The organism is Nocardia sp. NPDC050712, from assembly GCF_040654295.1.
Classification (GTDB): Bacteria; Actinomycetota; Actinomycetes; order Mycobacteriales; family Mycobacteriaceae; genus Nocardia.
Window position 1 is genome coordinate 172,213 of the sequence record NZ_JBFAHT010000003.1, and the last position, 56,595, is coordinate 228,807.

Consider the following 56,595-nt stretch of genomic DNA (forward strand, 5'->3'; position numbering starts at 1 on the left):
CTCACCCTTCGGGTTGGTAACCAGGCCCTTCATACCGGCGAGGGTACGAGTCTGGGTGAAGTTACCGGTCGCGCCCGACTCGACGATCGTGATGATCGGGTTGTCCGGCGGGTAGTGCGCCCGCAGTGCCGTACCGACCTCTTCGGTCGCTTCCTGCCAGATCTTGACCAGGGCGTTGTTGCGCTCCTGGTGATCCAAAGCACCACGCTGGTACTTCTTCTCGATCTGATCGGCCTGCGCCTCGTAGCGCTCCATGATCTCGGTCTTCTCCGGCGGAACGAGAACGTCCGTCATCGAGACCGTCACACCGGAGCGAGTGGCCCAATAGAAGCCCGCGTCCTTCAGCTTGTCGACGGTCTGCGCCACGACAATCATCGGGTAACGCTCGGCCAGATCGTTGATGATCGTGGCCTGACGCTTCTTCGGCATCTGCTCGTTGATGAACGCGTAATCCGCGGGCAGCAACTCGTTGAACAGCACGCGACCCAGGGTGGTCTCGGCGGTCCACGCGTCGCCGCGATTCCAGCCGTCCGGGAACCGCTCGTCCTCGATCTCCTTCGGCGGACGCTGCTCGGTCAGACGGACCTTGATCAGCGAACGCACGGTGAGCTCGTCGCGGTCCACGGCCATCTGTGCCTCGGCGGGCGAGGAGTAGACGCCGAATTCGGCGTTGTCCTTGCCGGCCGGCCGGTAGGAACCCTTGGCGCCATCGACCAGGCGAGTCAGGTAGTACAGGCCGGTCACCATGTCCAGACGGGGCATGGCCAGCGGGCGGCCGGAGGCCGGCGACAGGATGTTGTTCGAGGACAGCATCAGGATGCGGGCCTCGGCCTGCGCCTCCGCGGACAGCGGAAGGTGCACGGCCATCTGGTCACCGTCGAAGTCGGCGTTGAACGCCTCACAGACGAGCGGGTGCAGCTGGATCGCCTTGCCCTCGACAAGCTGCGGCTCGAAAGCCTGGATGCCGAGGCGGTGCAGGGTGGGCGCGCGGTTCAGCAGCACCGGGTGCTCGGCGATGACCTCTTCGAGGACATCCCACACCTGGGGACGCTGACGCTCGACCATCCGCTTGGCGGACTTGATGTTCTGCGCGTGGTTCAGATCGACCAGACGCTTCATCACGAACGGCTTGAACAGCTCGAGCGCCATCAGCTTGGGCAGACCACACTGATGCAGCTTCAGCTGCGGGCCGACGACGATGACCGAACGGCCGGAGTAGTCGACGCGCTTACCGAGCAGGTTCTGACGGAAACGACCCTGCTTGCCCTTGAGCAGATCGCTCAGGGACTTCAGCGGGCGGTTACCCGGCCCGGTGACCGGACGGCCACGACGGCCGTTGTCGAACAGCGCGTCCACGGACTCCTGCAGCATCCGCTTCTCGTTGTTGACGATGATCTCGGGCGCACCCAGATCGATCAGTCGCTTGAGGCGGTTGTTGCGGTTGATCACGCGGCGGTAGAGATCGTTCAGGTCGGAGGTGGCGAAACGGCCACCGTCGAGCTGAACCATCGGACGCAGCTCCGGCGGGATCACCGGTACGGCGTCGAGCACCATGCCCATCGGCGAGTTGCCGTTGGTCTGGAAGGCCGCGACGACCTTGAGCCGCTTGAGCGCGCGCAGCTTCTTCTGGCCCTTACCGCTGCGGATGGTCTCCCGCAGGTTCTCGGCCTCGGCGTGGATGTCGAAGTTCTCCATCAGCTTCTGGATGGATTCCGCACCCATGGCGCCGGTGAAGTACTCGCCGTAGCGGTCGACCAGCTCGCGGTAGAGCAGCTCGTCGACGATGAGCTGCTTGACCGACAGCTTGGTGAAGGTGGTCCAGATCTCGTCGAGACGATCCAGCTCACGCTGCGAGCGGTCGCGCAGCTGACGCATTTCGCGCTCGCCGCCGTCCTTGACCTTGCGGCGCACGTCGGACTTGGCGCCCTCGGCCTCGAGCTCGGCGATGTCGGCCTCGAGCTTCTGGGCCCGGGCCTCCAGGTCGGCGTCACGCTGATCGGCGACGGCCTTCTTCTCGACCTCCATCTCGGCCTCGAGGGTGCTGAGCTCGTTGTGGCGCAGCTCCTCGTCGACACCGACGATGACGTAGGCGGCGAAGTAGATGATCTTTTCCAGATCCTTCGGCGCCAGGTCGAGCAGGTAGCCCAAGCGCGACGGAACGCCCTTGAAGTACCAGATGTGGGTAACCGGAGCGGCCAGCTCGATGTGGCCCATCCGCTCACGGCGCACCTTGGCGCGAGTCACCTCGACGCCACAGCGCTCACAGATGATGCCCTTGAAGCGGACGCGCTTGTACTTGCCGCAGTAGCACTCCCAGTCCCGCGTGGGACCGAAGATCTTCTCGCAGAAGAGGCCGTCCTTCTCGGGCTTCAACGTGCGGTAGTTGATGGTCTCCGGCTTCTTGACCTCGCCGAAGGACCACTGCCGGATGTCGTCGGCGGAGGCAAGGCCGATCCGGAGTTCATCGAAGAAGTTGACGTCTAGCACGTAACTTCCTTTCCCCTATTCGGGTCGAATTCGAGCAAAAAGTTCACTAGTCGGTGGAACGCGGAGCCGAATGCCGTTCTCTCGAAAGTCCTGAGGAGAACGGCATTCGACCTACCGCCTAGTTCGCCAGATCGTCGATGGTGGCTGCTTCGTTCCTGGAGAGGTTGATGCCCAGGTTGGCCGCCGCACGCTCGAGATCCTCGTCCTCGCCGCCACCCATCTCGATCGCGGCGCCGTCGGACGACAGCACCTCGACGTTCAGGCAGAGCGACTGGAGTTCCTTGAGCAGCACCTTGAACGACTCCGGAATGCCCGGCTCCGGAATGTTCTCGCCCTTGACGATCGCCTCGTAGACCTTCACGCGGCCCACGACGTCATCGGACTTGATGGTGAGCAGCTCCTGCAGCGTGTAGGCCGCGCCGTAGGCCTGCATGGCCCAGCACTCCATTTCGCCGAATCGCTGACCACCGAACTGCGCCTTACCACCGAGCGGCTGCTGGGTGATCATCGAGTACGGGCCGGTCGAACGCGCGTGGATCTTGTCGTCGACCAGGTGGTGCAGCTTCAGGATGTACATGTAGCCGACCGCGACCGGGTACGGGAAAGGCTCACCCGAACGGCCGTCGAGCAGCATGGCCTTGCCCTCGGCGTTGACCATGCGCTCACCGTCACGGTTCGGCAGGGTCGATCCGAGCAGACCGGTCAGTTCCTCGTCGCGCGCGCCGTCGAACACCGGGGTGGCGATGTTGCTGTCGGCCGGAGCCGCGATCATCTCCTCCGGCAGCGACTTGGCCCAGTCCGGACGGTTGCCGTCCGCACCGTTCTCGACATCCCAGCCGGTCTTGCCGATCCACCCGAGGTGGGTCTCCAAGATCTGGCCGATGTTCATACGACGCGGGACGCCGTGGGTGTTCAGGATGATGTCGACCGGGGTGCCGTCGGGCATGAACGGCATGTCCTCGGTGGGGAGGATCTTGCCGATGACACCCTTGTTGCCGTGCCGGCCGGCCAGCTTGTCGCCGTCCTGGATCTTGCGCTTCTGGGCCACGTAGACGCGGACCAGCTCGTTGACGCCCGGAGGCAGATCGTCGTCGTCCTCGCGCGAGAACACGCGAATGCCGATGACCTTGCCGGACTCACCGTGGGGCACCTTCAGCGAGGTATCGCGCACTTCGCGCGCCTTCTCACCGAAGATCGCGCGGAGCAGGCGCTCCTCCGGGGTCAGCTCGGTCTCGCCCTTCGGCGTGACCTTGCCGACCAGGATGTCGCCGTCGCGGACCTCGGCGCCGATGCGCACGATGCCGCGCTCGTCCAGATCGGCCAGCACCTCGTCGGAGACGTTCGGGATGTCCCGGGTGATCTCCTCGGCGCCCAGCTTGGTGTCGCGGGCGTCGATTTCGTGCTCTTCGATGTGGATCGAGGTGAGGACGTCCTCTTCCACGAGGCGCTGCGACAGGATGATCGCGTCCTCGTAGTTGTGGCCTTCCCACGGCATGATCGCCACGAGCAGGTTCTTGCCCAGAGCCATTTCACCGTTTTCGGTGCAGGGGCCGTCGGCCAGAACCTGACCCTGCTCGACCCGCACACCCTCATCGACGATGGGGCGCTGGTTGGAGCAGGTGCCCTGGTTGGAGCGGTTGAACTTGCGCATCCGGTAGGACTTGCGGGTGCCGTCGTCGTGCATGACGGTGACGTAGTCGGCCGAAACCTCTTCGACCACACCGGGCTTCTCGTTCACCACGACATCGCCGGCGTCGACCGCGGCGCGCAGCTCCATACCGGTGCCGACCAGCGGCGCCTCGGAACGGATCAGCGGCACGGCCTGACGCTGCATGTTCGCGCCCATCAGGGCACGGTTGGCGTCGTCGTGCTCGAGGAACGGGATCATCGCGGTCGCGACGGAGACCATCTGGCGCGGCGAGACGTCCATGTAGTCGACCTGCGCGGCGGTGACGAACTCGACCTCTTCGCCGAGGCGGCGCACGAGCACCTTGTCCTCGAGGAAGCGGCCCTCGGCGTCGACCGGCGAGTTGGCCTGCGCGCGCACGTGCCGGTCCTCCTCGTCGGCGGTGAGGTACTTGACCTCATCGGTGACGCGGCCGTCGACGACCTTGCGGTACGGGGTCTCGATGAAGCCGAACGGGTTGACCCGCGCGTACACCGACAGCGAACCGATCAGGCCGATGTTCGGGCCTTCCGGGGTCTCGATCGGGCACATGCGGCCGTAGTGCGACGGGTGGACGTCACGGACTTCCAGGCCGGCGCGCTCACGGGACAGACCGCCGGGGCCCAGCGCCGACAGGCGGCGCTTGTGGGTCAGCCCCGAGAGCGGGTTGTTCTGGTCCATGAACTGCGACAGCTGGGAGGTTCCGAAGAACTCCTTGATCGCGGCGACGACCGGGCGGATGTTGATCAGGGTCTGCGGCGTGATGGCCTCGACGTCCTGAGTCGTCATCCGCTCGCGGACCACGCGCTCCATGCGGGACAGGCCCACGCGGATCTGGTTCTGGATGAGCTCGCCGACGGTACGCAGACGACGGTTACCGAAGTGATCGATGTCGTCGACGCCGACCGGGACTTCCTGGCCGCCGGGGGCGGTCATGTTCCGGTCACCGGCGTGCAGGCGCACCAGGTACTCGATGGTGGTGACGATGTCTTCCTTCGTCAGCACCGAGCTGGTGACCGGCTCGTCCACGTGGATGCCGAGCTTCTTGTTGATCTTGTAGCGACCGACGCGCGCCAGGTCGTAGCGCTTCTCCTTGAAGAACAGGTTCTCCAGCAGGGTCTGCGCGGACTCCTTGGTCGGCGGCTCGCCCGGACGCAGCTTGCGGTAGATGTCCAGCAGCGCCTCGTCCTGACCGGCGGTGTTGTCCTTCTCCAGCGTCGACATCATGATCTCGGAGAAGCCGTAACGCTCGACGATCTCCTCGTTCGTCCACCCCAGCGCCTTGAGCAGCACGGTGACCGGCTGACGACGCTTGCGGTCGATACGCACACCGACGGTGTCGCGCTTGTCGATGTCGAACTCCAGCCACGCGCCGCGCGACGGGATGACGCGCACGCTGTGCAGGTCCTTCTCCGTCGTCTTGTCGACGCTGTGATCGAAGTAGACGCCCGGCGAACGCACCAGCTGCGAGACGACGACGCGCTCGGTGCCGTTGATGATGAACGTGCCCTTGTCGGTCATCATCGGGAAATCACCCATGAAGACCGTCTGGCTCTTGATCTCACCGGTGTTGTTGTTGATGAACTCCGCGGTGACGAACAACGGCGCCGCGTAGGTCATGTCCTTGTCTTTGCACTCGTCGATCGAGGCCTTGACCTCTTCGAAACGAGGATCCGAGAACGACAGGGACATGGAGCCGGAGAAATCCTCGATCGGTGAAAGCTCCTCGAGCACCTCCTCGAGGCCGCCGACGAGGCCGCCATCGCCGCGCAGGGCGGCCTTCTCACGCCATGACGGCGAGCCGATCAACCATGCAAAAGAATCTGTCTGTAGATCGAGAAGTCCGGGCACCTCCAAGGGCTCACGGATCTTCGCGAAAGACACCCGCTTAGGGGCTCCGGGGATTCCGGCAACTGCCTTGGTCTGGGTGGAGACTGCCAAGATGCGTCCTTCCAGCACCTCACGCGCGCCGCGTGGTGGTCCGCGGCCGTCGCTTGCTTCTGCTACGAATTCCGCTGGTTACAACCCGAACGAAACCCGAACAGGCAACAGCGGAAGTAACACCGGAAGGGGTGGAACTTACGTGTGCAGATCGAGGTGTGGACAGGAGGCAGCCAGCGCAACGTCCAAACTTACACCACCGAGACCGGTGGTGTCAAAGGCACACCTGTACCGGGTGTGAAAATACCACCCGCACGGGCGTCCGCGTGGCTGGCGCGCCGGGCTCGAATCGCTGGCTGCGTCGAGAGCAACGGGGCATCTGGAGCCACTGTGACAGCTGCCGCTGTTGTGAATAGCGTGACGGCTCCGGCGAAAACCGTCAAGTGCCAGGACCGACCAGCCGGTTATCCGAATCCCCTGCCCCGCTGGCGCATCCCGGACAAGTCACCGATCGACGATGTCGCTGGCCAGCCACCTTCCGTCGATCTTGCTCAGCCGCAGCACCACCGGCCCCGCGACGCTCTGCTGGGCCTGACCGCCCTTGTTCGCACTGATCACCAGGTTGACCAGCAACTCTGCCCGGTCACCGTCGAGCAGGGTGACGCCGATCGGGTCGGCCTTGGCATCGGCGCTGGTCTGCGACTGTTTGATGGCGTCGACCGTGGTCGCGGAGAAGTCGTCCAGATCGGTCAGCATGGTGCCGGTGACTACCTGGCGTACCGCCTGCTCGTAGCCGTCGATGTGCTCGAGGTCGTAGCCGTAGATGGTGCGCAACGCGTGATCGGCGGCGGCGCGCACCTCCTCGGTGGCCTCGGCGTCGAGGAACGCGGCATTGCCGTCTTCGACGCCGGGCCGCTGCGCCGCGAGCGCCGCGAATCCGCCGAGCAGAACGGTCGCGCCGAGGCAGGCGGCGACCACGGACCAGGACGATCGGCCGGTGCCGCGCGACCGGAACCGGCGGCGGCGCGGCTCGATGACGGGCGATTCGGCCGGTGCGGCCGCGGTGGCCGGACGGCGGGTCGAGGTGATCCGGTTGACCGGGCGGCGGGAGCTCATCGCGGGCCCTCCTGCGGCACGGTGCCGGCGACCGGTCCGTCGAGCAGGACCGGCTGGGTCAGCGAGGCCACCTGGACGGCCTTCCAGACGCCCTGCACCTCGGCCAGCTCCAGATTCCAGGTGTAGCGGTAGTTCGAGACCTGATCACCGGCCTTGGTCTCGGTCACCTGCAGCACGATCAGCGCCGCGGCCTGGTCCCGCTCGGAGTTCAGCGAGGTGAGGGCGGCGCCGAGCACCTTCGAGGTCATCTCGACGCCGGACTGCGTCGCCAGCTGCTCGGACCGGGCCCGATTCTGCTCGGCCGAGGCGAGGATCTCCCCCGTCATGGAGGAGCGGGCCAACGCGAGCGAGCCGGGGATATCGTCCAGATGCATCGAGGTCATGTTGAGCGCGGCCTGGCGCGCGGCATCGAGGGCGCTGTCGCGGGCGGTCGCGCGGGGACCGTCGGTGAACGCGGCGGCCTGGAGCCAGCCGCTGCCGAACCAGAGGGCCGCGACCACCGCGACCGCCAGCGCACCCGCCGCGGCCGCGGTCACCGCGATCGGTGCGGGCTTGCGGACCTCGTGCTCGGCCGGCGGGGCCGGCTCGGTGGACTCGGGCGCTTCCTTGCATACGTCGACACTCACTGCGAACACACCTCACGTCGTCGTCGGTCGTCGGGCGGGCCGGTCACCGCTTCGGCGTGACCCCCATCAGGGTGGCCAGCTGCACGGCGATCGGGTTCAGATTGAGCTTGGGCGGATCGGTCTTCGGGGTCTGATCCCACGGCTGCGCGATGGCCGGATCCGCCAGGTCGGCCCGCATGCCACCGCGCACGGCGGTCGGATTGCCGAAGGGCACAGTACATTTCGCGTCCTTGTTGAACGGGAAATCGTCGACGGTGTCGTCGAAGTCCGGGTTGCGCCGCTTCATCTCCTCGAGCATCGCGTGCGTGCCCTCGTAGCCGACGGTGCAGGCGGGCGGGTTGTTCACCTCGAGCACCAGGCCGAAGTGGCTGGTGTTGTCGCCGGGGGCGGTGGCCGAGGCGCCGATGGACAGCTGCGGCAGCATCTGCAGGAGCGGGCGCAGCGCGTAGAACTTCGGCGAGATGGCCCGCATCAGGCTGCGCAGGTTGGTCAAATCCTCGGTGAGTGCCGGTCCGCTCTCGGCCAGCAGCTCGCTGATCTCGGCGCCCGCGTCGGTGCCGGTGCCGATGATCCGGCGCAGATCGGGGTCGCTGGAGCGCAGCTGGGCGCTGAGCCGGTCCAGGCCGTCGCTGAACTCCAGGATTTCCGCGGACTGGCCGGCCTGGGTTTCCAGCGCGACGCGGCCCGCGCGGATCAGTGCGATGGTCTGCGGCAGGTTCTCGTCGAAGGCGGCACTGAACTCGTTCAGCGATTTCACGAAGGTCTGCAGGTCGGCGCCCTTGCCGTCGAAGGCCTTGCCGAGTTCGGTGACGGTGGTGGTGAGCGCGGGCAGGTCCACGGTGCTGACGAAGTGATCGACGCTGGTGATCAGCCGTTCCACCGGGATCGGGGCGTCCAGGCCCATGATCACCGAGCCGTCCTTCAGGAACGGGCTGTCGCCGTTCTCGGGTTGCAGGTCGACGAACTGCTCGCCGATCGCGGACCGGTTCGCGACCACGGCTTTCGCGGTCGCCGGGATCCGGGGCGCGCTGGAATCGATGACGAGCGGGACGACCACGCCGTCGCCGGTCAGTTCCAACTCGCCGACCCGGCCGACCGCGACGCCGCGATAGGTGACCTCGGCGCCCTTGTACGCGCCACCGGCCTGCTCGGCCTCGACCCGCACCGTGTACTGCCCGAACCCGAGCATGTGATCGAGCCGGATGTACTTCGCGCCCACGTAGATAACACCCAGCACAGCGATCACCACGAACGCGATCAGCTGAAATCGAACCAGACGACTCATGACTCCACCTCGCTAACGCTCGGTTCCGTCATGTGCCGGGCACGCTGCAACATGATTCGCTCGCGGAGCTCGCTCATCGGGCACTCCCCTCCGGCGGCCGGATACCCAGGCCCTCCAGGACCGGTCCGAGCTGGTTCGGCGTGCCCTGGGGCACCAGGCTGCGCGGCACCGGCACGGCCGCGAACACCGTCGGCCAGCCCTGCCGCGGGCCGTTGCCGTTGTAGTACGGGTTGGCCGGGTTCACCGCCACGGGCGGGCCGTAGGGCGGCGGGGTGTAGACCGGATCCGGTTTGCCCACACCGAGATTGCTCAGCGTGACGCCGATCTGCTGGTCCACCGACAGGAAGGTGTTGACCTGGCCGCCGAAGGTGCCGGCCAGCGAGGAGTCGGGGAACGGATAGGTCGGGATGAGCGGGAAGGCGGTCACCAGATCCGGTGCGCCCGCGCCCAATTCCTGCAGGGTGGGCCGCAGCGCGGTGAGATCGCGGATCAGGTTGTCCTTGGAAGTATTGAGCACGTCGAACCCGGCCTGCCCCACCCGGTCCAGCTGGGCGAGCAACGCGATCAACTGGGGGCGCTGCTCCTCGAGGATCCGCACGCCCTCGGGCAGTTCGGCCAGGATCTTGTCGATCTCCCCGGTCTGGGCGCCCACCCGGCTGCTGAGCACGGCCAGGCCGTCGATCGCGCGGGTGATGTCCTCGACCTGCTCGTTCAGGCCGCCGATCAGCGTTTCGGCCTCCTCGAGCAGCGAGCGGACCCGGTCCTCGCGCCCGCTCAGGGCCTTGTTCAGTTCGGAGACGATGGGCGCGAGCTGGGCGATGCCGCCACCGTTGAGCAGCAGCGACAGCGCGCCGAGCACCTGTTCGATCTCGACGGCGGCCCGGGTGTTGGCGACGGGGATCACCGCGCCGCTCGCCAGCCGGGCGGGGACCGGATCGGCGGGGATGGACAGCTCGATGAACTTCTCGCCCAGCAGGTTGGACTGCCGCACCTCGGCGCGCGCGTTGGCCGGCAGGTCCACCGAATCGTTGACCACGACCCGGACATCCGCGGTCCAGCCGCTGGGCCCGAGGTCGATCGCCTCCACCCGGCCGACCGGCACGCCCTCGATTTTCACCGCCGATTGCGGAACCAGATCCAGGACGTCGTCGAATTCGATATGCAGGCGCATCGGATGCTTACCGATATTCGCGCCGCCGGGCAGCGGAATACTGTAGATGCCGTTCGAGGCGCATCCGGTCAGCGTCAGCGCGCACAGCGCGAAACTGGTTGCGGCCCAGCATTTCCGGAGTTTCATCGAATTCCTCCCGGCTGCTGCGACGGCGGCAAGCGGTCCGACGGCAGGCCGGGCACCGTGCCCGGGACCGGCGCGCGCTGCTGGTTCTCGTTGCTGAGAATGCCGAACGGCAGGATCAGCGACGGTGTTTCCACCCCCGCGGTGATCTGGTCGGCGATCTCGCGGCAATGCTCGATAATCGGCCGCATCTGGCGGCCGACCGCCTCGAATTCCGGATCGCCCGGCATGAGTTTCGACAGGTCGATCATTTTGCAGATCACCCCGAACGGGTCCTGCAGATCGGTGAAATTGGCGCGCATGTCCAGGGTGCCGGATTCGCCGTTGTGCACATTGATCAAATTGCTCAGCGCCAAGGGCAGCACCGGCAGCGCCGCGGCCAGGTCGTCGCGCTGCTCGGCCAGGGTCCTGGTCAGCGAGGTGAGCGCCACCGCGTTGTCGCCGATCAGGGCGTTGTTCTCGTCCAGGAACCGGGACACGTCGCCGAGCGCGATGGACAGCAGCCGCAACGCCTCGCCGAGATTCTGGCGTTCGTCGCCGAGGAATCCGGCGAGGTCGGCCAGCTGGGCGTTGAATTGCCGGACCTGCTGGTCGTTCTCGGCCAGCATGCTGACGAAGACCTGCAGATTGCGCACCGTGGTGAAAATGTCGGCGCGGTCGTCGGCCAGCAATTTGGTGGCTTTGCTCAGTTCGGTGATGGTGCGGCCCAGCGCTTCGCCGTTGCCCGCCAGATTCGCCGCCGAGCTGCGCACGAGATCGTTCACCGCGCCGTCTTTGTTGGCGCCGTTCGGGCCGAGCGCCTCGGTGAGTTCGGCGATGCTCCGATAGAGCTCGTCCACCTCGACCGGCGTCACCGTGCGTTCGATCGGAATCACCGCGTCGCGCGGCATTTTCGGGCCGTCGCGATAGACCGGCAGCAATTGGACGTAGCGGTCGGAGACGACCGACGGCGTGATCTGCGCGGCCTTGGCGTCGGCGGGAATGTCATAGGAGCGGTCCACGCTCATGGTGACCTTCACCTGATCGCCCATCGGCTCGACCGAGTCCACCTTGCCGACCGGCACGCCGAGCACCCGCACGTCCGAACCTTCGTAGATACCCACGGCCCGGTCGAAATAGGCGGTGATGTGGGTGGTGTTCAGCCGCGCGTTCAGCCACCACACCGTCGCGCCGAGCAGCACCGCGGCGACGACGAGCAGCGCGAGCAGTTTGGCGCCGGTGCCGGCCGAGCGCACGGCGGTCCACGGATTACGCCACCCGCGCGCCATCAGTTGCCGCCCAGATCGCGGACCGGCTCGCGATAGCCCGGCACATCCGGCAACGCGGGCGGGATCAGGTTGACGATCACCGCGTCGAACCAGCGCCCGGTGCCGAGCACATTGGCGTAGAGGCCGTAGAACGGCGCCGCGAGCTCGAGGGTCTTGGAGATGTTCTGCTCGTTGGCGTTCAGCAGGTCGATGGCGCCGCGCAGATTGGTCAGCGCGGGGCCGATCTGGGCCTCGTTGTCCCGCACCAGGGTGCTCAATTCGACGGCCACGGTCTGCGCGTTGGTCAGCAACTGGCGAATGGACTGCTGCCGGACGTTCAGCTCGGCGAACAACTGCCCGCCGGTGGTCAGCAATTGCTCGAACTGCGCGTTGCGATCGGCCAGCACCTGGGTGGTCTGGCGGGTCGCGGCGAACAGTTTCTTCAGCTGCACGTCGCGCTTGGCCAAAGTCTCCGAGAGCCGGCCCAAACCGTCGATGGCGCCGCGCAATTCGCCGGGCGTGGTCTCGAAGGCCTCCGAGAGCACCCGCATGCTGGTGGCCAGCTGCGCGGTGTCGATCTCCTCGAGTTGGTGGGTGGCGTCGGTGAACGCCTCCATCACGTCGTAGGGCGTCACCGTGCGCGACAACGGAATCGGTTTCGCCGGATCTGCCGGCTCGGACCCGCGCGGATCCAGGGCCAGGTACTTCTGGCCCAGCACCGTCTTGATCTGGATGGAGGCGGTGGTCTCGTCGCCGATCCAGGTGTTCTGGGTGCGGAAATCGACCAGCACCTTGTCACCGTCGAGCTTCAGCCCGTGCACCGTCCCGACCTTCACCCCGGCGATGCGGACCTCGTTGCCCTTCTTCAGGCCCGCCGCCTCGGAGAACTCGGCGGTGTAGCGGGTGCCGGCGCCGATGATCGGCAGCCGGTCCAGATAGAACGCCGACAGCGTCGCGCACAGAATCAGGAACAGCCCGAGCGTGCCCAGGAAGGCGGGGCTGCGTTTGCCGAGCAGGATCCGGTCGTCCATCAGCGCGCCTTTCCGGAGCAGCGCGGGGCGGCGTTGGTGTACAGCGGCTGGTTGATGGTCGGCATTCCGGCCGGCAGATTCAGATTCGGGGCGTCCACCGCGCCCGGGCCGACCACGATGTCGATGCCGCACAGATAGAACTGGAACCAGGAGCCGTAACTGCCCACCCGGCCGAGTTTTTCCATCTTCGCCGGCAGGTTGGCCAGCGCCTGATTCACCTCGCCGGAGCGCTCGTTCACCGTCCCGGTCAGCTGGCTCAACCCGGCGATCGTGCCCTGCAGCGTCGGCACCACCGGCACCAGCAGGTCGGCGGTGGCCTCGGCCAGATTGCCCAGCGAACCCACCGAGGAGCCGATCACGTCGCGCTGCGCGGCCAGGCCCGCGACCAGCGCCGAGGTGTTCACGATCAGCTGGTCGAACTGGTCGTCGCGCTTGTTCACCGCGTCCAGCACCCGGGTCAGGTTGGTGACCAGGTCGCCGATCACCGCGTCCTTGTCCGCGATCTTGTTGGTCAGGCTCGCGGTGCTGGCCACCAGGTCGTGAATGGTGCCCTGCTCGCCCTGGAACACCTGGATGATCTCGAAGGCGAGCTTGTTCACGTCCTCCGCGGTGAGCGTGCGGAACAGCGGCCGGAACCCGTTGAACAGCAGGGTGAGATCCAGCGCGGGCTTGGTGTGCTCGATCGGGATGGTGCCGCCCTCGTTCAGCTTGCGGCCCTGCGCACCGGCGCCCTGCTCCAGCGTGAGATACCGCTGACCGACCAGATTCCGGTAGCGGATGGCGGCGATCGTGGAGGCGGGCAGCCACTTGCGGTCCTGCACCTCGAAATCCACCCGCGCCAGGCGCTTGTCCACCAGGGAGACCTTGGTGACCTTGCCGATCCGCACGCCCGCGATGCGCACCTCGTCGCCCTTGTTCAGGCCGGTGGCGTCGGCGAAGATCGCCTGGAACGGGGTGCCGCCGCCGGTGTAGTTGGCGATGGAGAGCGCGAGCACGGTGGTGGCGAGCAGCGTCACGATCACGAAGGCGATCAGTTTGAGCAGCGGCCCGCCCATGCCGCGCAGCCTCGCGTTCATCGCACCCTCACCTCACTGCCGCGGAAGGCCGGCGCCCCGGCCCGAGTCAGCCAGCCCGGCACCTCGTCCGGCGCGACCCCTTGTGCCGCACCGTAGATCGCGCCCAGCGAGCGCTGCTCGGCCGGTGAACCGGCCAGCGTGGGATACACCGCGTACTGCGGGGCCGACATCTGCCCGATGGTCTGATCGCCGGGGTAGCGGCTCGGCGGCTGGTAGGAGCCGTCGTTGTTCGGCCCGCCCGGATACTGGCCCGCGTCCACGCCCACCGGGAATTCCGCGAAGCAGGCCGGGCCCCGGGTGTCGAGCCAGCGTGGCTCGTCCTGGTTCGGCAGGTATTTGCCGCGGGTATTGGTCAGCTCGATGCTGACCCGCGAACCCGGCCGATCGGTGCCGACCCCGAAAATGCCGTCGATGCGCGGCTTCATCTTCGCGAAGTTCGCCAGCGCGCAGGTGTAGGTCGGCGAGTACTCGGCGAGCATCTCCAGGGCGGGCCGGGAGTCGGCGGCCAGGTCGATGATGTTGTCGCGGTTGGCGATCAGGAAGTCCGCGGTGCTGCCGGAGGCGGGGGTCAACGTCGCGAACAAGGTGTCGATCGAGCTGCGGCGCTGCACGATGGTCGCGTTGGTGGTGCGCAGATTGTTCAGCGCGTCGATCAGCTGGGGCAGCGCGTCGGAGTAGGTGCCCGCGACGGTGGCGAGATCGCGCAATTCCGCCCGCAGGTCCGGCAGTACGCCGTTGACCTGGCGGAACACGTTGTCCAGATGATCGACGGTCTCGCCCAGGTCCGCGCCCTGCCCGGCCAGCCCCTGCGCCAGCGCACCCAGCGTGGCCGCGAGATCCTGCGGCGGAATGGCCTGCAGCAGCGGCAGCAGACTGTCGAAGACCCGGCTGAGTTCGATCGCGTTGCCACTGCGGTCCTGCTGCAAGACGACGCCGTCGGTCAGGTGCAGTGGACTGGGCTCGCCGGGAATCACCAGGTCCACATAGCGTTCCCCGAACAGCGTCTTGGGCAGCAGCCGCGCGGTGGCGTTGACCGGAATCTGGGTGGCCTTGCCCGGGTCGACGGCCAGATCCAGCACGACCACGTCGTTCTCGGCCCGGCTCGCGCGCACCTCACCCACGGTGACGCCGCGGGCCTTCACCTCGGCATTGCGGGTCAGCGCGTTCCCGACACTGTCGGTGATCAGCTCGACCCGCACGGATCTGACGAACTGTTTGTTGTAGATCGCGATGCACACCCAGACGAACAGGGCCAGCACCAGGAAGAACGCGATGCCGAGCAGCCGGATCCGGAACGGCTCCGTGGCCCGCCACCGCTGGATATTGTTCATCCCGCGATCCGAACGGTCGTCGAGGTCCCCCAGATGGCCAGGCTGAGAAAGAAGTCCAGCACGTTCACCAGCACGATCGCCGAGCGCACCGCCCGCCCGACCGCGATGCCGACCCCCGAGGGCCCGCCGGTGGCGTTGAAGCCGTAGTAGCAGTGCACGAGGATGATGACGAACGCGAAGATCAGCACCTTGAGGAACGAATAGAGCACGTCCTGCGGTGGTAGGAACAGGCTGAAATAGTGGTCGTAGGCACCGCTGGACTGCCCCTCGAACCAGATGCTGACCGTGCGCGAGGCCAGGTAGGTGCCGAGCAGGCCGACGATGTAGAGCGGGATGACCGCGAGGAATCCAGCGATCACCCGGGTGGTCACCAGGAACGGAATGCCGGGCACCGCCATCACTTCCAGCGCGTCGATCTCCTCGGAGATCCGCATCGCGCCCAGCTGCGCGGTGAAACCGCAGCCGACCGTCGCCGACAACGCCAGTGCCGCGGTGAGCGGGGCGATTTCGCGAGTGTTGATGTAGGCGGTGAGGAAGCCGGTGAGCACCGAGGTGCCGAGCGCGTCCAGGGCCTTGAAACCCTGCAGGCCGACCACGAAGCCGACCGAGGCCGACATGAACACGATCACGCCGATGGTGCCGCCGATCACCGCGAGCGCGCCGGACCCGAAGGTGACCTCGGCCAGCAGCCGCTGCACTTCCTTGCGGTAGTGCACCGCGGTGCGCGGAATCCAGGCGATGGCGCGGGAGTAGAACAGCATCTGCTCGCCGGCCCGATCGATGACCGTCAGCGGCGCCTTGGCCGCGCGCTCGGCCAGGCGGAGCGACTTCGCCACCACCGGAGCTCGGTACTGGGTCGCCATGGCTCAGGCGCCCTTTGCCGGGACAACCTGCAGATAGACCAGCGTCAGCACCAGATTCACGAAGAACAGCACCAGGAAGGTGATCACCACGGACTGGTTCACCGCCTCGCCGACGCCCTTCGGCCCCCCGGCGGGATGTAAGCCCTTGTACGCGGCGATGACTCCGGCCAGCAGCCCGAAGATCAGCGCTTTGAGCTCGCCGATCCACAGGTCCGGCAGCTGTGCCAGCGCCGAGAACGAGGCGAGATAGGCGCCCGGCGTGCCGCCCTGCAGCAGCACGTTGAAGAAGTACCCACCGGCGATGCCGACCACCGACACCAAGCCGTTGAGCAGCAGCGCCACCAGCATCATGCCCAGCACCCGCGGGACGACCAGGCGATGGATCGGATCGACGCCGAGCACCTCCAGCGCGTCGATCTCCTCGCGGATGGTGCGCGACCCGAGATCGGCAGCCACCGCCGACCCCGCCGCGCCCGCGATGATCAGCGCGGTCACCACCGGCGCGGCCTGCTGCACGGTGGCGAGCACGCTGGTGGCGCCCGTGAAGGACTCGGCGCCAAGCTGTTTGACCAGCGAACCGGTCTGCAACGAGACGACGGCGCCGAACGGGATCGCCACCAGGGCGCTGGGCAGGATCGAGACGCTGGCGATGAACCAGGACTGCTCGATGAACTCCCGCCACTGGAACGGCGGCTTGAACGTCTTGCGCGCCACGTCCGCGAGCAGCGCAAAGATGTTGCCCGCCTGGCCGAATGCGGACTCGATCGGAGTCCGGAAACGCACCAGGGTGGGGTTCACCCGGCGAATGCTACCTGCTGGTTACCCTTTAGTTGTGTTGTGGCGCACGGTCGTGTCGTAACCGCCACCCAATTCCGGTGCGCCGCCGTCGTAGTTCGGTCCGGCCTGCGTGTAGGCGGGAAGCACCTGCGTGTCGTCGTTCTCGTCGAGCGACTCGCGGATCGCGTCCTGGGCCGCGCGGGGCAGCGTGTGCATGATCTCGCGGACCCGAGCCTTACGGCGAGCAACCGCCTGGCGAACCGGCATGCCGGGCTGCGCCTTCATCTGCGGGATGATGCCCTCGACCTCTTCGGCGCCGCCGTGGTGGTGACCGGCGTCGACCATGGCCTGCTCGCGGGCCATCTGGGCCTCGTCCTTTTCCTCGGACATGCCGATGGGCCCGATCATGCGGCCGTTGAGGAACTGCTTGACCACGGGCTCGTCGGAGGTGAGCAGCACCTCGCGCGGGCCGAACATGACCAGCTGGCGACGGAACAGCATGCCGATGTTGTCGGGCACGGTACGGGCCAGGTTGATGTTGTGCGTCACGATCAGGATCGTGGCGTCGATCTGGGCGTTGATGTCGATCAGCAGCTGCGACAGGTACGAGGTACGCACCGGGTCCAGACCGGAGTCGGGCTCGTCGACGAGGATGATCTGCGGGTCCAGCACCAGGGCGCGGGCCAGGCCGGCGCGCTTGCGCATACCACCGGAGATCTCGCCGGGCAGCTTGCCCTCGGCGCCGAGCAGACCGGTGAGCTCCAGCTTCTCCATGACGACGTTGCGGATCTCGGACTCGGTCTTCTTCGTGTGCTCACGCAGCGGGAAGGCCACGTTGTCGAAGAGATTCATCGAGCCGAACAGCGCGCCGTCCTGGAACAGCACGCCGAAGAGCTTGCGGATCTCGTAGAGCTCCTTGTTGGAGCAGGTGGTGATGTCGGTGCCATCGATGAAGATGGAGCCGCGCTCGGGGCGCAGCAGGCCGATCAGCGACTTCAGGAAGACGGACTTACCGGTACCGGAGGGGCCGAGCAGCGCGCTGACCTCACCGGAGGGCAGCGTAATGCTCACGTCCTGCCAAATACGCTGTGAACCAAAGGACTTGGTTACACTTTCGGTCCTGACTTCGACGCCCACGCCAACCTCCACGAATTCTTCAGCAAGCCCCCGTTGTGCCGAACCGCACGCGGTCATCGCGGTGTGTCACGTCACAGTGGGTCCGGTCACTGTATCTCACGGCTGAGATGCGGCGCACCCCAACCTGACCGAAGAGTAACCCAGACACTCTCACCAGGTAAGGACCCCGCGCGAGCGAGTCCGGAAATGCAAAACGGGCGGCCTCCCGAGGGAGGCCGCCCGCTTCGAGCGCAATGCGGTCGAATTACTTGACCGAGACCTTGGCGCCGGCCTCTTCGAGCTTCGCCTTGGCGGCCTCGGCGGCATCCTTGGCAACCTTCTCCAGGATCGCCTTCGGGGCGCCCTCGACGAGGTCCTTGGCTTCCTTCAGGCCCAGGCCGGAGACGATCTCACGCACGACCTTGATGACCTGGATCTTCTTGTCGCCGGCACCCTCGAGGATGACGTCGAACTCGTCCTGCTCTTCGGCAGCCTCGACCACGGCGGCCGGGCCGGCCGGGCCGGCGGCGACCGGAGCGGCAGCCTTGACGTCGAACTTGTCCTCGAACGCCTTAACGAACTCGGACAGCTCCAGCAGGGTCATTCCGCCGATGGTCTCGAGCAGCTCGTCAACGTTAGCCATTGATATTTCCTTTCGATGGGGTCATCTCCGCGCGAGCGGCGATGAAAGTTTGTGTGGTGGGTGACTTATTCGGCGTCGGCGGCCGGAGCATCGGCAACGGCGCCACCGGCGCGCTGCTTCTCCTCGAGGGCCACGAGCAGGCGAGCCATCTTCGTCGCCGGAGCGGCGAACGTGGCGGCAGCCTTCGACAGGTTGGCCTTCATCGCGCCGGCCAGCTTGGCCAGCAGGACCTCGCGGGACTCGAGGTCGGCGATCCGCTCAACTTCGGACACGGACAGCGCGACGCCGTCCATGTATCCGCCCTTGATGATCAGCGCCTTGTTGTCCTTGGCGAAAGCCTTGAGCGCCTTCGCGGCGTCGACCGGCTCACCCTGGATGAAGGTGATAGCGGTCGGACCGACGAACAAGTCATCCAGGCCTTCGACGCCAGCCTCTGCGGCAGCGCGCTTGACCAGGGTGTTCTTGGCGACGGAGTAAGTGGCGCCGGTGCCGAGGGCACGACGCAGTTCGGTGATCTTGCCGACGGACAGGCCACGGTATTCCGTGACAACTGTGGCCGTCGAGCTCTTGAACTGCTCCGTGATCTCCGCGACCGCGGTGACCTTCTCGGGGTTTGCCATACTTCGCCTCCTCTCTGGATGGTCGGTTCGTTATTCTCGAACTTCCGAATTCCAGGGGCCGGCGAAAAAGCAAGCGCCCCGAACGCAGAGCGTTCCGGGGCGCACAAGAAACTGATCAGTTTCCCGAACCTCGGCTCTCCCTGCGTGGGCCGCCGGCAATATCGCCGGACCTTCGACCGCACCCTCACGGGCACAGCGACCAACGGTCTTCGGTAGAACGGATTGGGTAGTTATCGAACTGGTCGATTACTTGCTCCTACGGTACAGGTACCTGCCGCCATCTGCCAAAACGGGGTCGAACGGGCGCTACTGCGCGATCGCATAGTTGTGAGACAGCCCACATTCGAGTGCCTAATGTGGCCGAAGTCGCGGCATACAGGTGTTACTTCCGGTGACAGATACTGCTTAGCTGCAGAACTATGGCAACCTCCATAGTCGATCCACCACCGCTGCTGGACCGGCCGATTCAGCGCTTCACCGCCCTGGCCGTCATCTGCCTGGCCGAACTGCTGGTCGTCCTCGACAACACCATCGTCAACGTGGCCCTGCCCTCCATCGGCGTCGAACTGCGCACCGGCGTCAGCGGCCTGCAATGGGTCGTCGACGCGTTCACCCTGACCTTCGCCGGCCTGCTGCTGGCCTTCGGCAACCTCGGCGACCGCTACGGCCGCAAACGGATGATGATGCTCGGGCTGATCGGCGTCGCCGCCATGTCCGTCGCGGGCGCGCTGTCCACCTCGATGGGCGCGGTCATCGCCTCGCGCGCCGCCATGGGCATCTTCGCCGCCGCCGTCTTCCCCGCCACCCTGGCCCTGATCATCAATATCTTCACCGACCGCCGCGAGCGCGCCCTGGCCATCGCCGCCTGGACCGCGATGGCCGGCTTCGCCATCGCCATCGGCCCGATCTCCGGCGGCTGGCTGCTCGAGCACTTCTCCTGGCACTCGGTGTTCTGGATCAATGTGCCGGTGGCGCTGATCGCCGTGGCCGCCACCTGGTTGTGGGTGCCGGAATCGCGCTCGGCGCACGTCGGCAAGCTCGACCTGCCGGGCATCGCGCTGTCCATCGCGGGCATCACGCTGGTGGTCTGGGCGATCATCGAGGCGCCGCACAACGGCTGGCTCTCGCTCACCACGCTGGGCACCGCCGCCCTCGGCGCCGCGCTCTCGGCCGCCTTCATCGCCTGGGAATTGCGCACCGCCGCACCGATTCTCGACATGCGACTGTTCCGCAATCGCCGTTTCTCGATGCCCGCGCTGGCCATCGCGGTCGGCTACTTCTCGATGTTCGGGTTCCTGTTCCTCATTACCCAGTACTTCCAGGGCGTCCGGGAATACACCCCGCTCGAATTCGGCATCGCCTCACTGCCGTTCGCGTTCTCGGTGGCCATCGGCGCACCGGTCGCCACCCTGCTCGCACAGCGGCTCGGCACCACCCCGGTCATCGTCTTCGGTCTGCTGCTCACCGGGTTGGGCCTCTACCTCGGCGGCCAGGTCACCGTGGACAGCGCCTACCTCACCGACGTCCTGCCCTCGATGGTCTCGATGGCCCTAGGCCTGGCCATCGTCCAGGGACCAGCTACCGAATCCATCATGGGCGCACTGCCTTTGAACGAGGCGGGCGCGGGCTCCGCGGTCAACGACACCACCCGCGAGATCGGCGGCACCCTGGGTGTCGCGGTCCTCGGCTCGATTGTGGCCTCCTACTACACGACCCGGGTCGAACCGCTGGTCGCGAAGGTGCCGAGCACGCTGATGACCGAGGACCAGAAGAGCCTGGTCCAGGCCAGCCCGCTCAGCGTGCTGGAGATCCGCAAGCAGCAACTCCCGTCCTTCCTGGAGGGACAACGCGAAAACCTCATCACCGCAATGAAATCCGCGGCGCTGGAGGGCTCACACGCCGCCTCGCTGGTCGCCGCCGCCGCGGTGGTCGGCTGCGCGGTGATCGTCGCGATCTTCCTGCCGTGGGGCGTGCAGGAGGGCGAATCGGTCCTGCTCGGCTGGCGGAAATCCGCGGACGCCGAGTCCGGCGACTGACGGCTTCGCTCGAACCCCGGCCGCAGTTCAGGCCGGGGTCTTCGCCGCCTGCGCGGCCAGACCACGCAGCACGCGCACGACACCGGCACGGAATTCCGGGCCGGCGACCAGCCCGTCGGGACCCACATCCTCGCGCAGCACCGGCAATCGCGGACAGTTCCCCGGGTCGACCTCGGCGCCGACATAACCGAGGACGGTGCTCAGGGTGGCCACCGCGCCGTCACCGCGCCCCGGGACCGCGACAGTGATCCACGCCGTGGGCTTCTCGTGCAGATCGGCGTTCCCGACGGTCCAGTCCAGCAGGTTCTTGAAGCTGCCCGGCAGCGTCCCCGCGTATTCGGGGGTGCACAGCAGCACCGCGTCGGCCCGCGAAAGCTGTTCTCGCAGCGCCAGGACCGCGGGGTGGCCGGTGCCGTCGTCGTCCGGGCTGAACGCGGGCAGCTCGGCCAGGCCGTCGTACCAGGTGGTTTCGATGCCCGCCGGGGCCAGCGCCTGCGCGGTGCGCAGCGCGGCGGAGTTGGTCGAGGCAGCACGGGTGCTTCCGGAGATCAGCAGAACGACCGTCACCTCAGGACCAACTCCTGGTGGCCGCCGATTAGTCCCGGAACGGCGAAGGGCGGGAACGCGATTCGCGTTCCCGCCCTTCAGGCGTCAATGCCGGGTGCTACTGCGCATCCTCTTCGAGGAGGTTGCGGGTGCGGTTCGGGTCCACCGGGATGCCCGGTCCGGTGTTCGTCGAAACCGTGATCTTCTTGACGTAGCGACCCTTGGCGGTCGACGGCTTCACACGCAGGATCTCCTCCAGCGCGGCGCCGTAGTTCTCCACCAGCTTGGCGTCGTCGAAGGACGCCTTGCCGATGACGAAGTGCAGGTTGGCCTGCTTGTCGACGCGGAAGTTGATCTTGCCGCCCTTGATGTCGTTGACGGCCTTGGTCACATCGGGGGTGACCGTGCCCGTCTTCGGGTTCGGCATCAGGCCGCGCGGGCCCAGGACACGCGCGATGCGGCCGACCTTGGCCATCTGATCCGGGGTGGCGATCGCGGCGTCGAAGTCCAGCCAGCCGCCCTGGATCCGCTCGATCAGGTCCTCGGCGCCGACGGCGTCCGCACCGGCGGCCTCGGCCTCGGCGGCCTTGTCGCCCACCGCGAACACGATGACGCGAGCGGTCTTACCGGTGCCGTGCGGCAGGTTGACGGTGCCGCGGACCATCTGGTCGGCCTTGCGGGGATCGACACCGAGACGCACGGCGACCTCGACGGTCGCGTCGGTCTTGGTGGTGGCGGTCTCCTTGGCCAGCCGCGTGGCGGCCAGCGGGGAGTACAGCTTGTCGCGATCGACCTTCTCGGCCGCGGCGAGATACGCCTTGCTTCGTTTTGCCATGATTTTCTGTCCTTGTTTCTAGTTCAGATGTGGTTTCCGGGCCTGGCCGGCCCTCCCACACGGGAAGCGAGTTCGCTGCGGAACTCAGCCTTCGATCGTGATGCCCATCGACCGCGCGGTGCCGGCGATGATCTTCGCGGCCTGGTCGATGTCGTTGGCGTTCAGATCTTCCTGCTTGGTCTTGGCGATCTCACGGACCTGGTCCATGGTGATCTTCGCGACCTTGGTCTTGTGCGGCTCGGCCGAACCCTTCTGCACACCGGCGGCCTTGAGCAGCAGCCGGGCGGCGGGCGGGGTCTTCAGCTTGAAGTCGAACGAGCGATCTTCGTACACCGAGATCTCGACCGGGATGACGTTGCCGAGCTGGGCCTGCGTGGCGGCGTTGTACGCCTTGCAGAACTCCATGATGTTGACGCCGTGCTGACCGAGCGCGGGGCCGACCGGCGGAGCCGGATTCGCCTTACCGGCCTCGATCTGCAGCTTGATGAGCCCGGCGAGCTTCTTCTTCTTGGGGGGCATCTTTCTTCCTTGGTTTTTTCGGTTCCTTACGGTTGCCGTAAGCCTTTGGCGGGCGCGGCCGAATCCCGGATGACACTCCTCGGGGATCCACGCACGAACCCATATACCTTACCGGGACCGGCACCTCGACAACCGGGCGGCCCCGTCAAACACCAAAGGCCCGGCTCGCGCCGGGCCGATGGAAGCTCTAGATCTTGGCGACCTGGGTGAACGCCAGCTCGACCGGGGTTTCGCGGCCGAAGATCGAGACCAGCACCTTGAGTTTCTGCTGCTCGGCGTTGACCTCGGAGATGCTGGCGGGCAGCGTGGCGAACGGGCCGTCCATGACGGTGACCGACTCGCCGACCTCGAAGTCGACCTCGATGGTCGGCTTGGGGGCCACGCCGGTGGCGTCCGAAGCGCCGCCGCCTTCGGAGGCGGTGGGCTTCTTCTGCTGCTGTGCGGCCGGAACCAGGAACTTCACCACATCGGCGATGGTCAGCGGCGACGGGCGCGAGGTGGCGCCGACGAAACCGGTGACACCCGGGGTGTTGCGGACCGCGCCCCAGGATTCGTCGTTGAGTTCCATCCGGACCAGGATGTAGCCGGGCAGCACCTTGCGGTTGACGTGCTTGCGCTGGCCGTTCTTGATCTCGGTGACCTCTTCGGTCGGCACCTCGACCTGGAAGATGTACTCCTCGAGGTCCAGGTTCTGCACGCGGGTCTCGAGGTTGGCCTTCACCTTGTTCTCGTAACCGGCGTAGGAGTGGATGACGTACCAGTCACCCGGAGCGCGGCGCAGCGCGGCCGTCATCTCGGCGACCGGATCGGCCGGCTCGGCATCGATCGGGGTCTCGTCGATGGGCTCGGCCGGAGCAGCCTCGGCTTCGTCGACAGCAGCGGATTCCCCGGCGGTCTCGGCGGCTTCCACCGCGTCGTCGACCGGGAACTCGTCGTTTGTGTCGTTCTCCGGGGTGCTCACTGGGCACTCACTTCCTGTGTCGTCACGTACATCGTCTGCCTACCGGAAATCCGGCCCGACCCTTACGGGTGACCTGGCCTCGTGGCGCCGGCACCGGAGTCTCAGGCTAGCCGAACAGCCAGTTGACACCCTTGATGAACGCCACGTCCAACCCACTGATGAACGCCACCATGAAGATCACGAACACCAGCACAACGGTGGTGTAGGTGACCATCTGCTTCCGGTTGGGCCAGATCACCTTGCGCAGTTCCGCGATAACCTCGCGCAGGAACTTGCTCAGGCGCTTGAACGGATTGCCCCGTCCTTCGCTCTTGGTCTTGTCTGCCTTCTTCTGCGACGGACGATCGATCGTGGCGACCGACCCGGTATCCGCCGGAGCGGAACCGCGAGTCCGGCGCGCGGACCGCTTACCGCTCGGACGTGCCACCGCGGCGGTGTCATCGCCATCGTCGGCCGCGCCGTGGCGAGTATCCCGCTCGTCGACCACGTCGATCCTCTCTCGTCGCTGGCATTCAGGGCAGGGGCGACAGGACTTGAACCTGCAACCTGCGGTTTTGGAGACCGCTGCTCTGCCAGTTGAGCTACGCCCCTTTGGTCGGACCGTGGTGAAGCATCCAACCGCTTTCTTGTATTCAGTTATATCTTCTGCGGCGTCACATGACACACGCGCTGCTCGAGAGCAGCGCGCAGCGGCTGATGACCCCGGAGCACGAGTCTACGTTACCGCCCGCGCCAATTACCAATCCGGGGTCATCGGCCGACTCAGGCCAGTTGCACCGTGGCCGTGGCGCGGCCGAAGATCTTGCGCCCGGCCGACTTCGCGACCATCGCGATCACCGCGGTGCGGGTCTCCGGATCGACCGACTTCACCTTGCCGGTGTATTCGATCGCGGCCGCGTCCTCGGTGCCGACGTAGACGGGGCTGGTGAAGCGCACGTTGTATTCCTTGACCGCGCCCGGGTCGCCGAGCCAGGAGGTGACGAAACCGCCGCCGAGGCCCATGGTGAGCATGCCGTGCGCAACCACGTTCTCCAGGCCGACGAGCTTGACGACCTCGTCGCTCCAGTGGATCGGGTTCGCGTCGCCGGAGACGCCGGCGTAGTTGACCAGGTCGCCGCGGGTGAGCCGGACGACGCGGGCGGGCAGCTCGTCGCCGGCCGCGATGTCCTCGAAGCGCAGCGCGTGCTTGCTGGGCTCGATCCGGGGCGCCCGGGCCGGGGCGACGGACCCGTCGACGGCCAGCGAGCGCGGGCGATGGTCGGGCATCTCGCCGTCGCCGACACCGTGCATCAGCACGCCACGCACGGCGCCCTGCAGATTCGGGTCGATGTCGCCACCGCTGCGGCCGATCAGCGTGGTGTAGGTGGTCAGCACCAGCTCGTCGTGCTGGTCCGTGACGACGTTCTTGGTGACGATGATGTCGCCGCCGAAGGCCTGCCGGAACGAGTGCAGGTAGACATCGCAGGTCAGCTGGTCGCCCACCTTGATGGGGCGGTGGAATTCCAGGATCTGATCGGTCTGCATGATCTGGCTCAGGTCGTAGCCGGTGACAATCTGCTCGAACAGCTTGCGCTGGGCCAGAATGCCGACCAGGGAGATGAACGTGAGCGGCGCGACCAGGCCCTCGTAACCGAATTCGTGCGCGGTGTCCTCTTCCCAGTGCACCGGGTGGTAGTCCTGCACGGCGCGGGCGTATTCGCGGACCTTCTCGCGGCCGACCTCGTAGTAGTCGTCGACGCGGTAGTGGTGACCGACCATGGCCGCCGCGTGCGCGGCGGCGTCGAACTCAACGCTGGCCTGGACTTCTTCTGTACCGGTGGTGTTGATTGTCACGGGAGGACTGTACCTATCTGACCCCGCAGCCCGGAGTCGGCGGAGCAATCACGCCGACTTACAAGGGATCCCGGCGTGACCGCGAAATGGCGGCTGTGTCCGTATATCGTTCTTGCCCTGGATAGCGCTAAGGCCGGACTCTCGTCCGGCCTCGAGCAGCTCTAGCGGTATGTCATCCCGGAACTAGCGGGATTCCTTGTGGGCCCGGTGAACGTTGCAGTTCGGGCAGTACTTCTTGATCTCCAAGCGATCCGGGTCGTTGCGCCGGTTCTTCTTGGTGATGTAGTTGCGATGCTTGCACTCTTCGCAGGCCAAGGTGATCTTCGGCCGGACATCGGTGGACTTCGCGGCCACGACTTTCCTTCTTTCGCTTCAACCTAGCGGTCTGGTTTATTGGTAGCGATGGCCGGACTTGAACCGGCGACACAACGATTATGAGTCGTTTGCTCTACCAGCTGAGCTACACCGCCACGGTGCGCATTGCCATTTGGTGTTCGCACCCGGCCCCACGCTGTGGGGCACGTAGCGATGCCGAGTCGGTCACCACCGGCAATCCGGCGAGCCCCCTAACGGAATCGAACCGTTGACCTTTTCCTTACCATGGAAACGCTCTACCGACTGAGCTAAGGGGGCATGACTACTTTCGCTCCGGGTCGTACTGACTGACTCGGCGCGGCGAAGTCTTGAACGAGATTACACACTCCCCGGTCGCACCTCCAAATCGTGAGGTCAGGGCTGTTTTCCGAGGCGTGTTGCCGACGCCGGACGAGACCCGCGGGCGGCACCGGCCCCGGGAACCAAGAAACCCCCGCCGATCATCAAGATCGACGGGGGTTTTCGGTGGCAGATGTAGGATTCGAACCTACGTAGGCTTTCACCGACAGATTTACAGTCTGCTCCCATTGGCCGCTCGGGCAATCTGCCATCACGCTAGGCGCGGTGGAAAGAATACATCGAACCTGCACCCACAATGCAAACCGGCTGCACAACGCAGGTTTAGCGAGGCTCTGGCGTGCTATCTCCCCCGCACCCATCCGCTCTCGCCGCGCCGCGGCGGGACTACCGTCGTGCTTCCGGGTAGAACTAAGCATGTCCGGAAGTACCGTCAGGAACAGGAGCGCAGTGTGGCCGATTCGTCTTTCGATGTCGTCAGCAAGGTCGACCGGCAGGAGGTCGACAACGCCCTGCATCAGGCGGAGAAGGAGCTGAACACCCGCTACGACTTCCGTGGCACCGGCGCCACCATCGAGTGGTCCGGCGAGGACAACATCGTGCTGACCGCCGAGGCGGAAGAGCGCGTGCAGGCCGCCCTGGACGTCTTCAAGGAGAAGCTGATCCGCCGCGACATCTCGCTCAAGGCGTTCGACGCCGGCGAACCGCAGGCCTCCGGCAAGACCTACAAGATCACCGGCACGCTCGTGCAGGGCATCGATACCGAGCACGCCAAGAAAATCTCCAAGAAGATCCGCGACGAGGGCCCCAAGGGCGTCAAGGCGCAGATCCAGGGCGAGGAACTACGAGTCAGCAGCAAGAAGCGCGACGATCTGCAGGCGATCATCGCGTTGCTCAAGGGCGAGGATTTCGGGATCGCACTGCAGTTCGTCAACTATCGATAGCGCCGAAAACGGTTGGGCGGCCCGCGATCTCAGTGATCTCGCGGGCCGCCCGCCAACTCTTCGAGGCGGGCGATGCGCTCGGCCATCGGCGGATGCGTGGAGAACCAGCGCGCGGCCCGCTCACCGGCGCGGAACGGGTTGGCGATCATCAGGTGCGACTGGCTGGTCAGCTGCGGTTCCGGCGGCAGCGGCGCGGCCTGGACCCCGCGCTCCAGCTTGCGCAGCGCGGCCGCCAGCGCCAGCGGATCGCCGGTCAATTCGGCGCCGGACTGATCGGCCTGGAACTCCCGGGACCGCGAGACGGCCAGCCGCACCAGCGTCGCCGCGATCGGCCCGAGAAGTGAGACCAAAAGCACACCGAGGATGTTGGGGCCGCCGTTGTCGCGGTTCCCGCCGAACATCGACGCGAAGAAGGCCAGGTTCGCCAGACCGGAGATGACCGCGGCCAGCGCGCCCGCGATCGAGGAGATCAGGATGTCGCGGTTGTAGACGTGGGACAGCTCGTGCCCGAGCACCGCCCGCAACTCGCGCTCGTCCAGGATCTGCAGGATGCCGCTGGTGCAGCAGACCGCGGCGTGGCGTGGACTGCGCCCCGTGGCGAAGGCGTTGGGCGCGTTCGTCGGGGAGATGTAGAGCCGCGGCATCGGCTGGCGCGCGGCCGTCGCGAGCTCGCGCACGATGCCGTACATCACCGGCGCTTCCAGCTCGCTCACCGGCTGGGCGTGCATCGCCTTCAGCGCCAGTTTGTCGCTGTTGAAGTAGGCGTAGCCGTTCATGCCGACGGCCAGGACGATCGACAGGATCAAGATCGTCGGACTGCGGAACATGGCCCCGGCGAACACGATCAGCGCCGACAGACCCACCATGAGCCCGAAGGTCTTCAAACCGTTCGCATACCCACGCCCGTGCATAGAGCTCCCTCGCAACTCCCCCGGTCCGTTTGCTGCCTTACGCAGTTCAAACGCGGGAGCCGCCGAGCAAGTTCCGGCTAGCCGACCCGCTCGATGGTGTAGCGGACCAGATGCTCGAGCGCGTCGTTGGCGGGGCCGGCGGGCAGCGCGGACAATTCCGCGTACGCGATGTCGGCATAGCCCTGCAGCTTCTCCTTGGCCAGGGCCATGCCGCGGGAACGCCCGAGCAGTTCCAGGGCCTCGTCGACCTCGGCGTCGGTCTCCAGGGGGCGGGCCAGTAGCGCCCGCAGGCGGTCGCCGTCGGCGCCCTCCTCGCGCAGCGCGTACAGCACCGGCAGGGTGTGCACACCCTCGCGCAGATCGGTGCCCGGCGTCTTGCCGGACTGCTCGGCCGCCGAGGAGATGTCGATGATGTCGTCGGAGATCTGGAAGGCGGTGCCGACCGCGTCACCGAGCCGGGCCAGGCGTTCGACGTGATCGGTGTCGGCGCCGGAGAAGGTGCCGCCGAAGCGGCCCGACGCGGCGATCAGCGAGCCCGTCTTCTCCCAGACCACGCGCAGGTAGTGCTCGATCGGATCCTGGGATTCCCGGGCGCCCATGGTTTCCCGCATCTGGCCGGTGACCAGTTCGGCGAAGGTCTCGGCGATGATGCGCACCGCGTCCGGGCCCAGGGTGGAGGTCAGGCGGGAAGCGTGCGCGAACAGGTAGTCGCCGGCCAGGATCGCGATGCTGTTGCCCCAGCGCGAATTAACGCTCGCGGCGCCGCGGCGCATCGGGGCCTCGTCCATCACGTCGTCGTGGTACAGGGTGGCCAGGTGCACGAGCTCGACGACGGTGCCCGCGGTGATCAGGGCGGGATCGGCCGGGTTCGGGCCCAGCTGGCCGGTGAGGATGGTGAACAGCGGGCGGAAGCGCTTGCCGCCGGCCTTGGCCAGGTGCAGCGCGGCTTCCTGCAGGAAGTCCTCGCCGTCGGACAGCTCGTCGATGAGGAGTTTCTCGACCTGCTCCAGGCCGTTGCGCACAGTGCTCGCGAGCTCGCGGTCGCCCAGGTCGACCCCGGCCACCACCGTATTCTGCTCATCCACAGCCGATGTGCTCATTTCTTCTCCCAGCGATGCGTCCGACCCCACGTTACGAACCTAGCGTGTACCGATCACGCGGCCCATGAACACCGTCACTATGTGGTGCACGGATCAGCCTTCCATATCGCGAGCCCGGGACCCGGTTGGGCCGCGCCGGATCGCGGGTGTTCGCGGGCACACCGCGTCGACACGAACATCGGCGCCCTGCAAGTATTGAGCGCATGGGTTCACCGGATCTCAACCCCTCGGGCCAAGCGCCCGCCAGGACCGAAGTGCTGGTCGTCGGCGCGGGCCCGGCGGGTTCGGCCTCGGCCGCCTGGGCGGCGCGCGCCGGGCGCGATGTGCTGCTCCTCGATTCCGCCGTGTTCCCCAGGGACAAGACCTGCGGCGACGGGCTGACCCCGCGCGCGACCAAGGAACTCGAGCACCTCGGGCTCGGCGACTGGCTGCGCGCGCACACCGTCAACCACGGCCTGCGGATGACCGGCTTCGGTCGCGAGGCGCTGCTGCCCTGGCCGTCCGGTTCCTTCCCGACCTACGGAAGTGCCGTTCCCCGAACCGAACTCGACGACAAGCTGCGCGAGACGGCGGTGAAGTCCGGCGCCGCGATGCTGGACGGCACCAAGGTGATCGATGTCACGAGGTCGGGCGAGCGGGTCACCGGTGTGACGGTGCAGACCGCCGCGGGCACCCGCTCGATCTCCTGCGACACGCTGGTCGTCGCCGACGGCGTGCGCTCCCCCATCGGCAAGAAACTCGGCCGCACCTGGCATCGGCAGTACGCCTACGGCACCGCGGCGCGGGCCTACATCAAGTCCGCGCGCAGTGACGACCAGTGGATCACTTCGCATCTGGAGCTGCGCGACGCCGAGAACAATCTGGTGCCCGGCTACGGCTGGGTGTTCCCGCTCGGCAACGGCGAGGTGAACATCGGCGTCGGTTCGCTGGCGACCGAGGCGCGGCCCTCCCACATCGCGCTCAAACCCCTGCTGCAGCACTACACCTCGCAGCGCTTCGAGGAGTGGGGATTCGAAGGCGAACTGCGCGCGGTGGCTTCGGCGCTGCTGCCGATGGGCGGCGCGGTCTCCCAGGTCGCCGGGCGCAACTGGGTGCTCATCGGCGACGCGGCGGGCTGTGTGAACCCGCTCAACGGCGAGGGCATCGACTACGGGCTCGAGGGCGGGCACATGCTCTCCGAACTGCTGGACGAGCCCGATTTCACTCGCGTCTGGCCCGAACTCCTGCGCGCCCGCTACGGCCGCACCTTCTCGGTGGCGCGGCGCATCGCCGGGCTGGCCACCCATCCGCGCATGGTGCCGCTGGGCGGACCGCCGGTGATGCGGTCGAAGTATTTGCAGCGCACCGCCGTCCGGGTGATGGGCAACCTGGTCACCGACGAGGACCTGGATATCACCGCCCGGGCCTGGCGGGCCGCCGGCCGGGCCTCCATGCGCTACGACGAGTTGCCACCCTTCGCCTGATGACCGGCCTGCCCGCGCTCTATCTGCTGCCGCACCTGCGGAAGGCGCGGGATCTCGCGGACCGGAATTACGCCGAGCCGTTGAATCTGGAGGAATTGGCCGCCGCCGCGGGCATTTCCAAATTCCATTTCCTGCGGGCGTTCGCCGCGGTGTACGGCAAGACCCCGGCGGTGTATCTGGCCGAGCGGCGGATCGAACGGGCGCAGGATCTGCTGCGCTCGACGAACCTGACCGTGACCGAGATCTGCATGCTGGTCGGCTACAGCAGCCTGGGGTCGTTCAGCGGCAAGTTCCGGCAATTGGTCGGGGTCAGCCCCTCGGCGTATCAGGCCCGATACGCCGCCCGCGGCGTCCCGCACATTCCGGGCTGCTACATCTTCATGCACGGTCTTTCCGATCGGAAGCCCGGCGAGCGGTAGCCGCGCAATTTCGGAGAAGCGGCGGGCGGGGACGCCGCCATAGCCTGGTCGCATGACAACGATTACGAACGTTTCGCTGGTCACGGTATATGTGAACGATCAGACCGAGGCCAAGCGGTGGTACGTGGACAAGCTGGGTTTCGTCGAGACCAGCGACGTCACCATGGGCGAGAACGGGTTTCGCTGGGTGACGGTGGCGCAGCCGGATCATCTCGAACTCCAGGTCACCCTGATGGTGCCGGGCCCGCCGCTGGACGACCATCTGGCCGAGGCGATCCGGCGGGCGCTGGCCAACGGCACCCACGGCGCGCTCGGGCTGCAGACCGCGGATTGTCAGAAGACCTTCGAGGAACTGACCGCCAAGGGCGTGGAATTCGTGCAGCCGCCGGCCGAGCGGCCCTACGGCACCGAGGCCGTCATCCGGGACAATTCCGGGAACTGGCTGGTGCTGGTGGAGCCGAAGGAATTCGACCCGAATTCGCTGACCGACTTCGAGGCCTGCCCGGAGTAGGCGCGCACGGAAGGCGCCGGGGCTCGTCGTTGAGCACCCGGCGCGTCAATTGTTTGGAGCGGTAAGCGATTACGTGGTGGCCTGACTGGCCACCCAGCCCTGGATGAACTCGCGCTCGCTGTTGAGCACCCGGTGCAGCAGCTGCTCGGCCAGCGGCTCGATGGCGCCGCCGACCAGCGCGACCTTCACATCGACGGTGCCGACGACCTCGATCTCCGAACCCTCGGCGGTCGGGCGCAATTCGTAGACGCCGGTCAGCGCGCTGGTGATGCCGACGGTCTCGACCGCCAGTGTGCCGCGGGCGATCTCGCCGTCGAGGCTGCCCCAGTTGTCGGTGCGGGTGAAGCTGAGTTCGCTCTTCAGCACCTTGGTCACGAGGCTGGGAATCTTGTCCTCGCGGGCCTTTTCGGTCATCTGGATGCGGATGGTGCCCGGGCCGTCGGGATGGGCGAGCTCGATGGTCGCGGTCGTGGCTTCGGCGAACCTGGCGTGCCAGGTGTCATCGGTGGTGAGTGCCCGGTGAAGATCTTCTACCGGGATGCTGTAGGGCACGGTGAAGCTGAATTTTCGGGACATGTGTCACACGGTAATCCAGGGTCTCAGTAGGCTTGATTGGTGTCGGAAACCAATCAGTCTGATCGGTCTGTTGAGCAGGTAGTGCGCCTGCGGCGGACGCGTACCGCCGTGCTCGCCACGGCGACGGTGATCAGTGTGCTGATGGTCCTATTGGTGCTCGCCGCCTGGCGCGACGACTATCTGATCAGCTCCGACAAGGGCACCACCACCGCCGAGGTGCTCTCGGCGGGCCGGTTGCGATCCGCGGTCAGTTACGTGACGCCGGACGGCAAGAACCACAACCCCAAGGTCGGCGTGCTGTACCCGACCAACCTCACCGCGGGCGAGCGGATCAAGGTCGAATACAGCCGCAAGGATCCCGATCTGGTCCGGGTCGCGGGGCGGGACGCGCGGGTCGCGCTGCTGCCCGCGGCCTCGGTGATCGTGGTGACCTGGGGCGTGGCGCTGCCCGCCCTGTGGGTGATCCGGCGGATGCGACGCCCGGCTACCGCGCCCACGGCGGTGTGAACGAACTGCCGTCGGGCATGGTGGCCGCGAAACCCGCGGCGATCGCGATGTGCGCGACGGCCGGTTCGTCGCCCGGATTGCCGACCGCGATCGGGCTGCCCGCGGGCACGACCAGCGCGTCGCCCGCGCCGAGCAGTTGACCGCTGATCTCGAGCCGGCCCGAGAGCACCATGAAGACCTCGTCGCGGTCCAGGACGTGCGCGGCGCCGACCTCCAGGTTCGGCGGCACGGTGAGCCGCCAGGTGCAGATCTGCGAGGAACCGCGGCTCGGCGCGGCCATGCCGCTGAACTGGGCGTGCGGTAGCTCGAACTGCGGGGCGTCGGCGGCTTTGATGACGTGCATGCGTCTCCTCAAATAGACAAGTCAACTTGAACAAGTTGACTTGTCTATCATGGCGGCATGACTCGTTCCGCGCAAGACCTGGATTTGGGAATTCTGCTGGGCCTGGGCTACCAGCAGTTCGTGCACGAGATGCGCGAATCGCTGGCCGCACAGGGCTTCGGCGACGCCGGGCCCGCCTACGGCTACGTCTTCCGCAATCTCGACCGGGCCGCCATGAACATCAGTGAACTGGCCGATCGGCTCACGATCACCAAGCAGGGCGCGGCGCAACTGGTCGACGAGATGGAGAAGCGCGGGTACGTGCAGCGCCGCCCCGACCCGAGCGACGGCCGCGCCAAGCTGCTCTACCTGAGCGACAAGGGCAACCGCGCGCTCGCCGCGGCGCGGCGGTTCCATCGCGACACCGAGCGCGAACTCGTGAAAACGCAGGGGGCCGAGGCGGTGCGCACGCTGCGCGCACTGCTGGAAACCATCGCCACCCCGGCGAACCTGGCCGACCCCCGGTGGCGCGCACCGCATGTTTAGCAGCGCGTTCGCCGGGACTTTCCGTACGTGTCACGTCGGCGGGCCACGCTGAGCGAGTGCGAGTTGCGATCGTCGCGGAGTCGTTCCTGCCGAGCATGAACGGCGTCGTGAACTCAGTCCTGCGCGTGCTGGACCATCTGGACCAGCACGGCCACGACGCGCTGATCATCGCGCCCGACACCCTGCGCGGGGCGGCGCCCGCCCCGCGCGCGCACGGCCGGTTCCCGGTGCACCGGGTGCCCGCGATGATGGTCCCGAAGATCAGCTCGCTGCCGGTGGGCCTGCCCCAGCCCGGAATCACCGCCGCCATCCGCGCCTTCGATGCCGACGTGGTGCACCTGGCCTCGCCGTTCCTGCTCGGCGCGGGCGGCCTCGGCGCGGCGGTGCGGCTGGACCTGCCGACGATCGCGGTCTACCAGACCGATGTCGCCGGGTTCGCCAAGAGCTACGGGCTCGGACTGGCCAGCCGCGCGGCCTGGGCCTGGACCCGCCGCCTGCACGAAAGCGCCACCCGCACTTTGGCGCCCTCCACGGCCGCCGCGGAAGACCTTGCCCAGCACGGCATCCCCCGCGTCCACCGCTGGGGCCGCGGCGTCGACATCGCCCGCTTCAACCCGAACGCCCAGCGCCCCGGCCTGCGCGCCCGATGGCTGGGCGGCGCCGAGAAGTTACTCGTCGGCTTCGTCGGCCGGCTGGCTCCCGAGAAGCACGTCGAACGGCTGGCCGTGCTCGCGGCCGACCCCACCCTCCAGCTGGTGATCGTCGGCGACGGCCCGGAACGAGCCCGGCTCGCGGCGCTGATGCCGACCGCGATCTTCACCGGTGAACTCGGCGGCACCGAACTCGCCGAGGCCTACGCCACGCTGGACATCATGATCCACGCGGGTGAACACGAAACCTTCTGCCAGGGCGTCCAGGAGGCACTCTCGTCCGGCACTCCGGTCATCGGTCCCGACGCGGGTGGCCCGCGCGACCTGATCTCGCACTGTCGCAACGGCTATCTGCTCCCCGTCGACCGCTTCACCGAGCTCCTGCCGAGTGCCGTCGGCGCACTGCGCGACTCCGACATCCGCACCCGGTTCGCCAGGGCCGCCCGGAAATCGGTGCTGCATCGCACCTGGCCCGCGGTCTGCACCGAACTCATGGGCCACTACGCCGAGGTCACGGGAACCCGAATCCAGCTGCCGCACACCGCGTGAGGTCGAGCATCGGACGCTAGGGCGTCCGGCCTGCGACGAATATGCCTGCTGTGACGGCGTTTACAGCCGCTTGCGCGGACTGGTCGGCGGCGGCTTCGTCGATCGGGTCGCCGCTGGCGAGGAGGCGGTAGTAGAGCGGGGCGGAGACCGCGGACAGGACGGCGCGGGGGTCGGTGCCGGGCGGGGCCTCGCCGCGGGCGATCGCGGCTGCCACGCAGGGTGACCATTCGGTGAGGCGGACATCGTAGAAGCGACGCAGGGCGGCGTCGGCGGTCTCATCACAGGTGGCGGCGGCGATGACGGCGCGGAACAGGCGGCCCTGGCGAGGGTCGGTAAGGGTGGCGGCCACCAGGCGGGCATTGGCGGTCAGATCGCCGAGCAGGGTGCCGGTGTCGGCGCGGGCGACGGACTGCTCGGCCATGTCGTCGAGCAGGTCGGCGACCAGGCCGGGGACGCTGCCCCAGCGCCGGTAGACGGTGGTCTTGCCGACTTCGGCCCGCACGGCGACCTCGGTCAGGTCCAGGTGCGCGAAGCCGCGCTCGGCGAGCAGATCGCCGGCGGTGCGCAGGACGGCTTCGCGGACCCGGGCGGTGCGGCCACCTGGGCGAATCGAGCCCGGCGTGAGGTCCTCTGCAGGCATTAATGGGTCTCCAGTTCCATTTGTGGCGCGGAAGGTGTACGGTTCGAAGCGTTAACGGAACTATAGACCCCTTAGGAGTCATCATGGAGTACCGGCGGCTCGGCGCATCCGGTTTGGTCGTCCCGGCCTTGAGCTTCGGCGCGGGCACCTTCGGCGGACGCGGCGAATTGTTCAGCGCGTGGGGTGACACCGACGCGGCGCAGGCGCGGCGGCTGGTCGACATCAGCCTGGCGGCGGGTGTGACCATGTTCGACACCGCCGACGTCTACTCCGACGGCGCATCGGAGGAGGTGCTCGGCGCCGCGATCCAGGGGCGGCGCGATCAGCTGCTGCTCTCGACCAAGGCGAGCCTGCCGACGGGGCCCGGGCCCTACGACGCGGGATCGGGCCGGGCCCGGCTGATCGGCGCGGTCGAGGGATCGCTGCGCCGGCTCGGCGTCGACCACATCGACCTGTTCCAGCTGCACGCCTTCGACGCGCACACTCCGGTCGAGGAAACCCTCGCGGCGCTGCACACCCTGGTCGAGGCGGGCAAGATCCGCTACCTCGGCGCGTCCAACTTCGCGGGCTGGCAGCTGATGAAATCCCTTGCGGCGGCCGACCGCAACGGCCTGACCCGCTATGTCGCGCACCAGGTCTACTACTCGCTCGTCGGCCGCGACTACGAGTGGGAGCTGATGCCGCTCGCGCGGGATCAGGGTGTCGGCGCGGTCGTGTGGAGCCCGCTGGGCTGGGGCCGGCTCACCGGCAGAATCCGGCGCGGCCAACCGCTTCCGGCGGGCAGTCGCCTGCACCAGACCGCCGAGGCCGGACCGCCGGTCGACGACGCGGTGCTCTACGACGTGGTCGACGTCCTCGACGAGATCGCCGGCGAAACCGGGAAGACCGTCCCGCAGATCGCGCTGAACTGGCTGCTGCGCCGGCCCACGGTGTCCACCGTCATCGTCGGCGCGCGCAACGAGGAACAGCTGCGCCAGAACCTGGGCGCGGTCGGCTGGGAGCTGGACGCCGATCAGGTCGCCCGCCTGGACAAGGCGAGCGCGACCACGCCGCCGTATCCCTACTACCCGTACTACCGGCTGCCCGACTTCGCGCGGCTCAACCCGCCCGCCGTCTGAACCGCTCAGTACACGTCGCGGACGTAGCGCTTCTCGGCGATCAACTGCTTGCGGAAGGCGAGCGCGGCGTCCTCGTCGAGCTTGCCGTGGATACGGGCGATGGCGAGCAGGGTGTCGTCGACGTCCTTGGCCATGCGCGCGGCGTCGCCACAGACGTAGAAGTGGCCGCCGTCGCGCAGCCAGGACCAGAGCTCGGCGCCGTGCTCGATCATGCGGTGCTGCACATAGATCCGCTCCCGCTGGTCGCGGGAGAAGGCCAGGTCCAGGCGGGTGAGGAAGCCGGAGCGGAACATGTCCTCCAGTTCGGCCCGGTAGTAGAAGTTCTGGGCGGCGTGCTGTTCGCCGAAGAACAGCCAGTTGCGGCCGGTGGCGCCCAGCGCGCGGCGTTCGTGCAGGAAGCCGCGGAAGGGGGCGATACCGGTACCGGGGCCGACCATGATCATGGGCGCGGTGGGGTCCAGGGGCGGGCGGAAGTGCGGGGCCCGCTGCAAGAAGATCGGGACCTGGGCATCGGCGCAGTTGTCGGCCAGGAAGGTCGAGCAGACACCGCCGCGCCGGGCGGCGGACGCGGTGGCCGCCGGGTCGCCGTAGCGCACGACCCCGACGGTCAGCTGCACCTCGTCCGGGCTGACCAGCGGCGAGGACGAGATCGAATACTGGCGCGGCTGCAGCTTTTTCAGCGTGCCGAGCCACTCCACCAGATCGGCCCGCACCGGGAAGTCGCGCAGCACGTCGACGGCCTGGCGGTCCCACAGGTAGCTTTCCAGCTCGTTGCGGTTGTCGCGGCGCAGCAGTTTCGCCAGTCGCACACTGGCATTGCGCTCGGCGAGGAAGGTGAGCAGATCGTGGCTCACCTTGGTGATGTCGAAGCGGGTGCGCAGGGCCTCGGCCAGCGACAGTTCCCGGTCGTCGAGCTCGAGGACGCGACGGCCGTCCAAGCCGGTGGCGGTGAGCCATTCGGCCACCAGGGCGTCACCGTTGGACGGCCAGATGCCGAGCGAGTCGCCGACCTCGTAACCCGCTTCGACGCCGCGCAGATCGAAACCGAACTGGCGCACTTCTTTCGGGGAGCCGGGCCGGGACAGGACGTCGTTGCGGATCAGCGGCACCGCGAGCGGCGCGTTGCGCGTGAACAGTTCCGCACGGCGGACGCGGGCCGGCGCGTCCAGGGTCGCGCCGGATCGCGGTACCGCTCGGGTAGCCGAATGCGCGGCGACCAGCTCCGGCTCGGCCGGAACCCGCTGCGCCCCGGCGTTGTTCGGCCCTTCGTCCAGCGCGGTCAGCACCTCGACCAGCCACTGGGCGGCGGGTTCCTCGTAATCCGGCTCGCTGTCTACCCGCGCGAGCAATCGGGTCGCACCTCGGTCGGCGAGCTTCTGATCGAGTTTGCGGCCGTGCCCGCAGAAGTCGTCGTAGGAGGAGTCGCCGAGGGCGAACACCGCGTAGCGCAGGCCGGTGAACCGGGTCGCGCTGTCGTCCAGGCGTTCCCAGAAGTCCGAGCCGTTGTCCGGCGGGCCGCCGTCACCGAACGTGCTGCTGATGAACAGGACATCCCCGGTCAGCGCGCCCAGCTCGCAGGAGTCCATCTCGAGCAGCCGTGGTGCGAAACCGGATTCGGCGAGCTGCTCGGCGACATCGGCCGCGAACTCCTCGGCGTTCCCGGTCTGTGATGCCCACAGGACGGTGATCGCCTTGGCCGGGGTATCAGCGGCGGAACCCGCGCCGCGCGAGTACATCCCGGCGAGCAGCCCGTCGATCCACAACCGGCTGCGCGCGGACAGCGGTGCCGACTCGGGCAGCACCGGCTGCCCCGTCACCGGAAGCGAGTGCAGCGCGGCCAGATACCCGCTCAGATAGATCTGCTCGACATCGCTCAGCGTCGGCGCGACACCCGTGTCCAGGCCCAGCATCACCGCCAGCGGATGCGCGCCCGCGGCGTCCGGAATCGCCGGAGCGGCCGGGGTTTCCGCGGCGGGCACCACCGCCACCCGGCGCAGCGACACCGCGCACGCCTTGAATTCCGGCTGCAACGAGGCCGCGTCCACCGCGTCGTTGGTGACGGCGTTGATGGTCAGGTACTCCCCCTGCTCGTCGTTCCAGTGGAAGGGCGCGAAGCAGTCGCCCGGCCGGACCCGGTCGCTGATCCGCACCGGCAGCACGGCTCGCCCACGGCGCGAGGCGATCTCGAGCTGATCGCCGGCGACCACACCCAGCTCGTCCGCGTCGTCGGGATGCACCTCCACGAACGGCCGGCCGGTCAGCTTGGTGAGCTTGTCGATCCGGCCGGTCTTGGTCATGGTGTGCCACTGATGTTGCAGGCGGCCGGTATTGAGCACGAACGGGTAGTCGTCGTCGGGCATCTCGGCGGGCGACATATGCGGGCGCGGCCAGAACACCGCCCGGCGGCTGGGCGTGGCGAACGCGAGCCGCGGCCGGTGCCCGTCCGGGGCAACGAAGACATCCTGGCCGACACCGTCGTTGCGGTAGCGGATCGGATTGCGGCGGCGCTCCGGATCCGGGCACGGCCACTGCATCGGGCCCGCGCGCAGCGCCTCGTAGCTCATGCCGCGCAGGTCGTACCCGGTGGCCGGGTTGGCGAACTGGATGATCTCGGCGAAAACCTCGGCGCTGGAGGCGTAGTCGAAGCCGGGGAAACCCATGGCGGTGGCGATCTGCGCGATCAGCAGCCAATCCGGGCGCGCCTGGCCGATCGGATCGACGCTGCGCTGCAGCAGGGTGACGGTGCGCTCCGAATTCACCATCGTCGCCTCGGCTTCGGCCCACAGCGTGGCCGGCAGCAGGAGATCGGCGTAAGCGTTGGTGGCCGTGTCGACGTAGGTGTCCTGCACGACGACCAGTTCGGCCGCCTCCAGCCCGGCGATGGCCGTCTTCCGATTCGCCATGGAGGCCACCGGATTGGTGCAGATAATCCAGGCGGCCTTGATCGCGCCGTCGGCCATGTTCCGGAACATCTCGACGGTGCCCGGCCCGGCCTCGGTCCGGATCGTCCCCGGCGCCACACCCCACGCGGTCTCCACGAACGCCCGGTCGGCGGCCGCGAGCAGGCTGCGCTGGCCGGGCAGGCCCGGCCCCATGTACCCCATTTCGCGTCCGCCCATGGCGTTCGGCTGACCGGTGAGCGAGAACGGCCCGCTGCCGGGCCGGCAGATCGCGCCGGTGGCCAGGTGCAGGTTGCACAAGGCGTTGGTATTCCAGGTGCCGTGCGTGGACTGGTTCAGGCCCATCGTCCACAGCGACATCCACTCGTCCGCCGCGCCGATCCACTGTGCGGCCGTGCGGATGTCGGCCTCGGCCAGACCGGTGATCTCCGCGACGTGGGCCGGGGTGTACTCGGCGAGGAACTCGGGCATCGCGGCCCAGCCCTCGGTGTGCTCGGCGATGAATTCCGCGTCGATGTCGTCGTTTTCGACGAGCAGGTGCAAAAGACCGTTCAGCAGCGCCAGATCGGTGCCCGGCCGCAACTGGAGGAACAGGTCGGCCCGAGCGGCGGTATCGGTGCGGCGCGGATCGGCGACGATCAGTTTCGCGCCCGCCTTGAGCCGATCGGCCATGCGCAGGAACAGGATCGGATGGCAGTCGGCCAGGTTGGCGCCGATGGCGAAGAACAGGTCGGCGTGCTCGAAGTCGTCGTAGGACCCGGGCGGGCCGTCCGCGCCCAGCGACTGCTTGTAGCCGGTGCCCGCGCTGGCCATGCAGAGCCGCGAATTGGCTTCCAGGTGCACGGTCCGCAGGTGGCCCTTGGCCAGTTTGGTGGCGAGGTACTGCGCCTCCAGCGACATCTGACCGGAGACATAGAGGGCGATGGCGTCGGGGCCGTGCTCGTCGAGAATGGCCCGCAGGCGTTCGGCGGCCTCGCGCACCGCCGCGTCGACGGAAACCGGGACCGGGGCCTGCCCGCGTTCGGGGCGGCGGTAGGCGGTGTCCATCCGGCCCGGGGCCCGCATCAGTTCGGCGTGGGTGGCGCCCTTGGTGCACAACCGGCCCGCGTTCGCCGGATGCAGCTTGTCCCCGGCGACCTTCGCGATCACCGGCGCACCGCCGGGACCGGCTTTCGTCTCGACGGTGATGCCGCAGCCGACGCCGCAGTACGAGCACGCCGTGCGGGCGGGAGTCGTCGCTGCCTCGGTCATGTCACCGATCATGTCGATCGGCCGTTGCGGGGCATTTACCCCGCGTTATCGGCAGGTGACAATTTTCCTCACCGCCGGCGGCGCCAGCGGTGAGATCCGACGCCGACCTGGCGATTCACCGCCCGGGCGCCGGATCCGTGAGTGATCTCACCCTCAGAGCTTGTACCCGCGATGCAGCGCGACGATGCCGCCGGTCAGGTTGCGCCACTGCACCGAAGACCACCCGGCCTCGGTGATGCGCACCGCCAGCTGCCGCTGATTGGGCCAGGCCCGGATGGACTCGGCGAGATAGACGTAGGCATCGGGATTGCTGCTGACCGCCCGCGCGACCTGGGGCAGCGCCTTCATCAGGTACTCCATGTAGACCGTCTTGAAGACCGGCACGACCGGCGTCGAGAACTCGGCCACCACCAGCCGCCCGCCGGGCTTGGTGACGCGCAGCATCTCGCGCAGCGCCTGCTCGCTCTCGGAGATGTTGCGCAGGCCGTAGGAGATGGTCACCGCGTCGAAGGAGTCGTCGGCGAACGGCAGCGCCGTCGCGTCGGCCGCGACCATCGGCACGTTGCGATGCTTGCCGGCCTGCAGCATGCCCTTGGAGAAGTCGGCGGCCAGGCACCAGGCGCCGGTTTTCGCCAGATCCGAGGTGGACACGCCCGTGCCGGCCGCGAGGTCGAGCACGCGCTCACCCGGGCGCGGCGCTACCGCCTTGCGCACCGCCCAGCGCCAATACCGGTCCTGGCCACCGGAAATGACGGTGTTGGTGATGTCGTACCGCTTCGCGACCCCGTCGAACATCGACGCGACCTCGTGCGGCTGCTTGTCCAGCGAGGCCCGAACCGATTCCCGCCGCTCTGTTTTCGCCACGCCCCGACACTAATGCGAACCATGATCACCCGGCTATGCCGACCGGTGTTAGGAAGGCGACTGCGACGGATCGCGGCCCGTCAGCGCCAGAACCCGGTGGAACGCGGGCGCGTCGCCGGCGATCGGCACGACCGGGCCGAACAGTCCGGGGGTGCCCTCGGGCGGGGTGTCGCGCAGGAACTCGAGCAAGGTGTCCAGGTCGGCGTCGCGCACGGTGACGTGCTGGCCGGTGGCCTGGGCGAGATCCCAGGCGTGGATGACCAACTCGTCCAGCGCGACGGTGGCCATGAACTCGGCGGGCATGACGACGGTGCCGGCTTCGGTCTCGCCCTCCCAGGCAGCGGGGTCCCGCCATGCCTCGACCAGGGCCTTCAACTGGGCAGGCACCCGATCGCGCCAATCGGCGACCAGTTCGGCGTCCGGCCCGATGGCGGGCGCCACGGAACGGCCGATCGACTCCTTGGTGGCGCCCTGCCGGAAGGCCTCGGTCAGGCCGACCACGTGCACCAGCAGGTCGCGCACGGTGGTGTCGGCCATCGGGGTGGGGGCGGTGAGCTGATCGTCGGAGATACCGGCGACGACAGCCGCCATTCCGGAGGCGGCGGACTCGAGATCGAACATGGGGGCTCCTATGGGCAAGCGACGTCCTTTCCACATGAGACGGTGCGCACCGCCGGAACTCATCGGTCCCCGCCGTGTTTCCGCCGCGCGCCACCCGCGCCCGGACGCGCCTACCGCTACCAAGTCGTGACGGCGAAAACCGCTGGAAAAGAGGAGAATTGGGAGATGAAGGGTGATCGTGTGGAGATCGTCGTCGACTTCGGCGCCGGGTCTCGCAGTTACGAAGTGGCCGCCACCCGAGCGGGGCGGCGAGTGGACGTGCGGATCGCACGCGGGGTCGTGGAAGTCAGTGAGGTGACTCGCACCGGCACCGCGGTGCGCACCGCGCGGTTCATGGCCAATCGAACGCTGGCGCTGGTGGAATACCCGGCCGACGGGTCGGGGGCGGTCGAGGGCGAATAACGACCGGCCTGGTTGCCGGATCCGGGCATCCGGCGCATCCTCGAAGCTGTGGGTGAGGACACCCGTTGTCCTCGCCGCTACTGGGTAACCGGTGGGCACACAGTCGCGGAGAGGAGCGCACGATGATCGATCGCAGCACGACCCGCCCCTTGGACGAGGTTTCCGAGGCCGACTACGTGGAACAGTCCGTACCCGCCTATCCCGACCCGGCCGTGGATTCCGCGGCCTCCGATCGCGAACTGGCCGAGCAGGTCGAGGCCGACGCGTTCTCCGCGAACACGGCCGATGTGGTCGAGCAATCCATCTCGGTGCCCCTGGACGACGAGTACCGCGGCGATGCCGACGCCGGAGCCGAAGGCAGCGGCGCCGAATACACCGAAGAGATCTAGATCTTCGCCCGCAGGGTGGCGTGCAGTTCGCGCAGGCCGGATCGCTCGGTCGCGACTTCCAGCACCCGCATGCCCTCCGCGTTCCGGGTCAATTCCACCGCCAGCTCGTCGGTATCGAGCTGGCGGTGCGGAATCCGGTAGGCGGCGCACAGGGCGGCCAGATCCATCCCGTGCGGTGTGCCGAAGACCCGCTCGAAGACGCCCGCGTACTGCGGATCGCCCTGTTCCAGCAGCTCGAAGATGCCGCCGCCGTCGTCGTTGGCGACCACGATGGTCAGATCGGCCGGGCGCGGCTCGCCCCGGCCGATCAGCAGGCCGGACGCGTCGTGCAGGAAGGTGAGGTCGCCGATCAGTGAGATGGTGCGGCCGCGGTGCGCCAGCGCGGCGCCGACCGCCGAGGACACCGTGCCGTCGATACCCGCGACACCGCGGTTGGACAGCACCTTGATGCCCGGGCGCGGCTGGGAGACGAGCGCGGCATCACGCACCGGGTTCGAGGCGCCGAGCAGCAGCTGATCGCCCTCGCGCAGCGCGGCCATCACCACGGCGGCCACGTGCAGGCCGGTCGGCTTCGGATGCCGGGCCAGTTCCTCGCGCACCACATCGGTCGCCTTGGCGTTGAATTCCTGGCAGCGCGCGAGCCATTCCGCGCGCGGCGCACCCGTCGTCACCGCGCGGGTGCCGGTGCCGACGACATTGCCGGAGACATCGGGCCAGCGCGGCCCGGTGGTCAGCGCGTAGACGGTGACCTCGGGATCGGCCAGCACCCGCGACACCTGGCGATGCAGGGTGGGCCGGCCGGTGATGATCGCCTGGCGCGGCTTGAGCAGCCCCAGCGCCAGCGGATGCAGGGTGGGGCCGTGCAGCGGCGCGGTCGGCTCGGCGACCGTCGGCAGGTCGGCCAGCTCCGGGCGCAGGCCCGCGCCGTGGCCGGAGATCACGACGGTGTCGGGAGTGAGATCGATGTCGATCGGCACGTCGAGGGTGGCGTACTGGGTGGCTGTCCACGGGCGGCCCGCGTCCCGGCCCAGCGGGGTGACCTCGCCGGGCACCGGAAGACCGCCTACCGCATCGCTGTCCGGCACCAGCGGCTCGCGCAGCGGGATGTCGAAATGCACCGGGCCCGCGTTGCCCGAGCGGGTGCCGCGCGCCGCGGCCAGCACCCGGCACACCGCCGAGCGCCACACGCTGTTCTGCTGGCTGTAGCTGCCGTTGCCGGTGTCGACGCCGAGCTCGGCCAGCCCGAGGCTGATCGTCGCGCGCACCTGGCTGCCGAACAGCCCGAGCTGTTCGACGGTCTGATTGGCGCCGGTGCCGAGCATTTCGTAGGGCCGGTTCGCGCTGAGCACGATCAACGGCACCCGGGCGTAGTTCGCCTCCAGGACGGCCGGGCCGAGATTGGCGACCGCGGTCCCCGAGGTCATCACCACCGGCACCGGGCAGCCACTGGCGACCGCCAGGCCGATGGCCAGGAAGCCGGCCGTGCGCTCGTCGATGCGCATGTGCAGCCGCAGCCGCCCGGCCGCGTCGGCGGCCTGCAGCGCGAAAGCCAGCGGGGCGTTCCGGGAGCCGGGGCACAGCACGACATCCCGCACGCCTCCGCGCACCAGTTCGTCGACGACTACCTGCGCCTGTGCTGTAGACGGGTTCACGCCCCCAGCCTCCCAGACAGTATGTCCCGAGTCTTCGTCACCCTGCTCACAGTAATTGCCAGCACAGCGGCGGTCTCGGCGAGAAAAAACGCCGCACATCGAAGTGCCCCGCAGGGCAAGTGGATTCGATGTGCGGCGCGAGGTAGATCAGCCGGCGTGGCGCTGCACCAGATCGCCGACACGGGGCAGGGCCTCGATGACGTTCTTCTTGGCCGAGGAACGCAGCGAGGAGTAGGCCTTCTGCAGAGCCGGACGGGTGGAGGCTTGGGCGCGGGCATCGGTGACCGACAGCAGCGCCTCGGCGACCTGGTCGGACTTGGCGACGAGGGCATCCGCGAACTTGCCCGAACCGCTGGCGACGAACTCCTGCCAGAACGGATCGAGCTGCGCAACGAGCTTGGGGGCCAACGACTCCAGCGCGTCCGGCACGATGGTCGGGCTGACCTTCTTGGCCGCCGCGTAGGCGCCCTTCACGGCCAGGCCGGACGCGCCACCCTTATCCGACACCTCGGCGTCCAGAACCTCCTTGGCATCGGCAAGGAAAGCCGTACGATTGGCGTCGTTGAGCAGGGATTCAGACAGTGCTGCAACCACTTTCAGGTTCCTCCGGATCGATGTCGATGAACGAGCGCTGGCCACTATACGCACCACTGGCACCACACTGGTGGCGCTGACCCGGCGAGTGGGCGCGTCACGGCTGCCAAGGCAGCAGTTGAACCATCAAACCTTCACAATCCGCGAGGACTTCGCCCAGGTCATCGCGTAATTCCGCGGTGATGAAGGTCTTTCGGCCCTCGATGCGATCGACACGCCCCCGAACCGTCAGTCGTGTCTCCAGCGGAGTGATCTTGCGGTAGTTCACATGCAGATACGCGGTTCGGCTGATCGGCCGTCCGGAGTAGTGCACGATCATGCCGAGCAGATCGTCGAACAGCAGCGGCAGCACACCGCCGTGCGCGGCGCCGTTGCCGCCGAGGTGGTATCGGCGGAACTCGCCGGCCATGGTGATGCCGTCGGGCCCGGCCTCGACCGTCTGCCACGGCAGCAGCAGCAGGCTGCCCCGGCCCGGCAGCTCGACGGCGCGGCCGGCCGGGCCCTGCAATTCGGGAGCGCGGTGCGGCTCGAGCAGCTCGATCAGGTCCCGCGCCTTGGCGAGCGCGTCGCCGAACACCTCGTTGGAGGCGTCGACGCAGACGGCCAGATCCTGCAGCGTGCGCATGGCCTCGACGAACGGGCCGAAGTTCGACCCGATCGTGGCCCGGGACACCTTGGGGAAACCGCCGTGTTTCTCGTACCGGCTGTCGTCGACCATGCTGCGGTCGATTTTCGGCCCGGCGCCGTTCTGTGAAACAGGTTCCACTCGCTCACTCATAACTTGCACGGTAACGCGTCTTTTTACACCGTCAAGTCCTGAGGATCGATAACCGGGCACTGGCCAGTGCGCGGGGCGCGACGATAATCTCTGGCGTGACGTTCAATCCGAAGTTGTGGCGCCCCGTTCCTGGATTCGAGAACCTGACCGACATCACCTATCACCGGCATGTCGACCAGGGCACGGTCCGCATCGCGTTCGATCGGCCCGAAGTGCGCAACGCCTTCCGGCCGCACACCGTCGACGAGCTCTTCCGGGCCCTGGACCACGCACGGATGACGCCCGACGTCGGCGCGGTACTGCTCACCGGCAACGGCCCCAGCACCAAGGACGGCGGCTGGGCGTTCTGCTCCGGCGGCGATCAGCGCATCCGCGGCCGCAACGGCTACCAGTACGCCAGCGGCGAGACCTCCGACACCGTCGACCAGGCCCGGGCCGGCCGGCTGCACATCCTCGAGGTCCAGCGCCTCATCCGCTTCATGCCCAAGGTCGTCATCGCGCTCGTCAACGGCTGGGCCGCGGGCGGCGGGCACAGCCTGCACGTGGTCTGCGACCTCACCCTGGCCAGCCGCGAGCACGCCCGCTTCAAGCAGACCGACGCCGACGTGGGCAGCTTCGACGGCGGCTACGGCAGCGCCTACCTGGCCAAGATGGTCGGCCAGAAATTCGCGCGCGAGATCTTCTTCCTCGGCCGGCCCTACACCGCCGAGGAAATGCATCAGATGGGCGCGGTGAACAAGGTCGTCGACCACGCCGAGCTGGAGAACGTCGCGCTGGAGTGGACCGCCGACATCAACGGCAAGTCCCCGCAGGCGCAGCGCATGCTCAAGTACGCGTTCAACCTGCTCGACGACGGACTGGTCGGCCAGCAGCTCTTCGCCGGCGAGGCCACCCGGATGGCGTACATGACCGACGAGGCCGTCGAGGGCCGCGACTCCTTCCTGGAGAAGCGCGCACCCGACTGGACCCCGTACCCCTGGTACTTCTGAGCCGGACGGGACAACGATGGAGATCCTCAGCAGCCGGATAATCCTGCGGCCCGCCGACTACCCGGCCACCCTCGCGTTCTATCGCGACGGCCTCGGCCTCGCGATCGCGCGGGAGTATCCGGGCGGCACCGTGCTCTTCGCCGGACAGTCGCTGGTGGAGGTGGCGGCGCACGGCGGCACGGGTGCGGCGACCGCGTTCGACGGCGCGATCTGGTTGCAGGTGCGCGATGTCTCCGACGCCGCGGCCGAGCTGTCGCTCAAGGGCATTCCGATCGATCGGCCCCCGGTGCGCGAACCGTGGGGGCTCATCGAGATGTGGGTGCGCGACCCCGACGGCGTGCCCGTCGTGCTGGTCGAGATTCCGGCAGATCACCCGATCCGGCGGGATACCCGCAGCTCGGACCACTGATCGGCGGGCTCGGCCGGCGCCGCGAGTTGCCAAGGCAGGTCCCGGCGAGGACGATAACGCTGACGTGCGGCGTCCTTCCCGGGTCCACCTTCGTGGGCCCGTTCGTGCCGCCGATCGAAGACCGAGGGTGTCCGACCGCCGAAGTCCGGGTACCCCTTGCGTACCCATCCAACGAGTGAATCGCAGACCTGCATGCCCGGATTAGCTGTGCCCTGTCCGAACCAGACCCGTTCCGCGCTCGGCGGCGCGGGCATGACACGATCCCTCTCGTGAGCACGAGAGGACTGGCGGCAGGCAAGGTGAGCGCGTGAGTAGGAAACTGCGCACGCTGCCCATGCCCACCGGCTCCGGTGTCGGCGACGTCCTGCCGCACCTGCGGGAAGCGTTGGAGGGCAACGGCCCCGCGTGGCTGCCCATCCCGACCAGCGACCGGCGCGAGGCCCAGCGCCTGTCCGACGCGCTGGCGCCGGGCGAACCGATCGACGAGGACGTCGCCCTGGTGGTGACCACCTCCGGCACCACCGGTGTGCCCAAGGGGGCGATGCTCAGCGCGGCCGCCCTGCGCGCGAGCGGGGCCGCCACACATGACCGCCTCGGCGGCCCGGGCAGCTGGCTGCTCGCGCTGCCGACCCATCACATCGCCGGCATCCAGGTGCTGCTGCGCAGCATTCAGGCCGGCACCGAACCGACGGTGCTCGACGTCTCCGGCGGCTTCCTGCCGGAAGCGCTGGCCGGCGCCGTCTCCGGCATGCGCGGCCCGCGCCGCTACACCGCGCTGGTCCCGACCCAGCTGATCAAGGCCCTGGCCGCACCGGTCGCCGCGGCAGCGCTCGCCCAGCTCGACGGTGTTCTCGTCGGCGGCGCCGCCACTCCCCCGCACGTCTACGAGCGGGCGCAAGCGGCCGGCATCAACGTGGTTCGCACCTACGGCATGAGCGAGACCTGCGGCGGCTGCGTGTACGACGGCGTTCCGCTGGACGGCACGCTGGTCCGCATCGAGGACGGCCGGGTGGTGCTCGGCGGCGCCATGATCGCCGAGGGCTACCGCAACCATCCCGAGCACCCGGCCTTCGCCGAACCCGGCTGGTTCCGCACCGAGGACGCGGGCACCTACGAGGACGGCGTGCTGTCCATCAGCGGCCGCCTGGACGAGGCCATCATGACCGGCGGGCTGCTGGTGATCCCGCAGGTCGTCGAGGCCGTGCTGGGCACGCACCCGGCGATCAGCGAGTGCATGGTGCTCGGTCTGCCGGACGAGCGGCTCGGGCAGCGTGTGGTCGTCGCCGTGGTGCCGACCAAGGACGCCGTGCCGACGCTGGAGGAGCTGCGCGACTACGTGGTGCGCGAACTCGACCCGATCGCCGCACCGCGCGAGCTCGCGATCCTGGACGAGCTCCCGCTGCACGGCCCGGGCAAGCCGAACCGGGCCAAGGTCCGCGAACTGCTGCTCAGCGAGCACACGCCGAACTGAGCGCCCGCCCGCGGGCACGCAAGCGGTGCTGTCATCGCCGTGCAAGGGCCGTGCAAGAAGCGGCCCGCACAGTTACCGGCATGACTTCATTCGCACCCAATTCACCGCTCGCCGTAGAGGCGAACGAGCTGGTCAAGGTGTTCGGGGAACAGCGCGCCGTCGACGGCGTCAGCCTGGCCGTGCCGCAGGGCGCGGTGTACGGCGTGCTGGGACCGAACGGGGCCGGCAAGACCACCACCATCCGCATGCTCGCCACGCTGCTGCGCCCGGACGGCGGCAGCGCCCGCATCTTCGGCCGTGACGTCGTCGAGCAGCCCACCGCCGTGCGCTCGCTGATCGGCGTCACCGGGCAGTACGCCTCGGTCGACGAGAAGCTGACCGCCACCGAGAACCTGATGATCTTCTCCCGGCTGCTCGGTCTCAGCCGGATCGACGCCCGGCGCCGGACCACCGAGCTGCTCGAGGAGTTCGACCTGACCGAGGCCGCGGCCAAGCCGCTGGAGCACTTCTCCGGCGGTATGCGGCGCCGGCTCGATCTGGCCGCCAGCCTGATCTCCACCCCGCCGCTGCTGTTCCTCGACGAACCCACCACCGGACTCGACCCGCGCACCCGCGCCCAGATGTGGGAGACCATCCGCCGGCTGGTCCGTGAGGGCGCCACGGTGCTGCTGACCACGCAGTACCTGGACGAGGCCGATCAGCTGGCCGACCGGATCGCGGTCATCGACCGCGGCAAGGTGATCGCCGACGGCACCGCCGACGAGCTCAAGGCCTCGATCGGCGGCTCCTCGCTGCACCTGACCCTGGCCGACCGCACCCAGCTCGACGAAGCCCGCCGCATCGTCAGCGATTTCCTCGGCGCCGAGGCCAAGGTCACCGCCGAAGCCGGCCGGCTCACCGCGCCGCTGCGCACCGCCGACATGACCACCGATCTCCTGATCCGCCTGCGCGAGTGGGAGATCGGGGTCGAGGAGATCAACGTTTCCAAGCCAAGCCTGGACGAGGTCTTCCTCACCATCACCGGCCGCCCGGCCGAGGACAAGACCTCCGACGACACCGAACGGAGCGCGGCATGACCGCCACCCTTACCGCTACCGCGGATTCCGGGCGCAAGCTCGCCGTAATCCCCGACGTGAGCAATCGCGTCAGCCTGCGCCAGACGGTGCAGCACTCGCTGACCATGGCCTACCGCGGCCTGCTCAAGATCAAGCACAACCCCGAGCAGCTCTTCGACGTCACGATCCAGCCGATTCTGTTCACCGCGCTGTTCGCCTTCATCTTCGGCGGCGCGATGTTCGGTTCGGTGGACAACTACCTGCCCCTGTTCATCCCCGGCATCCTGGTGCAGACCGTGGTGCTGACCTCCATCGTCACCGGCACCCAGCTGCGTGAGGACATGGACAAGGGTGTGTTCGACCGCTTCAAATCGCTGCCGATCGCCCGCATTTCGGCGCTGTCGGGCGCGTTGATCGCGGACATGGTCCGCTATCTGATCGCCACCACGCTCACCGTGATCATGGGCCTGATCCTGGGCTACCGTCCCGGTGGCGGCTTCGCCGGCGTGCTGGCCGCGTGCCTGATGGTGATCGTGTGCTCCTTCGCGATCAGCTGGATCTGGGCCCTGGTCGGCGTCACCGGCAAGAGCGCCTCTGCCGTGCAGGGCATCTCGATGATCATCATGTTCCCGCTGACCTTCGTCTCCGGCGCCTTCGCCCCGGTCACCTCGATGCCCGGCTGGTTGCAGGGCATCAACAAGGCCAACCCGGTCTACTACATGGTCAAGGCCGCCCAAGAGTTGATGAACACCAACCACTACGGGTCGAACCTGGCCTGGTCGCTGCTGGGATCGCTGGTAGTGATCCTGGTCATCGCGCCGATCACGGTGCGGGCGTACATGCGTCGGGCATAACCGCACCGCACCGCCGGGCCGAGGGATTCGTTCGAATCCCTCGGCCTTTCCCGTTTCTCAGCCGAACCGGGGCAGCCACCACCCGGCCGGTCAGCGGCCTTCGTGAATCTTCCGCAGTAGCTCCAGGATTCGGTCCGCGGCGCGGCGGCGGCCCAGGTGGGTGGCGCGGTGCAGGGCCTCGTCGACCCGGGCGGCGCCGACGAGGGCGCGGGCCGCGTCCAGGTGCCGGCTGAGTTGCATGGACGGGTAGTCCTGGCGCGCTTGGACTCTGGGGGCCAGGGTCAGCAGTTCCAGGCCGCGGGCGGGGGCGGTGCCGCCGATCAGGAGGTAGGAGCCGAGAGCGCAGGCGACCGAGCCGAGCTGGGGCAGGTCGTGCAGTTGGGTCAGGACCGCCAGCGCCGTGCTGACCAGTTGCGACGGCAAGTCGCCGACGTCGGCGACCGCACCGTGCAGCAGGTGAGCGTCCAGCACGTCGGCGGCCATCATGATGCTGCCGGGGCCGGGGCCGGGCGCGTGGTGCGGCCAGCCGTACAGCTCGAGGGCCTGCCAGTGCCGGCGCAGTCCGCCCGCGATATCGCCCTCGGCGAGCGCGAGTTCCCCCGCGACACCGGCGATGGTGCCCGTGAGGTGGTTGGGCGCACCGGTCATGCCGTCCATCGCGATGCTGTCCGGGCCGAGCGCGAGCTCGATCTCCTGCCGCGCCTGCTCCAGCCGCCCCGAGCCGATCAGGGCCGCCACGAGATGCGTGCGGGTCTCGATGCTCTCCTCCGAGGTGCCCAGTTGCCGCAGCATCCCGAGGCAGCGGGTGTAGTAGGCCACCGCCTCGTCGTACCGCGCGACCTGCCCGCACACGGCGCCCAGGTGGCGGCACAGCATCATGATCCCCCAGACCTCGCTGGGATCGGTCAGCTCCAGCGCCTGGATCCCGTCCATGGTCGAGCCCCGGACGTCACCCATGTTCTCCCGGATATTCGCGCGCAGCATCAGCGCGCTGGCCCGGGTGTACTTGTCCGTCGAGCGGACCCCGTGGGCGAGCAGCCGGGCCGCGCCGCGACCGTCGGCCCGGCTCAGCATGATCCGGCCCAGGAAGCGGTCGTGCGGGCTGATGTCGGTGCGGCGCAGCAGGCGCCGCACCCGGCCCCGCAGCACCACCAGGGTGCGGGTGTCCTCGCCGATGAAGGCCAGGTGCAGGAAGAGCAGCAGATAGCTCAGCATCTGGAATTCGGTGGACGGCTCGTCCGGAACGCCGGTGGGGTCGAGCGCGAGCAGGCGCTGCACCCACCCGGTCAGCTCGACGTGCGAGCCGCGAATCACCCAGAGGCAGCCCGCCACCGGGTACACCGTGTACATGGTGACCGCGTCCTGCCGCTCGACCGCATAGCGCAGCACGGCGAGCAGATTGTCGAGTTCGGCGGCCACCGACAGCGCGAGCCGGACCTGGTCGGTGGTTTCCCGGCCGGCGGCGATCCCGTTCGCGAAACGCCGCGCCCACAGCAGCATTCGGTCGATCACCAGCTCGGCCTCACCGGCCTGCGCGAGCTGCTCCTCGCCGTATTCGCGCACCGTTTCCAGCATGCGATAGCGGGTGCCGAGTCGATCGTCGTCGAGCACCGTGAGCAGCGACTGGTTGACCAGCCCGTCCACCGCCGCCGCGACATCGGCCAGATCCCCGGCCACGCTCTCGGCCGCCGCCAGCGTGAAACCCGCTGGGAAACGGCACAATCGGCGCAGCGCCAGCTGCTGGTCGGGCTCGAGCAGGTTCCAGCTCCACTCGATCACCGCGTGCAGGGTGCGATGGCGTTCGGGTGAACTGCGATCACCGCTGCGCAGCAACGCGAATCGATCGGTGAGCCGGGCGCTGATGTCTTCGACGCTCATCGTGCGGACCCGCGCCGCGGCCAATTCGATGGCCAGCGGCAGCCCGTCCAGGGTGCGGCACAGTTGCGCCACCACTTCCGGGTCCAGCCGCACCGCGGGGCGCACCGCCCGGGCGCGCGCCATGAAGAGGTCGGTGGCGGGCGAGCCGGCCGCGTCGATCGTCAACGGCGGCAACGGATATACCGTCTCCGCGGTGATCATCAGCGGGGACCGGCTGGTGGTCAGCACGGTCAGCCGCGGGCAGGCGCCGATCAGGTCGGCGACGACGACGGCCACCGTGTCGATCAGGTGCTCGCAGTTGTCCAGGATCAGCAGCAGCGGGCGGGCCGCGAGGGCATCGCGCAGGCGTTGCCGCGCCTCGGGCACGTATTGGCTGCGCAGCGCGGCCAATTCGTCGAGTTCACCGCCCGACAGCTGCCGGCCCGCGGCCGCCTCGCGCAACCGCTGCCGCGCGTCGGCGACGTACTGCTTGCGTAATCCGGTGGTATCGACGGCCATATCGCCCAGGCCGAGCGCCGCGCTGATCGCGCCCTCGATCTCGGCCTGTGCCCCGTCCGCGGTGCCGTCGGCGCGCACCGAGGCGAGCTCCACCAGCACGACCGGCAGGTGGCCCGCGGCCCGCGCGCCGACCTCGTTGGCGATGCGGGTTTTTCCGGTGCCGCCGGGGCCGAGCACGGTGACCACGCGGGATTCGGGCAGCAACGCGCCGAGCGCGGCCAGGTCGGCCTCGCGTCCCAGCAGCGCGTTCGGGGCGGCGCGCAGGCCGACCGCTGTCGGGCCGTCCTCGCGCTGCACTCCGTGATCGGTTGTACCGCGCGCTGATTCGACCGGCCGGGTACCGGGGCCGGCACCGTTCGCGTGCCCGTTGGTGGCGCCGCCCAGCGGTTCACCCCGCAGGATCGCGGTGTTCAGGTCGACGAGTTCGCGTCCCGGGTCCGCGCCGAGCTCCTCGCCCAGCCGGGTCCGGAAGGCGGCGAAGGACTCCAGCGCCTCGTTGCCACGCCCGGTCCGGGCGAGCAGGTGCATGAGGGTCAGCTCGGCGGGTTCGTCGAGGGGCTGCCCGGCGGCCAGCTGCCGGGCCAGGCGCAGCGCGCCCTCGAGGTCACCGCCGGATTCCCGGGCGGCGAGCTCGAGGGTGTCGAGCTCACGCAGCCGGGCCGCGGCGGCCGCGCCGAGTTCGTCGGCCACCTCGCCGGGTGGCAGATCGGCGCCGGGTTCGCCGCGCCACAGGGCGCGGGCGGCGGCCACGGCGGCGACACAGCCTTCGGCGTCGCCGCTGTCGTAGGCCACCCGCGCGTCACCCAGCAGTTCCGCGGCGCGGGACAGGTCGACCTGGCCGGGTGGCAGGGTCAGCCGGTACCCGGCGGGGCCGATTTCCAGCGCGCCGTCGGGCAGCGCCGAACGCAGCCGCGAGACCTGGGTGTGCAGCGCGTTCATCGGGGCGCGCGGTGGCTGCTCACCCCAGACGTCGTCGATCAGGGCCTGGGCGCTGCGGGCTCGGCCCGGATGCAGGGCCAGGGCGGCGAGCAGCAGACGGGAGCGGGTGCCCGGCACGGTCTGCAGGGCACTGTCTCGGCGTAGCGCGATCTCACCCAGCAGGGCCACCACGACCGATTCGCCTGCGGGCTTCGTCACTCGACTGTGCCCGTTCGGGCCGCTGTGTTCCGGCAACATTCCTCGGTAATCGTATGCGAGTGACACCGGCTCGGTCCTCCTGATTTTCCGGCGCGTGGCGCGGCGGCGCGGCTGTGGTGTGCCGCACGCCCGGGAGGCCACGGGCCCCTGCGCCCATTAGGCTCGGCGCATGGCTACTGCAGCGCAATGGATCGAGGGTGCGCGCCCTCGTACTCTGCCGAACGCGATCGCACCGGTGCTGGCGGGCACCGGCGCGGCGGCCGCACTCGACGGCTTCGTGTGGTGGAAAGCCGTTCTCGCGCTGCTGGTTTCGCTGGCGCTGATCGTCGGGGTGAATTTCGCCAACGATTACTCCGACGGTATCCGGGGCACCGACGACGAGCGGGTCGGGCCGCTGCGCCTGGTCGGGTCCAAGCTGGCTTCGCCGGCCGCGGTGAAGAACGCGGCGATCGGCAGTCTCGCGCTCGGCGCGGTGCTCGGGCTGGTTCTGGCCGCGACGACCGCGTGGTGGCTGCTGCTGGTCGGCGTGGCGTGCCTGGCCGGCGCCTGGTTCTACACCGGCGGCAGCAAGCCCTACGGGTACAGCGGATTCGGTGAGATCGCGGTATTCGTGTTCTTCGGGTTGATCGCGGTGCTCGGCACCGAATTCGTGCAGGCCGAGCGGGTCGACTGGGTGGGCCTCGTGCTCGCGGTGGGCGTGGGCGCGTTCTCCAGCGCGGTGCTGGTCGCCAACAATCTGCGCGATATCCCGACCGATACCGAGTCCGGGAAGACCACGCTCGCGGTCAAGCTCGGCGATCCGCGCACCCGCACACTGCATCTGGTGCTGCTCGCGGTGCCGTTCGTCGCCACCCTGGCCCTGGTCGCGGCCACCCCGTTCGCGCTGGTCGGCTTGCTCGCGGCGCCGCTCGCGGTGCGCGCCAACGCGCCCGTTCGCGGCGGCAGGCTGGGCATGGAACTCATTCCGGCCCTGCGCGATTCCGGCCTGGCGCTGCTGGCGTGGTCGGCGCTCACCGCGCTCGCCCTGGCCTTCGGCTGATTCGCCGCTCGCACGACACGACCCCCGTGGTTGCCCACGGGGGTCGTGTCGTATCGCCGCGGTCAGTCGTTGTCGGGGACCAGGATGCCCAGCACGAAGTTGACCAGCCAGATGATGACGCCGCCCAGGATCGCCGCCCAGAAACTGCCGATGTGCAGGCCGTAGTCGGAGAACGCGTCGGTGATCCAGGAGGTCAGGAACAGCATCAGGGCATTGACGACCAGCAGGAACAGGCCGAGGGTGAGTACCACCACCGGCAGTGACAGCAGTTTCACCAGAGGTTTGACCAGGGCGTTCACCACGGTGAAGACCGCCGCGATGACGAGCACGACGATGATTTTCCCGCCGTTGCCCTGGTCCGCCGGGTAGACGATGTCGATCTTGTCGACCCAGGCCGCGGCCAGCCAGATGGCCACTGCGTTGATGATCAACCGAATCAGAAGCTGCATGGGGCCATGCTAGGCCCCATGCGCGCCCCGGGTAGGTGCAAAACACGGTGACCAGTCCGGTTCAGGCGGCGTGATCGAGCAGTGTGTGCACCTTCGGGCGCAGGCCCTCGATAGTGTTCGGCCCGCCCAGGATTCGCGCGGTCACCGGGTTGGGCGCCCGCAGAATCGCGAGCAGGATGTGCCCGGACTGGATGCTGTCGTCCTTGCGCGCGAGCGCCTCCCGCAGCGACAACTCCAAGATCTTCTTCGCATCGCGGGTGAACGGGATGTGCCCGAACATCTTCGGCCCGCCGAAGCCGAAGCGCCCGCGCTTCTCGCCCTCGGGGGGCACGGCCCGCTCCAGGGCGTCGGCGCCGAAGGTGGCCTCCAGGCTTTCGCGCACGGCGTCGAGATCGATGCCGATCGAGCGCAACGCCTCGGCGTCCTCCGCGCCCAGCGGCTCGCCCTGATCCGCGGCGGCGGGGGCGCCGAGCCCGAGCCTGCCCAGCACGCCCTCGTGCGTGAGCCCCGCCTCGGCCAGCAGCGCTTTCAGCGCGGGTTCGCCCTCCGAGAGCACCCCGAGCAGGACGTGCTCGACCTCGATATTGTCGGAGCGCAACTCGCGTGCGTCCTCCTGCGCGACGACCACGGCCTTGCGCGCGTACTTGC

53 protein-coding genes and 4 tRNA genes (2 of these 57 cut by a window edge) are annotated in these 56,595 nt (G+C 68.1%); 17 read left to right on the top strand and 40 right to left on the bottom strand.

Annotation, left to right across the window (positions count from 1 at the left end; translation table 11 throughout):
- The 15 genes from AB0H76_RS21145 to rplJ all read right to left on the bottom strand — a co-directional run.
- Positions 1-2,487, bottom strand: the 5' portion of a protein-coding gene (locus AB0H76_RS21145) for a DNA-directed RNA polymerase subunit beta' (protein ID WP_357326544.1). 1,467 nt of this gene lie to the left of the window's left edge; only the first 2,487 of its 3,954 coding nucleotides appear in the window; its start codon is at positions 2,485-2,487; the stop codon falls past the left edge of the window.
- A gap of 118 nt (positions 2,488-2,605) precedes the next feature.
- A complete protein-coding gene (locus AB0H76_RS21150) occupies positions 2,606-6,112 on the bottom strand; it encodes a DNA-directed RNA polymerase subunit beta (protein ID WP_357326547.1) in 3,507 nt (1,168 codons plus the stop codon).
- Between the two features lie 426 nt (positions 6,113-6,538).
- On the bottom strand, positions 6,539-7,150 hold the full coding sequence (locus AB0H76_RS21155; protein WP_357326550.1) for a hypothetical protein: 612 nt from the start codon (positions 7,148-7,150) through the stop codon (positions 6,539-6,541).
- The gene (locus AB0H76_RS21160) at positions 7,147-7,776 is read right to left on the bottom strand and encodes a hypothetical protein (RefSeq protein WP_357326553.1); all 630 of its coding nucleotides are present in this window, start codon (positions 7,774-7,776) and stop codon (positions 7,147-7,149) included. The genes AB0H76_RS21155 and AB0H76_RS21160 overlap by 4 nt, the downstream gene beginning before the upstream one ends.
- A 43-nt stretch (positions 7,777-7,819) precedes the next feature.
- A complete protein-coding gene (locus tag AB0H76_RS21165) occupies positions 7,820-9,061 on the bottom strand; it encodes an MlaD family protein (protein WP_357326555.1) in 1,242 nt (413 codons plus the stop codon).
- A 73-nt stretch (positions 9,062-9,134) separates the two neighbouring features.
- Complete coding sequence (locus AB0H76_RS21170; RefSeq protein ID WP_357326557.1) at positions 9,135-10,358, bottom strand: MCE family protein; 1,224 nt, start codon at positions 10,356-10,358, stop codon at positions 9,135-9,137.
- Entirely contained in the window at positions 10,355-11,623 is a 1,269-nt protein-coding gene (locus AB0H76_RS21175; RefSeq protein WP_357326560.1) for an MCE family protein, read from the bottom strand. Before AB0H76_RS21175 ends, AB0H76_RS21170 begins: the two co-directional genes overlap by 4 nt.
- Positions 11,623-12,633, bottom strand: a complete 1,011-nt coding sequence (locus AB0H76_RS21180; RefSeq protein WP_357326562.1) for an MCE family protein — start codon at positions 12,631-12,633, stop codon at positions 11,623-11,625. The genes AB0H76_RS21175 and AB0H76_RS21180 overlap by 1 nt, the downstream gene beginning before the upstream one ends.
- On the bottom strand, positions 12,633-13,709 hold the full coding sequence (locus AB0H76_RS21185) for an MCE family protein (RefSeq protein WP_357326565.1): 1,077 nt from the start codon (positions 13,707-13,709) through the stop codon (positions 12,633-12,635). The genes AB0H76_RS21180 and AB0H76_RS21185 overlap by 1 nt, the downstream gene beginning before the upstream one ends.
- A complete protein-coding gene (locus AB0H76_RS21190) occupies positions 13,706-15,040 on the bottom strand; it encodes an MCE family protein (protein WP_357326568.1) in 1,335 nt (444 codons plus the stop codon). The genes AB0H76_RS21185 and AB0H76_RS21190 overlap by 4 nt, the downstream gene beginning before the upstream one ends.
- A complete protein-coding gene (locus AB0H76_RS21195; protein ID WP_357329784.1) occupies positions 15,037-15,801 on the bottom strand; it encodes an ABC transporter permease in 765 nt (254 codons plus the stop codon). Before AB0H76_RS21195 ends, AB0H76_RS21190 begins: the two co-directional genes overlap by 4 nt.
- A gap of 105 nt (positions 15,802-15,906) precedes the next feature.
- Positions 15,907-16,701, bottom strand: coding sequence for an ABC transporter permease (locus tag AB0H76_RS21200; protein ID WP_357326571.1), 795 nt, complete (start codon positions 16,699-16,701; stop codon positions 15,907-15,909).
- Positions 16,702-16,722: 21 nt separating this feature from the next.
- A complete protein-coding gene (locus tag AB0H76_RS21205) occupies positions 16,723-17,874 on the bottom strand; it encodes an ABC transporter ATP-binding protein (RefSeq protein WP_357326574.1) in 1,152 nt (383 codons plus the stop codon).
- Positions 17,875-18,061: 187 nt separating this feature from the next.
- On the bottom strand, positions 18,062-18,439 hold the full coding sequence (gene rplL, locus AB0H76_RS21210) for a 50S ribosomal protein L7/L12 (protein ID WP_357326577.1): 378 nt from the start codon (positions 18,437-18,439) through the stop codon (positions 18,062-18,064).
- A gap of 65 nt (positions 18,440-18,504) precedes the next feature.
- Complete coding sequence (rplJ, locus tag AB0H76_RS21215) at positions 18,505-19,059, bottom strand: 50S ribosomal protein L10 (RefSeq protein ID WP_357326580.1); 555 nt, start codon at positions 19,057-19,059, stop codon at positions 18,505-18,507.
- 419 nt (positions 19,060-19,478) lie between these two features.
- Here rplJ and AB0H76_RS21220 point away from each other — a divergent pair, with 419 nt between their 5' ends.
- Complete coding sequence (locus tag AB0H76_RS21220; protein WP_357326583.1) at positions 19,479-21,095, top strand: MFS transporter; 1,617 nt, start codon at positions 19,479-19,481, stop codon at positions 21,093-21,095.
- A 27-nt stretch (positions 21,096-21,122) separates the two neighbouring features.
- On the opposite strand, the gene AB0H76_RS21225 is transcribed toward AB0H76_RS21220, so the two are convergent.
- The 11 genes from AB0H76_RS21225 to AB0H76_RS21275 form a co-directional block, all read right to left on the bottom strand.
- Positions 21,123-21,662: an NADPH-dependent FMN reductase gene (locus tag AB0H76_RS21225; protein WP_357326586.1), complete on the bottom strand. Its 540-nt coding sequence runs from the start codon at positions 21,660-21,662 to the stop codon at positions 21,123-21,125.
- 97 nt (positions 21,663-21,759) lie between these two features.
- Positions 21,760-22,476 (bottom strand): 50S ribosomal protein L1, encoded by a 717-nt coding sequence (gene rplA / locus AB0H76_RS21230; protein ID WP_357326589.1) that lies wholly within the window; start codon positions 22,474-22,476, stop codon positions 21,760-21,762.
- Positions 22,477-22,560: 84 nt separating this feature from the next.
- The gene (gene rplK / locus AB0H76_RS21235; protein ID WP_357326592.1) at positions 22,561-22,995 is read right to left on the bottom strand and encodes a 50S ribosomal protein L11; all 435 of its coding nucleotides are present in this window, start codon (positions 22,993-22,995) and stop codon (positions 22,561-22,563) included.
- Between the two features lie 187 nt (positions 22,996-23,182).
- Positions 23,183-23,956: a transcription termination/antitermination protein NusG gene (gene nusG, locus AB0H76_RS21240; RefSeq protein WP_357326596.1), complete on the bottom strand. Its 774-nt coding sequence runs from the start codon at positions 23,954-23,956 to the stop codon at positions 23,183-23,185.
- Between the two features lie 106 nt (positions 23,957-24,062).
- The gene (gene secE / locus AB0H76_RS21245) at positions 24,063-24,443 is read right to left on the bottom strand and encodes a preprotein translocase subunit SecE (protein WP_357326598.1); all 381 of its coding nucleotides are present in this window, start codon (positions 24,441-24,443) and stop codon (positions 24,063-24,065) included.
- A gap of 31 nt (positions 24,444-24,474) precedes the next feature.
- Positions 24,475-24,547, bottom strand: a tRNA-Trp gene (locus tag AB0H76_RS21250).
- Between the two features lie 171 nt (positions 24,548-24,718).
- The gene (locus tag AB0H76_RS21255; protein WP_357326601.1) at positions 24,719-25,789 is read right to left on the bottom strand and encodes a fused (3R)-hydroxyacyl-ACP dehydratase subunits HadA/HadB; all 1,071 of its coding nucleotides are present in this window, start codon (positions 25,787-25,789) and stop codon (positions 24,719-24,721) included.
- A 183-nt stretch (positions 25,790-25,972) separates the two neighbouring features.
- On the bottom strand, positions 25,973-26,143 hold the full coding sequence (gene rpmG, locus AB0H76_RS21260) for a 50S ribosomal protein L33 (RefSeq protein WP_194816085.1): 171 nt from the start codon (positions 26,141-26,143) through the stop codon (positions 25,973-25,975).
- 40 nt (positions 26,144-26,183) lie between these two features.
- Positions 26,184-26,259, bottom strand: a tRNA-Met gene (locus tag AB0H76_RS21265).
- 90 nt (positions 26,260-26,349) lie between these two features.
- Positions 26,350-26,422: transfer RNA gene (locus AB0H76_RS21270), tRNA-Thr, on the bottom strand.
- 208 nt (positions 26,423-26,630) lie between these two features.
- Positions 26,631-26,713: transfer RNA gene (locus tag AB0H76_RS21275), tRNA-Tyr, on the bottom strand.
- A 200-nt stretch (positions 26,714-26,913) separates the two neighbouring features.
- Between AB0H76_RS21275 and AB0H76_RS21280 the strand changes: the two genes are divergently transcribed.
- Positions 26,914-27,405, top strand: a complete 492-nt coding sequence (locus AB0H76_RS21280; RefSeq protein ID WP_357326604.1) for a YajQ family cyclic di-GMP-binding protein — start codon at positions 26,914-26,916, stop codon at positions 27,403-27,405.
- 29 nt (positions 27,406-27,434) lie between these two features.
- Here the strand turns inward: AB0H76_RS21280 and htpX are convergent, their stop codons facing one another.
- Positions 27,435-28,316 (bottom strand): zinc metalloprotease HtpX, encoded by an 882-nt coding sequence (gene htpX, locus AB0H76_RS21285; RefSeq protein WP_357326607.1) that lies wholly within the window; start codon positions 28,314-28,316, stop codon positions 27,435-27,437.
- Positions 28,317-28,393: 77 nt separating this feature from the next.
- Entirely contained in the window at positions 28,394-29,416 is a 1,023-nt protein-coding gene (locus AB0H76_RS21290; RefSeq protein WP_357326610.1) for a polyprenyl synthetase family protein, read from the bottom strand.
- A gap of 203 nt (positions 29,417-29,619) precedes the next feature.
- Between AB0H76_RS21290 and AB0H76_RS21295 the strand changes: the two genes are divergently transcribed.
- Genes AB0H76_RS21295 through AB0H76_RS21305 form a run of 3 tightly spaced genes read left to right on the top strand, consistent with a single transcriptional unit; the run spans position 29,620 to position 31,809 of the window.
- Positions 29,620-30,879: a geranylgeranyl reductase family protein gene (locus AB0H76_RS21295; protein WP_357326613.1), complete on the top strand. Its 1,260-nt coding sequence runs from the start codon at positions 29,620-29,622 to the stop codon at positions 30,877-30,879.
- On the top strand, positions 30,879-31,298 hold the full coding sequence (locus tag AB0H76_RS21300; protein WP_357326616.1) for an AraC family transcriptional regulator: 420 nt from the start codon (positions 30,879-30,881) through the stop codon (positions 31,296-31,298). Before AB0H76_RS21295 ends, AB0H76_RS21300 begins: the two co-directional genes overlap by 1 nt.
- 52 nt (positions 31,299-31,350) lie before the next feature.
- Positions 31,351-31,809: a VOC family protein gene (locus AB0H76_RS21305; RefSeq protein WP_357326619.1), complete on the top strand. Its 459-nt coding sequence runs from the start codon at positions 31,351-31,353 to the stop codon at positions 31,807-31,809.
- A 69-nt stretch (positions 31,810-31,878) separates the two neighbouring features.
- Here the strand turns inward: AB0H76_RS21305 and AB0H76_RS21310 are convergent, their stop codons facing one another.
- A complete protein-coding gene (locus AB0H76_RS21310) occupies positions 31,879-32,385 on the bottom strand; it encodes a DUF2505 domain-containing protein (RefSeq protein ID WP_357326622.1) in 507 nt (168 codons plus the stop codon).
- Positions 32,386-32,424: 39 nt separating this feature from the next.
- Between AB0H76_RS21310 and AB0H76_RS21315 the strand changes: the two genes are divergently transcribed.
- Positions 32,425-32,892, top strand: coding sequence for a DUF3592 domain-containing protein (locus tag AB0H76_RS21315; protein ID WP_357326624.1), 468 nt, complete (start codon positions 32,425-32,427; stop codon positions 32,890-32,892).
- Here the strand turns inward: AB0H76_RS21315 and AB0H76_RS21320 are convergent.
- Positions 32,870-33,235, bottom strand: coding sequence for a cupin domain-containing protein (locus AB0H76_RS21320; protein WP_357326626.1), 366 nt, complete (start codon positions 33,233-33,235; stop codon positions 32,870-32,872). The two genes, AB0H76_RS21315 and AB0H76_RS21320, sit on opposite strands and share 23 nt — an antisense overlap.
- A 57-nt stretch (positions 33,236-33,292) precedes the next feature.
- On the opposite strand from AB0H76_RS21320, the gene AB0H76_RS21325 reads away from it, so the two are divergent.
- On the top strand, positions 33,293-33,760 hold the full coding sequence (locus AB0H76_RS21325; RefSeq protein WP_357326629.1) for a MarR family winged helix-turn-helix transcriptional regulator: 468 nt from the start codon (positions 33,293-33,295) through the stop codon (positions 33,758-33,760).
- Positions 33,761-33,816: 56 nt separating this feature from the next.
- Positions 33,817-34,959 carry a glycosyltransferase family 1 protein gene (locus tag AB0H76_RS21330; RefSeq protein WP_357326632.1) on the top strand — a complete coding sequence of 381 codons (1,143 nt, stop codon included), beginning with the start codon at positions 33,817-33,819 and terminating at the stop codon, positions 34,957-34,959.
- Positions 34,960-34,975: 16 nt separating this feature from the next.
- Here the strand turns inward: AB0H76_RS21330 and AB0H76_RS21335 are convergent, their stop codons facing one another.
- Positions 34,976-35,599, bottom strand: coding sequence for a TetR/AcrR family transcriptional regulator C-terminal ligand-binding domain-containing protein (locus AB0H76_RS21335; protein WP_357326635.1), 624 nt, complete (start codon positions 35,597-35,599; stop codon positions 34,976-34,978).
- Positions 35,600-35,682: 83 nt separating this feature from the next.
- Between AB0H76_RS21335 and AB0H76_RS21340 the strand changes: the two genes are divergently transcribed.
- Positions 35,683-36,717 (top strand): aldo/keto reductase, encoded by a 1,035-nt coding sequence (locus tag AB0H76_RS21340; protein ID WP_357326638.1) that lies wholly within the window; start codon positions 35,683-35,685, stop codon positions 36,715-36,717.
- A gap of 5 nt (positions 36,718-36,722) precedes the next feature.
- Here the strand turns inward: AB0H76_RS21340 and AB0H76_RS21345 are convergent, their stop codons facing one another.
- The 3 genes from AB0H76_RS21345 to AB0H76_RS21355 all read right to left on the bottom strand — a co-directional run bounded on the left by AB0H76_RS21345 (position 36,723) and on the right by AB0H76_RS21355 (position 42,353).
- Entirely contained in the window at positions 36,723-40,868 is a 4,146-nt protein-coding gene (locus AB0H76_RS21345; RefSeq protein WP_357326641.1) for a bifunctional nitrate reductase/sulfite reductase flavoprotein subunit alpha, read from the bottom strand.
- Positions 40,869-41,021: 153 nt separating this feature from the next.
- Positions 41,022-41,732 carry a demethylmenaquinone methyltransferase gene (locus tag AB0H76_RS21350; RefSeq protein WP_357326644.1) on the bottom strand — a complete coding sequence of 237 codons (711 nt, stop codon included), beginning with the start codon at positions 41,730-41,732 and terminating at the stop codon, positions 41,022-41,024.
- Between the two features lie 48 nt (positions 41,733-41,780).
- Positions 41,781-42,353, bottom strand: a complete 573-nt coding sequence (locus AB0H76_RS21355) for a TIGR03086 family metal-binding protein (protein WP_357326647.1) — start codon at positions 42,351-42,353, stop codon at positions 41,781-41,783.
- Positions 42,354-42,518: 165 nt separating this feature from the next.
- Between AB0H76_RS21355 and AB0H76_RS21360 the strand changes: the two genes are divergently transcribed.
- Both AB0H76_RS21360 and AB0H76_RS21365 read left to right on the top strand, forming a co-directional pair.
- Positions 42,519-42,755: a hypothetical protein gene (locus AB0H76_RS21360; protein ID WP_357326650.1), complete on the top strand. Its 237-nt coding sequence runs from the start codon at positions 42,519-42,521 to the stop codon at positions 42,753-42,755.
- A 122-nt stretch (positions 42,756-42,877) separates the two neighbouring features.
- Positions 42,878-43,144, top strand: coding sequence for a hypothetical protein (locus AB0H76_RS21365; RefSeq protein WP_357326653.1), 267 nt, complete (start codon positions 42,878-42,880; stop codon positions 43,142-43,144).
- Here the strand turns inward: AB0H76_RS21365 and menD are convergent.
- The 3 genes from menD to AB0H76_RS21380 form a co-directional block, all read right to left on the bottom strand.
- Positions 43,141-44,796, bottom strand: a complete 1,656-nt coding sequence (menD, locus tag AB0H76_RS21370; protein ID WP_357326656.1) for a 2-succinyl-5-enolpyruvyl-6-hydroxy-3-cyclohexene-1-carboxylic-acid synthase — start codon at positions 44,794-44,796, stop codon at positions 43,141-43,143. The two genes, AB0H76_RS21365 and menD, sit on opposite strands and share 4 nt — an antisense overlap.
- A 147-nt stretch (positions 44,797-44,943) precedes the next feature.
- Entirely contained in the window at positions 44,944-45,390 is a 447-nt protein-coding gene (locus AB0H76_RS21375; RefSeq protein WP_357326659.1) for a hypothetical protein, read from the bottom strand.
- A 97-nt stretch (positions 45,391-45,487) separates the two neighbouring features.
- The gene (locus AB0H76_RS21380; protein WP_357326662.1) at positions 45,488-46,168 is read right to left on the bottom strand and encodes a PaaI family thioesterase; all 681 of its coding nucleotides are present in this window, start codon (positions 46,166-46,168) and stop codon (positions 45,488-45,490) included.
- Between the two features lie 95 nt (positions 46,169-46,263).
- Here AB0H76_RS21380 and AB0H76_RS21385 point away from each other — a divergent pair, with 95 nt between their 5' ends.
- From AB0H76_RS21385 to AB0H76_RS21405, 5 genes are all read left to right on the top strand, one after another.
- Positions 46,264-47,157: a 1,4-dihydroxy-2-naphthoyl-CoA synthase gene (locus AB0H76_RS21385; protein ID WP_357326665.1), complete on the top strand. Its 894-nt coding sequence runs from the start codon at positions 46,264-46,266 to the stop codon at positions 47,155-47,157.
- Between the two features lie 16 nt (positions 47,158-47,173).
- Positions 47,174-47,566 (top strand): VOC family protein, encoded by a 393-nt coding sequence (locus tag AB0H76_RS21390; RefSeq protein ID WP_357326668.1) that lies wholly within the window; start codon positions 47,174-47,176, stop codon positions 47,564-47,566.
- Between the two features lie 334 nt (positions 47,567-47,900).
- Positions 47,901-49,037, top strand: a complete 1,137-nt coding sequence (gene menE, locus AB0H76_RS21395) for an o-succinylbenzoate--CoA ligase (RefSeq protein ID WP_357329786.1) — start codon at positions 47,901-47,903, stop codon at positions 49,035-49,037.
- 80 nt (positions 49,038-49,117) lie between these two features.
- Positions 49,118-50,113 (top strand): ATP-binding cassette domain-containing protein, encoded by a 996-nt coding sequence (locus AB0H76_RS21400; protein WP_357326671.1) that lies wholly within the window; start codon positions 49,118-49,120, stop codon positions 50,111-50,113.
- Positions 50,110-50,946 carry an ABC transporter permease gene (locus tag AB0H76_RS21405; protein ID WP_357326674.1) on the top strand — a complete coding sequence of 279 codons (837 nt, stop codon included), beginning with the start codon at positions 50,110-50,112 and terminating at the stop codon, positions 50,944-50,946. The genes AB0H76_RS21400 and AB0H76_RS21405 overlap by 4 nt, the downstream gene beginning before the upstream one ends.
- 90 nt (positions 50,947-51,036) lie before the next feature.
- Here the strand turns inward: AB0H76_RS21405 and AB0H76_RS21410 are convergent, their stop codons facing one another.
- On the bottom strand, positions 51,037-54,459 hold the full coding sequence (locus tag AB0H76_RS21410; protein ID WP_357326677.1) for a BTAD domain-containing putative transcriptional regulator: 3,423 nt from the start codon (positions 54,457-54,459) through the stop codon (positions 51,037-51,039).
- Between the two features lie 169 nt (positions 54,460-54,628).
- On the opposite strand from AB0H76_RS21410, the gene AB0H76_RS21415 reads away from it, so the two are divergent.
- Positions 54,629-55,498: a 1,4-dihydroxy-2-naphthoate polyprenyltransferase gene (locus tag AB0H76_RS21415; protein ID WP_357326679.1), complete on the top strand. Its 870-nt coding sequence runs from the start codon at positions 54,629-54,631 to the stop codon at positions 55,496-55,498.
- 62 nt (positions 55,499-55,560) lie between these two features.
- Here AB0H76_RS21415 and AB0H76_RS21420 read toward each other — a convergent pair whose 3' ends face one another.
- The gene (locus AB0H76_RS21420) at positions 55,561-55,947 is read right to left on the bottom strand and encodes a phage holin family protein (RefSeq protein ID WP_357326682.1); all 387 of its coding nucleotides are present in this window, start codon (positions 55,945-55,947) and stop codon (positions 55,561-55,563) included.
- Between the two features lie 61 nt (positions 55,948-56,008).
- Positions 56,009-56,595, bottom strand: the 3' portion of a protein-coding gene (locus AB0H76_RS21425; protein ID WP_357326685.1) for a Clp protease N-terminal domain-containing protein. Its footprint extends 16 nt past the window's final position; the window shows 587 of its 603 coding nt (coding positions 17-603); the start codon falls outside the window, past its right edge; the stop codon is at positions 56,009-56,011.

Coding starts and splice junctions, on each gene's coding strand:
- AB0H76_RS21155 (WP_357326550.1), bottom strand. CDS start 7,150: ATGAGCTCCCGCCGCCCGGTCAACCGGATCACCTCGACCCGCCGTCCG.
- AB0H76_RS21165 (WP_357326555.1), bottom strand. CDS start 9,061: ATGAGTCGTCTGGTTCGATTTCAGCTGATCGCGTTCGTGGTGATCGCT.
- AB0H76_RS21170 (WP_357326557.1), bottom strand. CDS start 10,358: ATGAAACTCCGGAAATGCTGGGCCGCAACCAGTTTCGCGCTGTGCGCG.
- AB0H76_RS21175 (WP_357326560.1), bottom strand. CDS start 11,623: ATGGCGCGCGGGTGGCGTAATCCGTGGACCGCCGTGCGCTCGGCCGGC.
- AB0H76_RS21180 (WP_357326562.1), bottom strand. CDS start 12,633: ATGGACGACCGGATCCTGCTCGGCAAACGCAGCCCCGCCTTCCTGGGC.
- AB0H76_RS21185 (WP_357326565.1), bottom strand. CDS start 13,709: ATGAACGCGAGGCTGCGCGGCATGGGCGGGCCGCTGCTCAAACTGATC.
- AB0H76_RS21190 (WP_357326568.1), bottom strand. CDS start 15,040: ATGAACAATATCCAGCGGTGGCGGGCCACGGAGCCGTTCCGGATCCGG.
- AB0H76_RS21195 (WP_357329784.1), bottom strand. CDS start 15,801: ATGCTGTTCTACTCCCGCGCCATCGCCTGGATTCCGCGCACCGCGGTG.
- AB0H76_RS21205 (WP_357326574.1), bottom strand. CDS start 17,874: ATGACCGCGTGCGGTTCGGCACAACGGGGGCTTGCTGAAGAATTCGTG.
- rplL (WP_357326577.1), bottom strand. CDS start 18,439: ATGGCTAACGTTGACGAGCTGCTCGAGACCATCGGCGGAATGACCCTG.
- rplJ (WP_357326580.1), bottom strand. CDS start 19,059: ATGGCAAACCCCGAGAAGGTCACCGCGGTCGCGGAGATCACGGAGCAG.
- AB0H76_RS21220 (WP_357326583.1), top strand. CDS start 19,479: ATGGCAACCTCCATAGTCGATCCACCACCGCTGCTGGACCGGCCGATT.
- rplA (WP_357326589.1), bottom strand. CDS start 22,476: ATGGCAAAACGAAGCAAGGCGTATCTCGCCGCGGCCGAGAAGGTCGAT.
- rplK (WP_357326592.1), bottom strand. CDS start 22,995: ATGCCCCCCAAGAAGAAGAAGCTCGCCGGGCTCATCAAGCTGCAGATC.
- htpX (WP_357326607.1), bottom strand. CDS start 28,316: ATGCACGGGCGTGGGTATGCGAACGGTTTGAAGACCTTCGGGCTCATG.
- AB0H76_RS21290 (WP_357326610.1), bottom strand. CDS start 29,416: ATGAGCACATCGGCTGTGGATGAGCAGAATACGGTGGTGGCCGGGGTC.
- AB0H76_RS21295 (WP_357326613.1), top strand. CDS start 29,620: ATGGGTTCACCGGATCTCAACCCCTCGGGCCAAGCGCCCGCCAGGACC.
- AB0H76_RS21300 (WP_357326616.1), top strand. CDS start 30,879: ATGACCGGCCTGCCCGCGCTCTATCTGCTGCCGCACCTGCGGAAGGCG.
- AB0H76_RS21305 (WP_357326619.1), top strand. CDS start 31,351: ATGACAACGATTACGAACGTTTCGCTGGTCACGGTATATGTGAACGAT.
- AB0H76_RS21310 (WP_357326622.1), bottom strand. CDS start 32,385: ATGTCCCGAAAATTCAGCTTCACCGTGCCCTACAGCATCCCGGTAGAA.
- AB0H76_RS21320 (WP_357326626.1), bottom strand. CDS start 33,235: ATGCACGTCATCAAAGCCGCCGACGCCCCGCAGTTCGAGCTACCGCAC.
- AB0H76_RS21325 (WP_357326629.1), top strand. CDS start 33,293: ATGACTCGTTCCGCGCAAGACCTGGATTTGGGAATTCTGCTGGGCCTG.
- AB0H76_RS21335 (WP_357326635.1), bottom strand. CDS start 35,599: ATGCCTGCAGAGGACCTCACGCCGGGCTCGATTCGCCCAGGTGGCCGC.
- AB0H76_RS21340 (WP_357326638.1), top strand. CDS start 35,683: ATGGAGTACCGGCGGCTCGGCGCATCCGGTTTGGTCGTCCCGGCCTTG.
- AB0H76_RS21345 (WP_357326641.1), bottom strand. CDS start 40,868: ATGACCGAGGCAGCGACGACTCCCGCCCGCACGGCGTGCTCGTACTGC.
- AB0H76_RS21355 (WP_357326647.1), bottom strand. CDS start 42,353: ATGTTCGATCTCGAGTCCGCCGCCTCCGGAATGGCGGCTGTCGTCGCC.
- AB0H76_RS21360 (WP_357326650.1), top strand. CDS start 42,519: ATGAAGGGTGATCGTGTGGAGATCGTCGTCGACTTCGGCGCCGGGTCT.
- AB0H76_RS21365 (WP_357326653.1), top strand. CDS start 42,878: ATGATCGATCGCAGCACGACCCGCCCCTTGGACGAGGTTTCCGAGGCC.
- AB0H76_RS21380 (WP_357326662.1), bottom strand. CDS start 46,168: ATGAGTGAGCGAGTGGAACCTGTTTCACAGAACGGCGCCGGGCCGAAA.
- AB0H76_RS21390 (WP_357326668.1), top strand. CDS start 47,174: ATGGAGATCCTCAGCAGCCGGATAATCCTGCGGCCCGCCGACTACCCG.
- menE (WP_357329786.1), top strand. CDS start 47,901: ATGCCCACCGGCTCCGGTGTCGGCGACGTCCTGCCGCACCTGCGGGAA.
- AB0H76_RS21400 (WP_357326671.1), top strand. CDS start 49,118: ATGACTTCATTCGCACCCAATTCACCGCTCGCCGTAGAGGCGAACGAG.
- AB0H76_RS21405 (WP_357326674.1), top strand. CDS start 50,110: ATGACCGCCACCCTTACCGCTACCGCGGATTCCGGGCGCAAGCTCGCC.
- AB0H76_RS21415 (WP_357326679.1), top strand. CDS start 54,629: ATGGCTACTGCAGCGCAATGGATCGAGGGTGCGCGCCCTCGTACTCTG.
- AB0H76_RS21420 (WP_357326682.1), bottom strand. CDS start 55,947: ATGCAGCTTCTGATTCGGTTGATCATCAACGCAGTGGCCATCTGGCTG.